This window comes from Streptomyces sp. NPDC031479 (genome assembly GCF_055581065.1).
On the sequence record NZ_JBVIKC010000048.1, the window covers coordinates 2800 to 59391 of the forward strand.

Genomic DNA, 56592 nt, shown 5'->3' on the forward strand with positions numbered 1-56592 from the left:
GCAGCGGCGCGAAGCCCGGAAGGCGCCCCGGCGCCGAACGGCGCGAGCGACGCGTGAAGGAGGAGACGCGCGGAACCCCGCCGGGTGGTGAGCCGCTGCGGCCGACGGGCGGAGCCCGGCGCAGCGGCGCGAAGCCCGGAAGGCGCCCCGGCGCCGAACGGCGCGAGCGACGCGTGAAGGAGGAGACGCGCGGAACCCCGCCGGGTGGTGAGCCGCCCGGCGGGGTTCCGGATGCCGGTGGGTCAGCCCAGGCGGGTGACGTCGCGGACCGCGCCCTTGTCGGCGCTGGTGGCCATCGCCGCGTAGGCGCGCAGGGCCGCGGAGACATTGCGCTCGCGGTCCTTCGGGGCGTAGACGCCGCCGAGGGCCTCGTGCCGGGCCGCCAGCACCTCGTCGGAGACCAGGAGCTCGATGGAGCGGTTCGGGATGTCGATGCGGATCCGGTCACCGTCCTCGACGACGGCGATGTTGCCGCCCGAGGCCGCCTCCGGGGAGGCGTGGCCGATGGACAGGCCCGAGGTGCCGCCGGAGAAGCGGCCGTCCGTCACCAGGGCGCAGACCTTGCCGAGGCCGCGGCCCTTGAGGAAGGAGGTCGGGTAGAGCATCTCCTGCATGCCGGGGCCGCCGCGCGGGCCCTCGTAGCGGATGACGACGACGTCGCCCGGCGCGATCTGCTTGGAGAGGATCTTCTCGACGGCCTCGTCCTGCGATTCGCAGACCACGGCCGGGCCCTCGAAGGTCCAGATCGACTCGTCGACGCCGGCGGTCTTGACCACGCAGCCGTCGGCCGCGATGTTGCCGCGCAGGACGGCGAGGCCGCCGTCCTTGGAGTACGCGTGCTGCACGGAGCGGATGCATCCGCCCTCGGCGTCGAGGTCGAGGGTCTCCCAGCGCTCGGACTGGGAGAAGGCGGTCGCGGAGCGCTTGCAGCCGGGGGCCGCGTGCCACAGCTCCATCGCCACGTCGGAGGCGGTGCCGGAGCGGGCGTCCCACTGCGCGAGCCAGTCCTCCAGGTTCTCCGAGTGGACGGTGGTGACGTCCTTGTTGAGGAGCCCGCCGCGGTGCAGTTCGCCGAGGATGGCGGGGATGCCGCCGGCGCGGTGGATGTCCTCCATGTAGTACGTGCCGCCGGGCGCCACGTTCGGGGCGACCTTGGCCAGGCACGGGACGCGGCGGGAGACGGCGTCGATGTCGGTGAGGTCGTAGTCCAGGCCGGCCTCCTGGGCGGCGGCGAGGAGGTGGAGGATCGTGTTCGTGGAGCCGCCCATGGCGATGTCGAGGGCCATGGCGTTCTCGAAGGCCTCGCGGGTGGCGATGTTGCGCGGGAGGACGGACTCGTCGCCGCCCTCGTAGTACCGCTTGGTGATCTCCACGACCGTGCGGCCGGCGTCCTCGTACAGGGCGCGGCGGGCGGTGTGCGTGGCGAGGACCGAGCCGTTGCCGGGGAGGGCGAGGCCGATGGCCTCGGCGAGGCAGTTCATCGAGTTGGCGGTGAACATGCCCGAACACGAGCCGCAGGTCGGGCAGGCGTTCTCCTCGATGCGCAGGACGTCCTCGTCGGAGACGTTCTCGTTGGAGGCGTCGACCATGGCGTCGATCAGGTCGAGCTTGCGGACGGTGCCGTCGACGAGGGTGGCCTGGCCGGCCTCCATCGGGCCGCCGGAGACGAAGACGACCGGGATGTTGAGGCGCATGGCGGCCATCAGCATGCCGGGGGTGATCTTGTCGCAGTTGGAGATGCAGATCAGCGCGTCGGCGCAGTGCGCCTCGACCATGTACTCGACCGAGTCCGCGATCAGGTCGCGGGAGGGCAGGGAGTAGAGCATGCCGGCGTGGCCCATGGCGATGCCGTCGTCGACCGCGATGGTGTTGAACTCGCGCGGGATCGCGCCGGCGGCGCGGATCGCGTCCGAGACGATGCGGCCGACGGGGGCCAGGTGGGTGTGGCCGGGGACGAACTCGGTGAAGGAGTTGGCGACCGCGATGATCGGCTTGCCGATGTCCTCGCTCGCTACGCCCGACGCGCGCATCAGCGCACGAGCGCCTGCCATGTTGCGGCCGTGGGTGACGGTGCGGGACCTCAGCTCGGGCATGCGGTTTCACTCCCCATGAGTGCGGCTGTACGGTCAGCCGCGACTGCGGATATGGCTCGGTTACAAAGCTACGCCCACCGCCCGCGATCCGGACAGCTCGTCCGGATGCCGGGACGACGGGCTCATTCCTCGGTCAGGTAGCGCTGGAGCGTGGGTGCCACGAGGGCGACGATCCGCTCCGGGTCGGCGGACGCGAGCGGCTCCACGCGGACCACGTAGCGCAGCAGCGCGATGCCGATCATGTGGGAGGCGGCCAGCTCGGCCCGCAGCGTCGGGTCCGGTACGTCGAGGTCGGCGGCGACCCGTTCCAGGACCCGGCGCAGGATCAGGCCGCGCAGCACCTTGGCCGCGGCCTCGTGGGTGAGGGCGGAGCGGATCACGGCGAGCAGGGGGGCGCGGGAGACCGGGTTCTCCCAGATGCCGAGGAAGTAGCGGGCCAGCCGTTCGCCGATGCCTTCGGGGCCGTCGCCGATGATCGCCGGGACCACCAGGGCGGGCTCCATGCTCACCTCGATGGCGGCGGCGAAGAGGTCGTCCTTGCTCCCGAAGTAGTGGTGCACCAGGGCCGGGTCCACGCCGGCCACCTTGGCGATGCCGCGGACGGAGGTCTTGTCGTAGCCGCGTTCGGCGAACACCTCGCGGGCGGCGAGGCGGATCCGCTCCTGGGTGCCGGGGCCGTCGTCGGTCTCGTCCTGGCGGGGCCGGCCGGGGCCGCGGCGGCGCTTGACGGGCTCGACCGGCTCGACCGGTTCGGCGGCGGGCCCGGACGGGCCGGCCTGGTCGGACGGCTCCGTCATGAGCGGCGCACCGGCTTCGAGAGGTGCAGGCGGGTGAAGGCCAGCGCCTCGGCGAGGTCGGCCTCGCGCTCGGCGGACGACATGGCGCGGCGGGTGTTCACCTCGATGACGACGTGCCCGTCGAAGGAGGTCCGGGCCAGGCCGGTGAGCAGCTCCGCGCAGGGCTGGGTGCCCCGGCCGGGGACCAGGTGCTCGTCCTTGGCCGATCCGTTGCCGTCGGCGAGGTGGATGTGGGCGAGCCGGTCGCCCATCCGGTCGATCATGGCGGTGGCGTCCGTACGGGCGGTCGCGGTGTGCGAGAGGTCGACGGTGAAGTGCCGGTAGTCGTCCTTGGTGACGTCCCACTCGGGCGCGTAGGCGAGCATCTCGCGGTCGCGGTAGCGCCAGGGGTACATGTTCTCCACGGCGAAGCGGACGTCGGTCTCGTCGGCCATCCGCCAGATCCCGGTGACGAAGTCGCGGGAGTACTGCCGCTGCCAACGGAACGGCGGGTGCACGACGACCGTGCTCGCGCCCAGCTTCTCGGCCGCCGCGCGGGCGCGCTGGAGCTTGATCCAGGGGTCGGTGGACCACACGCGCTGGGTGATGAGCAGGCAGGGGGCGTGGACGGCCAGGATCGGCACCCCGTGATGGTCCGACAGCCGGCGCAGGGCGTCGACGTCCTGGCTGACCGGGTCCGTCCAGACCATGACCTCGACGCCGTCGTAGCCGAGGCGGGCGGCGATCTCGAAGGCGGTCGCCGTGGACTCCGGGTAGACGGAGGCGGTGGAGAGCGCGACTTTCGGGGTGGTGGTGGTCGGGATACGGACTGGTTCTGCCACGGGGACAGATTACGGGGCCCCTGCCCCGCCGGGGCGGCCCGGCCCCGGAAGCCGTCTCAATGCCGTCGCCAGACCAGCGTGTAGCGCCAGAACAGCCGACGGCGCAGCCGGACGCCCGGCAGCAGCCGGGCGGCCTCGTGGGCGATCTCGGCGAAGGTCATGGACGCGGGCCTGGTCGGGGCGGTCATCGAGGCCGGGCGGGGTGCCGTACGCCCCTTGTTCTTGGTCCATCCCAGGGCGGCGTTCAGCGGGACCGCGACGGCGCCGAGGAGGTGGTCGCCGCGGGTCCGCGCCCGGTACACGCCGACGACGACCAGGGTCCCGCCCGGCGCGAGCCGCTCGCGGAAGTGGCCGAGGGCCTCGGTGAACGGCAGGTGGTGGAGGACGGCCACGCAGGTGACGACGTCGTACGTCCCCTCCTCCTCCAGGGCCTCCCCGACGGCGAAGGTCACCGGTGCCCCGGCGGGGGTGAGCTCCCGGGCCCGCGCGACGATCCGCGGATCGGCGTCGACCCCGTGCACGGCGGCGGCGCGCGCGGTCAGCGCCCTGGCCAGGTCGCCGCTGCCGGAGCCGACGTCCAGGGCGCGGGCGCGGCGGCGGGGCAGCTGCCGCAGGATCCACGGGTGGTAGTGGGCGTTGTGGTCCCAGGGGTGGGCGTCGTTGAACCGGCCGAGCGCCTCGATGACGCGGGGCGTCAGGATCGTGATCATCCGGCGATGATCGCCGGGGCCCCGGCGGGTGGTCCAGCCTCCGCAGGATCACGCCCCGGGGGGCAGGTGGTCCAGCCTCCGCAGGATCACTCCCTCGCGCAGGGCCCACGGGCAGATCTCCAGCTCGTCCACGCCGAAGAGGTCCATCGCGGCCTCCGCCACCAGGGCCCCGGCCAGGAGCTGGGCGGCGCGGCCGTCCGAGACGCCGGGGAGGGCGGAGCGTTCGGCGGTGGTCATCTCGGCCAGTCGCGGGACCCACTCGCCCAGGGCCTTGCGGGTCAGGTCCCGCTGCACGTACAGGCCGTCCGCCTCCCGGGCCGCGCCCGCGATGCGGGCGAGCTGCTTGAAGGTCTTCGAGGTGGCGACGACGTGGTCCGGGGCGCCGAAGCGGCTGAACTCGCCGACCGTGCGGGCGATGCTGGCCCGCACGTGCCGGCGCAGGGCCTTCACGTCCGCCGGGTCCGGCGGGTCGCCGGGGAGCCAGGCGGAGGTGAGGCGGCCGGCGCCGAGCGGGAGGGAGACGGCCGCGTCCGGCTCCTCGTCGATGCCGTACGCGATCTCCAGCGAGCCGCCGCCGATGTCCAGGACCAGCAGCTTGCCGGCCGACCAGCCGAACCACCGCCGGACCGCGAGGAAGGTCAGCCGGGCCTCGTCGTCGCCGCTGAGCACCGGGAGCTCCAGCCCGGTCTCGGCCTTCACCCGGGCGAGGACCTCGTCGGCGTTGGGGGCCTCGCGCACCGCGCTGGTCGCGAAGGGCAGCAGGTCCTCGCAGCCCTTGTCCTCGGCGGCCTGCACGGCCTCGCCGATCACCGAGACGAGGCGCTCTATGCCGTCCGCGCTGACGGCCCCGCGCTCGTCCAGGAGCTGCGCCAGGCGCAGTTGCACCTTGTGCGAGTGCGCGGGCAGCGGGCGCGCGCCGGGGTGCGCGTCGACCACCAGCAGATGGACCGTGTTCGAACCCACATCCAGGACACCGAGTCTCATGCGGGAAACGCTACTGGGCCGAACGCGGAGGAGCGGAGCAAGGGGCCCTTAGGCTGGGCTTTGTGCCAAATACGAAGAAGGCCAACAAGACCCGGTCGAAGAAGGACAAGGGCGAGGAGCCGGACGAGAAGGGGCTCGACTTCCCCCGGGCCTGGGTGGAATTCCCCGACCCCGCCGATGACGAGCAGGTCTTCCGCTGCGACCTGACCTGGCTGACCTCCCGCTGGACCTGCATCTTCGGCAGTGGCTGCCAGGGGATCCAGGCCGGGCGGGCCGATGACGGCTGCTGCACCCTCGGGGCGCACTTCTCCGACGAGGACGACGAGAAGCGGGTCGCCGAGCACGTGGCGCGGCTCACCCCCGAGCTGTGGCAGTTCCACGACGTCGGGAGCGAGTCCGGCTGGACGCAGCTCGACGACGACGGGGAGAAGCAGACCCGCCGCTGGGACGGGGCCTGCATCTTCCTGAACCGGCCCGGTTTCCCGGCCGGGGCGGGGTGCTCGCTGCACATCCTGGCCCTCAAGGGGGGCCAGGAGCCGCTGGAGACCAAGCCGGACGTGTGCTGGCAGCTGCCGATCCGCCGTACGTACGACTGGATCGACCGCCCCGACGACACCCGGATCCTGCAGGTGTCGATCGGCGAGTACGACCGGCGCGGCTGGGGCCCGGGCGGTCACGACCTGCACTGGTGGTGCACGTCGGCGACCTCCGCGCACGGGGCCGGCGACCCGGTGTACGTGTCGTACCGGGCGGAGCTGACGGAGCTGATGGGTGCGGAGGGGTACGCGGAGCTGGTGAGGCTGTGCGAGGCGCGGCTGGCCTCGCTGCTGCCGATGGCACCGCATCCCGCGGATCCGGTGCCCCCGGTGGACCGCTCCTGACGGCGTCAGGGCCCGGAGGGGGCCGGTCCGGGGGAAACCGTTCCTCCTGAGGACGGCTCCGGGGCCGGGGGGTCCGTCGGTGTGGGCGTCGGGGTCGGCGTGGGCGTCGGGGTGGGGGTCGGTGTCGGCGTGGGGGTGGGCTGCGGCGGGTCCGGGGTCGGCGTCGGCGTGGGCTGCGGCGGGTCCGGGGTGGGGGCCGGGCGGCCGCGGCCCTGGACGACGATCATCGCGCCGGCCGGGTCCACCCCGACGCGGGCGCTCCAGGCGCCGACGGGCTGGGCCCCGGCGTCCACGGTGATCCGCAGGATGACCGATTCTCCGGGGGCGAGGGTGCCCGCCGTGCGGCTCGCGCGCAGCCAGGGCGCGTCCGACCAGAGCCGCCAGTCGACGGGGCCGCCGCCGGAGGCCGTGAGGGTGAGCAGGGTGGTGGAGCCGCGGGTGGTGGCGGCGACCGTGAGCCGGCCGGGGGCGCCGGGGGCGTCCGCTCCGGGGGTGGCGGGCGGGCCGGTGCTGATCACCTCGACGGAGACGTCGGGGCCGGCGGCGCCGGGGGCGAAGCCGGGCTCGCCGGTGGTGTGCGCCGTGTTGCCGGTGTTCTCGTAGGCGGTCAGGGGGCGCCCCTCGGCCGCGTACGGGGGCGGGATCTGCGATTCGCTGGCGGAGACGCGGGTGCCGTCGGCGCCGACGGGTTCACCGGTGACGGGGGCGCCCCGGTACGCCGCCCACAGGGCGAGTACGGGAGCGGCGACGACGGTGGCGACGACGGTGGTGGTCACGGCCCGCGCCCGGAGCCGGTCGCGCCGGGCGGCGCGGTCCTTGGGGTCCATGGGGAAACCGGTCCGGTCGAAGCGCGGTCCGGGGCGCCCGCCGCGGCGCCGGCCCGAGCGGAGCATCGCGGCGTGCAGGGCGGGGCGGGGGGCCGGGACCAGCGGGAGCGCGGCGTGGACGCCGCCGGTACCGGGCCAGGGGGCGCCGGCGCCCACGCGTTCGGCGGCGCGGCGGCAGCGCGGGCAGTCGTCGACGTGGCGGACGAGTTCGGCGCGCAGGGTGCTGGACAGCAGTACGTCGCCGGGGGCGCCGTCGCCCTGGTCGCCGGTGAGGCGGGCCACGGCCGGACAGTTGCCGGTCTCCACGACGGCGAGGGCGGCGCGGGTGCGCTCCACCTCGCAGGCGGCGCCGGACAGCAGTTCGCGCGCGGCGGCGGCGGGGGTGCCGAGGACGGCGGCGAGTTCACCGACGCCGAGGCGGTGGCGGACGGCGAGTTCGAGGGCTTCGCGCTGCTCGGGGGTGGTGCCGGCGGCCTCGGGCCAGGCGAGCCGGGCCAGCTCGGTACGGCGGTGGGCGCTGACGTCGAACCCGGGGCGCTCCCCCGGAGCATGCCCGGCGTTCGTGTGCTCCGGCGTACGCCGGGCGGAATGCGCCCCCTGGCGTGCGCTCCGCCGCTCGGCCAGCCGGCTCAGGCAGCCCCAGCGGGCCAGGGCGTACAGCCAGGCGCGGCGGCCGCCCTCGTCGGGACACCGGCCGGGATGGCGTTCGGCGACGGCGAGGACGTCCCCGAGCACCTCGGTGGCGGTGTCGTGGTCGCAGAGGACGGAGAGGCAGTAGGTGAACAGTCCGTCCAGGTAGGGCTCGTGCCGGGAGGGCGGGGGCTGTTCGTCCGGGGCCGCCGGGCGGGCGGGGGCCGCCGGTGCCCCCGGGTACGCCGGGTCCGCCGAGGGCGTGCGCCCGTGCGCCCGGTGTGCGCCGGTGCGCGATGCGGGGTCTCCCTGGTTGCTGCTGTTCACCTGGCGACCGTAGGCGGCGCGCCGGTGACGCCCCGGAAGCCTTCAGCAGTTTTAGCCCTTACGGGTGAACAGATCGGTACCCCGCTGACAGCGCCCCTGACGCCCGTACGGCCGGGGCTGTCGGTGGCTGCGGTTACCGTGGGCCGCATGGCTGCTGCCCGTACCTCCCGCTCGTCCGCCAAGGACCGGCCGTCCTACCGTTGCTCCGAGTGCGGCTGGACGACCGCGAAATGGCTCGGCCGCTGCCCCGAATGCCAGGCGTGGGGCACCGTCGAGGAGATGGGCGGGGCGCCCGCCGTACGGACCACCGCGGCCGGCCGCGTCTCCGCGCCCGCCCTGCCCATCGCCCAGGTCGACGGCCGCACCGCGACCGCGCGCAGCACCGGCGTCGACGAACTGGACCGCGTCCTGGGCGGCGGGCTGGTCCCGGGCGCCGTCGTCCTCCTCGCCGGCGAGCCCGGCGTCGGCAAGTCGACCCTGCTGCTCGACGTCGCGGCGAAGGCGGCCACCGGCGACCACCGCACCCTCTACGTCACGGGCGAGGAGTCCGCGAGCCAGGTCCGGCTGCGCGCCGACCGGATCAACGCCCTCAACGACCACCTCTTCCTCGCCGCCGAGACCGACCTGTCCGCCGTACTGGGCCACCTCGACGCGGTGAAGCCCTCCCTGCTGGTCCTGGACTCCGTACAGACCATCGCCTCCCCCGAGATCGACGGCGCGCCCGGCGGCATGGCCCAGGTCCGGGAGGTGGCCGGCGCGCTGATCCGCGCGTCCAAGGAACGGGGCATGGCCACCCTCCTGGTCGGCCACGTCACCAAGGACGGGGCGATCGCCGGCCCCCGTCTGCTGGAGCACCTGGTGGACGTGGTCCTCAGCTTCGAGGGCGACCGCCACGCGCGACTGCGCCTCGTACGCGGTGTGAAGAACCGCTACGGCGCCACCGACGAGGTCGGCTGCTTCGAGCTCCACGACGAGGGCATCACCGGGCTCGCCGACCCCAGCGGGCTGTTCCTGACCCGGCGGGCCGAGGCGGTGCCGGGCACCTGCCTGACCGTGACCCTGGAGGGCAAGCGCCCGCTGGTCGCCGAGGTGCAGGCGCTCACCGTCGACTCGCAGATCCCCTCCCCTCGCCGCACCACCTCCGGCCTGGAGACCTCGCGCGTCTCGATGATGCTGGCGGTGCTGGAGCAGCGCGGGCGGATCACCGCGCTCGGCAAGCGGGACATCTACAGCGCGACCGTGGGCGGCGTGAAGCTCACCGAACCCGCCGCCGACCTCGCGATCGCGCTCGCGCTGGCCTCGGCCGCCAGTGACGTGCCGCTGCCGAAGAACCTCGTCGCCATCGGGGAGGTCGGGCTCGCCGGCGAGGTGAGGCGGGTGACGGGTGTGCAGCGGCGGCTGTCCGAGGCGCACCGGCTGGGCTTCACGCACGCGTTGGTGCCGGCGGATCCGGGGAAGGTTCCCGCGGGGATGAAGGTGACCGAGGTCGCGGACGTGGGCGACGCGCTGCGGGTCCTGCCGCGCGGCCGCTCCCGCACCCCGGCGAAGGAGCGCGCAGCGGAATAAGAGCCTCCGCACGCGGGCCGGCCCGGACCTCCCGCGGGCCCTCCCGGGCCAGGTCAGGGGACCCGCGCGGGCCTCCGTACGGACCCCCGTCGCGGCGATGCGCGCCAAGGCACGGCGGGCGCACAGCCCGCGCCGGTAGACTTTGTGCTGGTCCGCCCGGCTGTACGCAGGCGGCGCAACCCGCGACCGGAGGAGTGCAGTGGCAGCCAAGGACGGGGCATCAGCACCCGGGAAGTCCGGCGCGAGCTCCAAGCACGACGCGCTGATGCGCGCCTCGCTGAGCGCCGTCGCGCCTGGTCAGCCCCTGCGCGACGGCCTGGAGCGGATCGTCCGCGGCAACACGGGCGGGCTCATCGTCCTCGGCATGGACAAGAACGTCGAGGCGATGTGCACGGGCGGCTTCGTCCTGGACGTGGAGTTCACCGCGACCCGGCTGCGCGAGCTGTGCAAGCTCGACGGCGCGCTCATCCTCGACAAGGACATCACCAAGATCCTGCGGGCCGGCGTGCAGCTGGTGCCCGACGCGTCGATCCCGACGGAGGAGACCGGCACCCGGCACCGCACCGCGGACCGCGTCTCGAAGCAGTGCGGCTTCCCGGTGGTCTCCGTGTCCCAGTCGATGCGGCTGATCGCCCTCTACGTCGACGGGGAGCGGCGGGTCCTGGAGGAGTCCGGGGCGATCCTGTCGCGGGCGAACCAGGCGCTGGCCACCCTGGAGCGGTACAAGCTGCGGCTCGACGAGGTCGCGGGGACGCTGTCGGCGCTGGAGATCGAGGACCTGGTCACCGTCCGCGACGTGACGGCGGTCGCCCAGCGGCTGGAAATGGTCCGCCGGATCGCGACGGAAATCGCCGAGTACGTGGTCGAACTGGGCACGGACGGACGACTGCTGTCGCTCCAGCTGGACGAACTGACCGTCGGCATCGAGCAGGAGCGGGAGCTGGTGATCCGGGACTACGTTCCGGAGCCGACGGCGAAGCGTTCCCGCACGGTGGAGGAAGCGCTGCCGGCGCTGGACGCGCTGACCCATCCGGAACTGCTGGAACTGGCGATCGTGGCGAAGGCCCTGGGGTACACCGGCTCGCCGGAGACCCTCGACTCGGCGGTGTCGCCGCGCGGGTACCGGCTGCTGGCCAAGGTGCCGAGGCTGCCGGGGGCGATCATCGAGCGGCTGGTCGAGCACTTCGGCGGGCTGCAGAAGCTGCTGGCGGCGTCGGTGGACGACCTCCAGACGGTGGACGGCGTCGGCGAGGCCCGTGCGCGCAGCGTCCGCGAGGGCCTGTCCCGCCTGGCGGAGTCGTCGATCCTGGAACGCTACGTCTGACGGCACCCCGGTGACCCGGCCCCGCCAGGGGCACCTCCCAGCGTTGGCTGGGGGAGTTCGGGGCGCGGGCGCGGAGCGCCGTGCGGTGACCGGCGCGACCCCGACCCCGACGGCCGGCCGATCCGGGCGCAGCCCGGGGAACGGTGGAAGGGCGGGTAGGGGACCGATCCGCGCGGCGGCACCCACCCGCAGGCGGCCAAGAGGGGTCAGTCCTGCTTCAGGACGAAGGAGGTGCGGGCCACCGGAAGGCCCGGGGACTTCACCTCGACCACATACGTGTCAGCCGCCGGGCTCCCCGCCGGAGGCGTCTGGCACTGGTCCGGCGCGCTCAGCTTCCGGTCCCACTCCACCGCCTGCTTCGTCTCTCCCTGCGCCGGCAGCCGGAAGAACGCGTTCGCCGCGTTCGCCGGGCAGTCCGCGGAGGACCAGACGGCCTTGGCGCCCTGCGTCTGGAAGATCGTCACGACGGATTGCCGCGGACCGAGTCCGAACTTGCAGGTGCTGCCGGAGATGTTGCGGACGAGGAGTTCGAGACGCGGCTTCTCGTTCGTCTCGTACTCGTTCTTCACGCTCTTGACCTCCCACTGCAGCGCGCTCGCCGGGCACGTCGGGAGCGGGAAGTCCGCCGGCACCTGTGCCGGGGAGCCGCCGGCCGCGGAGCCTGAGCCGCCGGAGCCCGAAGCGGAACCGGAGCCGGACCCCGAGCCCGAACCGCCGCCCGTCTCACCGTTCTTGCCCCCGCCGCCCGAGGCGGCGCCCGAGTCGCCCCGTCCGCCCGGCGCCTGACTGATCGCCGGCCCGGAGCCCGAGGGGCCGGGGGTGATCGTGCGCACGGGTCCGGAGCCGTCGCCGCCGCCCTTGCCGTTCGTACTCGACGTACCTCCGCCGGAACTGACGGTCCATACGGCGAGCAGCGCCAAGAGCGCCGCGACGGACGCCAGCACGGCCCTCCGTCGCCAGTAAATGGAGGAGGGGAGCGGCCCGACCGGATTGCGCAGAGATCCCACGGACCGAACCTTACGAGAACTCGTGCCGCGATCAGCGTCCCCCATGCCGCACATCCGGCAGGTTTTGCCGATGATCATCCTGCGGGCGTACACGGGAGGGACGAGATCCGGCCAAGGTGCTGACGCCGCCGGAACGGAGGTTTGAGTACCGTCGGTGACCATGGACAGCTCTGCCCTCTACCGCGACATCACCGACTTCGCCCACTCCACGCCCTCCTGGGTGCGGTGGGCGTTCGAAGTCTGGACCGAATTCGGACTGCTGCTCTTCGGTCTGCTCTTCATAGCCGTCTGGTGGCGTGCGCGCGGGCACGGTGATCCCCGGGCGGTGGCGCTCGCCGTCCTCGCCCCGCTCGCCACCGCACTCGTCTACGTCGCCTCCGAGCTGGTGAAGTCCACCGTGAACGAGGAACGGCCCTGCCGGGCGGTGGCCGGGGCGGCCGCCTCGCTCGTCCCCTGCCCGCCGTACGGGGACTGGTCCTTCCCCAGCAACCACTCCGCCATCGCGGGCGCGGCCGCCGTCGCCCTCGCGCTGGCCGTGCCCCGCCTCGCCCTGCTGACCGTGCCCGTCGCCCTGCTGATGGCGTTCTCCCGGGTCTTCGTCGGGGTGCACTACCCGCACGACGTGGCGATGGGCCTGCTGCTGGGGGCCTCGCTGGCCACCCTCGCCGTACTGGTGCTCACGAACCCGCTGGCCCGGGTGACGGCCGCGGTCCGCACGAGCGGCACCCCCGTCGCCGTCTGGTTCACCGGGCCGGGCCGGGCGGCGTAGGCCCGAAACGTGCCAGGATGCGTCTGCCATGACTGCATCTGCCTCATCCCCCGCGTCCCCCGCCGGTCCTCCGCGCACCCACGCGCTGCACTCCCCCGTCATCGCGTGGTTCGACGAGCACGCCCGTGACCTGCCCTGGCGCCGCCCCGAGGCCGGCCCCTGGGGGGTCATGGTCAGCGAGTTCATGCTGCAGCAGACCCCGGTCAGCCGGGTCCTGCCGGTCTACGAGCAGTGGCTCGCCCGGTGGCCACGGCCCGCCGCCCTGGCCGCCGAGGCGCCGGGCGAGGCCGTACGGGCCTGGGGGCGGCTCGGCTACCCGCGCCGGGCGCTGCGCCTGCACGGCGCGGCCGTCGCGATAACGGAACGCCACGGCGGCGACGTACCGAGCGACCACGCCCAGCTGCTGTCGCTGCCGGGGATCGGCGAGTACACGGCCGCCGCCGTGGCCTCCTTCGCGTACGGGCAGCGGCACGCGGTGCTGGACACCAACGTGCGCCGGGTCTTCGCCCGCGCGTCCAGCGGGGTCGAGTACCCGCCGAACGCCACGACGGCCGCCGAGCGGCGCCTGGCCCGGGAACTGCTGCCCGACGACGAGGCCACGGCGGCCCGCTGGGCCGCGGCGTCGATGGAGCTGGGCGCGCTGGTGTGCACGGCCAAGAACCCGGACTGCGCGCGCTGCCCGGTGGCGGGCCTGTGCGCGTGGCGGCTGGCCGGGAAGCCCGCGCACGAGGGACCGCCGCGGCGCGGGCAGACGTACGCCGGGACCGACCGGCAGGTGCGCGGGAAGCTGCTGGCCGTGCTGCGCGAAGCGGTCGGTCCGGTTCCGCAGTCGGTGCTCGACACCGTCTGGAACGAACCGGTGCAGCGGGCGCGCGCGCTGGACGGGCTGGTGTCCGACGGGCTGGTGGAGCCGCTCGCGCACGGCATGTACCGGCTGCCGCAGAGCTGACCGACGAAATCCGAACGCCCCCGGTGGCCGGCCGGAGCGCGGCTCGAAGTTGACTCGATCATTCCGCTTCGGGCCGCGAAACCCCAGCTCACAGGCACTGTTACACAACCTACGGGTGTCCGTGCGCCCACCGAAGGCTGACCCGCACAGTGCCGTGACAACCCGTCCGTAACTTCGGATCCACAAGCCAGCGCATGAGCGGTTGGTCGGAACGGAGGCGGTCTGAGATGGCGCACGGCGAGGTACTCGAATTCGAGGAGTACGTACGCACCCGGCAGGACGCCCTGCTGCGCAGTGCCCGGCGCCTGGTCCCGGACCCGACGGACGCCCAGGACCTCCTCCAGACCGCCCTCGTACGCACCTACGGCCGCTGGGAGGGCATCGCCGACAAGTCGCTGGCCGACGCCTACCTCCGCCGCGTCATGATCAACACCCGTACCGAGTGGTGGCGGGCCCGCAAGCTCGACGAGGTCCCCACCGAGCAGCTCCCGGACGCCTCCGTCGAGGACGGCTCCGACCAGCGCGCCGACCGCGCCCTGCTGATGGACATCCTCAAGGTGCTCGCGCCCAAGCAGCGCAGTGTGGTGGTGCTGCGACACTGGGAGCAGATGAGCACCGAGGAAACGGCCGCGGCGCTCGGTATGTCGGCGGGAACCGTGAAGAGCACCCTGCACCGCGCACTGGCCCGGCTCCGTCAGGAACTGGAGAGCCGGGACCTGGACATGCGCGCGCTCGAACGCGGTGACCACACCATCCGTGACGAGGGGCGGGAGCGGTGCGCGGCCTGACTGGCCAAGACCCGGGCGGTAGAGGCTCTCTGGTACTGATGTCGGCGGGGACGGTCGTCCTCGTCGGCACAGTGCTGTTCGCGGCCGGCTGCTCCACCGGCGGCACGGGCCTCAAGGACGGCGGCCCCGCCCACACCGAGACCGTGTCCCGGAGCAACCAGCCGACGAGCGACGGGGCCAGCGAACCGGCCGCCACGGACCACTCCCCCGCCGCGTCCGCCGGAACGGCCAAGCGGGTCGACCCCGTGGCCCTGCTCAAGGCGGACCCGAAGGTGAGCGCCGCCGTCAAGCGCGACCTCAAGCCCTGCACGGGCCAGCAGTACCCGATCGACGTCAGCTACGGGAAGGTCACCGGGAACACCGTCGTCGACATCGTCGTCAACGTGCTGTCCTGCGCGGACGCGATGGGCCGCGGCTCGTACGTGTACCGGGCCGACGGAGGAAAGTACGAGAATGTCTTCTCGGACGAGCAGCCGCCCGTCTACGCGGAGATCGACCGCGGTGAGCTGGTGCTCAACAAACCGGTCTACGGGAAGAACGACGCGCTCGCCTACCCGTCGGGCGAGGACGTGATCACGTACCGCTGGAACGGGGAACGGTTCACCGAACAGGACCGGGTGCACACGGACTACAGCAATGTGGTCGACGGCGGGAGCCCTCCCGCCCCGGCCGTATCGCCGAAGAGCTGACGAGGTGAGGGTGGGCATGGCCGAGACCCATGTGCTGTTCGTGGAGGACGACGACGTCATCCGCGAGGCCACGACGCTGGCGCTGGAACGCGACGGCTTCGTGGTCACCGCCATGCCCGACGGACTGTCCGGGCTGGAGTCCTTCCGCGCCGACCGTCCGGACATCGCCCTCCTCGACGTGATGGTGCCCGGGATGGACGGCGTGAGCCTGTGCCGCCGCATCCGCGACGAGTCCACTGTCCCCGTGATCATGCTGTCGGCCCGCGCCGACTCCATCGACGTGGTCCTGGGCCTGGAGGCGGGCGCGGACGACTACGTCACCAAGCCCTTCGACGGCTCCGTCCTCGTCGCCCGGATCCGCGCCGTGCTGCGCCGCTTCGGCCACGCCGGCGGCCCGCAGAACGGCGCCTCGAACGCCGACGGGGCCGACGGCTCCGGTGAACGCGGGGTGCTGTCCTTCGGCGACCTGGAGGTCGACACCGAGGGCATGGAGGTCCGCAAGGCGGGCGCCTCCGTCGCGCTGACGCCGACCGAGATGCGGCTGCTGCTGGAGTTCTCCTCCGCACCGGGTACCGTCCTGTCGCGCGACCGGCTCCTGGAACGGGTCTGGGACTACGACTGGGGCGGTGACACCCGCGTCGTGGACGTCCACGTCCAGCGGCTGCGCACCAAGATCGGCCAGGACCGGATCGAGACGGTCCGGGGCTTCGGATACAAGCTCAAGGCATGAGGAACGAGGGTCATGAGGGACGCGACCGCATGAGGACCATGAGGACCGCGACCGCATGAGGCGCTTCACCCTGCGCACGGGGATCCGCTGGAAGATCACGCTCGCCATCGCCGCCGTCGGCGCGCTCACCGCGCTGGCGCTCAGCCTGGTGGTGCACAGCGCTGCCCGCGTGTCGATGCTGGAGAGCGCCCGCGAGGCCGAGCTGGAGCGGGTGCAGTTCATCGCCCGCACCGACGCCGGCCGCAAGCCCATCTGGGGCGCGAAGCTCAACGACCCCGATCTGCCCGCGGAACTGCGCGAGAAGGCCCGGTCGGGACGGCGCGGCACCTACGTCCAGGAGTCCCGCAAGGGGCCCGTGGTGTGGGCCGCCGTCCCCCTCGGCAACGGGCAGGTGCTCTCCCTGAGCCACCGGTTCCAGGAGAGCGCCAACATGGTGCGCGACCTGGACCGGGCGCTGGTGGTCGGCTCCCTCGCCGTCGTGATCGGGGGTTCGGCCCTCGGCGTGCTCATCGGCGGCCAGATCTCCAGCCGGCTGCGCAAGGCCGCGGCCGCCGCGCAGCGGGTGGCGCACGGGGATCCGGACGTACGGGTGCGGGACGCGGTGGGCGGTGTCGTACGGGACGAGACGGACGATCTCGCACGGGCCGTGGACGCCATGGCGGACGCCCTCCAGCAGCGGCTGGAGGCCGAACGGCGGGTGACCGCGGACATCGCGCACGAGCTGCGGACCCCGGTGACGGGCCTGCTCACGGCCGCGGAGCTGCTGCCCCCGGGCCGCCCGACGGAGCTGGTGCTCGACCGGGCGCGGGCGATGCGGGCCCTGGTCGAGGACGTGCTGGAGGTGGCCCGGCTGGACAGCGCGTCCGAGCGGGCCGAGCTCCAGGACGTGGCGCTGGGCGAGTTCGTCAGCCGGCGGGTGTCCACGCTGATGCCGGAGGCCTCGGTACGGGTCGTCGCGGACGAGATCGTCAGCACCGACCCGCGCCGTCTGGAGCGGATCCTCGGGAACCTGCTGGCCAACGCCGCACGGTACGGGCGGCCGCCGATCCAGGTCGACATCGAGGGCCGGGTCGTGCGCGTGCGGGACCACGGCCCCGGATTCCCCGAGGCGCTGCTGCTGGAGGGGCCGAGCCGGTTCCGGACCGGGTCGACGGACCGGGCGGGCGTCGGGCACGGGCTGGGGCTGACCATCGCGGAGGGCCAGGCCCGGGTCCTGGGGGCCCGGCTGACGTTCCGCAACGTGGCGGGCCCCGGCGAGGCGACGGGCGGGGGCGCCGCGGCGGGGGCGGTGGCGGTGCTGTGGCTGCCGGAGCACGCCCCGACGGCGACGGGCAGCTTCCCGATCGTCCAGCTGCCGGGCTGACGCGGCCGTTCGCCCGCGCACCGCGATGTTTTAGCATCCGTGCCATGACTGACGGTACGGATCGCCCGCACGGCCCCCAGCCCGACCCCGCCCCCGGGAGCGGCGGCGGCTACGGATACCCGCCGGGACGGATACCCGGCGGGTACGGCTATCCGCAGCCCGGAGAGCCCGCCCCCGGCGCCGCCTCGAACCCCTACCAGCCCGAGCCCGTACCGGGCGGACCGGCCGGCGGCCAGGGCGGCTTCGGCCCGCCGCAGGCGCAGCCCCCGCTCGCCGCGGAACCGCTCGCGCCCGCGCCCGAGCCCTTCGGTGCCGCCGCGCAGCCTGACTGGCAGGCGATGGCCGACCGCACGGAGGCGCAGCGGCGCAAGCGCAGGCTGCTGACCATCGGCATCGGCGCCCTGGTGGTCGCGCTGGTGGCCGGCGGCGCGGCCTTCTTCGTCCTGGGCGGCTCGGACGACCCGGGCAAGGGTCCCGTGACGGCCTCCTCCGGCTCCCCCGGTCCTTCCGGCTCGGCGGAGTCCCCGGACCCCAAGACCCCGGAGGACGACTCCCCGACCGTTGCGGGCGAGCCGAACCTGCTGCGCGACCGCAGCGGCAAGATGGGCATCGCGCTCGGCCCGGGTGCCTCGCTGGGCGAGCTGGCCAAGCGGACCGAGGTCAGGTTCAAGGGGGCGGCGGACTCGTACGCGCAGGGCGCCGAGGCGGCCGTGGACGTCTCGAAGAGCTTCACCGTCTCCACGCGCGCCTACAACGTGGCCGAGACCGGTTCGCGGATGGCGGTCAGCCAGGGCGACGGGGACTCGTACTCCTTCGAGCTGGGCTTCGAGGTCGTCAACGGCAAGAAGGCCTGGGTGTTCCGGGTGCAGACCGGGGACAAGGGCCAGGCCGCGACGGCCCAGCAGGTGGTCGTGGACAACGTCGACACGACGCGGACGTGGGCCCTGCTGACGGGGACGTACGACGCGGAGAAGAAGACCATCGCGCTGTGGGTCGACGACAAGCAGGCCGGTCAAGCCCAGGTGTCCGGCATCTGGGCCGGTCCCGGCCCGCTGCAGCTGGGCCGGGCCCGCCACCACGGGATCTGGAGCGCCGCGTGGGACGGTCCGCTGGACCACGTCCGGATCTTCGACCGCGCGCTGGGGCAGGAACAGATCACGGGCCTGAAGAACAACAAGCTCGACAAGAAGACCCGGCCGACGCACTCGTGGCTGATCTGATCCCGCCGGGGCCCGCGGGGATCCCGCGAGGCCCGGGGGCGTCTCAGACGCTGACGCCGACGGTGCGCAGGAAGGCGACCGGGTTGACGGCCGAGCCGTAGTTCGGGGTGGTGCGGATCTCGAAGTGGAGGTGCGGGCCGCTGGAGTTGCCGGTGTTGCCGGACAGCGCGATCTGCTGCTTCACGGAGACCTTCTGGCCGATCCTGACCTGGATCTTCGAGAGGTGCGCGTACTGCGAGTACGTGTTGTTCGCGTGCTTGATCACGACGGCGTTGCCGTACGCGGGGCCGTCGCCGCCGCCGTTCGGGCCGGCCTTCACGACGGTGCCGGCGGCGGCGGCCTTGACCGGGGTGCCGACGGGGACGGCGAAGTCCTGGCCGGAGTGCTTGTGCGACCACATGGTGCCGCCCTTGCCGAAGGTCGCGGACAGCGTGTAGCTCTTCACGGGCTTGTCCCACAGGCCCTTCGCGGCGGCGGCCCGGGCCTGCGCCTGCGCCTGGACGGAGACCTGCTCGGCGACGGCGGGGAGGGCGGCGGGGGCCTCTGCTGCGAAGGCGGCGGTCGTCCCGGCCCCGATGGCCAGGGCCGCACCGAGACCGGTGGCGGCGAGGGCGATACGGGTACGACGGGTGCTGACGCGCTTCGCGAACATGTGGAGACCTCCGGGGCCGGGGACAGGGCGTGTATCGGGCAAGAAAGGACCCGGCGCTGCGACCGTGGGCCGTGGCTGCCGGGCTTGCTCAACCTTGGTAACCCGGGCCTCCCGGCTTCCCCAAACACCCCTTTTACTACCCGGGCTCGTAGGAACGGCTGGGCTTTCGGACCTGTTGACGGGCTCCCTACTGCGACGGAGTGGGGACAAAACGGGCGGCGAAATCTACGAGTCGTTCTAGTAGGTCCGTTTTGCCCTGTGCCGCTTGTCACCGGCGCCGAAGGGCCCAAGTGGCCTGCGTCACCGGCCTCCAGGCCCCTCCGGGGGACCGCACCCGCCCGGGGGCCCGGCCGGGACACCTGCACGGGATCCCCGTACCGGGCCCCCGGGGCCCGGAACCCGCCCCTCAGCGCCCCTCAGCGCCCTCAGGGGCCCGGAGGCGGCCGGGGCGGCCCGGGGCGGGCACGGGCGCGGTGCGCGGCCCCGGAGCCCCGCCGACGGCCTCGTGGGGCCGCCCGGGGCGGGGCACGACGAAGGGGCGCCCCCGGGAGGTGATCCCGGGGGCGCCCCTTCGTACTACGGCCTGCCGCCGGCGCTTACGCGCCCTTGGACAGGTCCGGGCCGGAGCCCGTGGCCTCGATCGGGGGGAGGTCGGGCAGCGCCGACTTCTCCTCGCCGCGGAAGGTGAACTTGGCTTCCTCGCCCTCGCCCTCCACGCCGACGACCACGATGTGACCGGGACGCAGCTCGCCGAAGAGGATCTTCTCCGACAGCAGGTCCTCGATCTCGCGCTGGATGGTCCGGCGCAGCGGGCGCGCACCCATGATCGGGTCGTAGCCGCGCTTGGCCAGGAGCATCTTCGCCTCACCGCTGAGCTCGATGCCCATGTCGCGGTCGCGGAGTCGCTCGTCCACCTTGGCGATCATCAGGTCGACGATCTGGATGATGTCTTCCTGGCTGAGCTGGTGGAAGACGACCGTGTCGTCGACGCGGTTCAGGAACTCGGGCCGGAAGTGCTGCTTGAGCTCTTCGTTGACCTTCGCCTTCATCCGGTCGTAACCGGTCTTGACGTCGCCCTGGGCGGCGAAGCCCAGGTTGAAGCCCTTGGAGATGTCCCGCGTACCCAGGTTGGTCGTCATGATGATGACCGTGTTCTTGAAGTCCACGACCCGGCCCTGGGAGTCGGTCAGGCGACCGTCCTCCAGGATCTGGAGAAGGGAATTGAAGATATCCGGGTGCGCCTTCTCGACCTCGTCGAAGAGGACGACGGAGAACGGCTTCCGGCGGACCTTCTCGGTCAGCTGGCCGCCCTCTTCGTAGCCCACGTAGCCGGGGGGCGAACCGAAGAGGCGGGAAACCGTGTGCTTCTCGCTGAACTCCGACATGTCGAGGGAGATCAGCGCGTCCTCGTCACCGAAGAGGAATTCGGCGAGCGTCTTGGACAGCTCGGTCTTACCGACACCGGACGGACCGGCGAAGATGAACGAGCCACCGGGACGCTTCGGGTCCTTCAGACCCGCACGGGTGCGGCGGATGGCCTGGGAGAGCGCCTTGATGGCGTCCTTCTGGCCGATGACGCGCTTGTGGAGCTCGTCTTCCATGCGCAGGAGGCGGGAGGACTCCTCCTCCGTGAGCTTGAAGACGGGAATGCCGGTCGCGGTCGCGAGGACTTCGGCGATGAGCTCGCCGTCGACCTCGGCGACGACGTCCATGTCGCCGGCCTTCCATTCCTTCTCGCGCTTGGCCTTCGCGGCGAGCAGCTGCTTCTCCGAATCACGGAGGGAAGCCGCCTTCTCGAAGTCCTGGGAGTCGATGGCCGACTCCTTGTCGCGGCGCACGGCCGCGATCTTCTCGTCGAACTCACGGAGGTCCGGCGGCGCGGTCATCCGGCGGATGCGCATCCGGGAGCCGGCCTCGTCGATCAGGTCGATCGCCTTGTCCGGCAGGAAGCGGTCCGAGATGTACCGGTCCGCCAGCGTCGCCGCCTGGACGAGGGCCTCGTCCGTGATGGAGACGCGGTGGTGGGCCTCGTAGCGGTCGCGCAGGCCCTTGAGGATCTCGATCGTGTGGGGGAGGGAAGGCTCCGCCACCTGGATCGGCTGGAAGCGGCGCTCAAGGGCCGCGTCCTTCTCAAGGTGCTTGCGGTACTCGTCCAGCGTCGTGGCACCGATGGTCTGGAGCTCACCACGGGCCAGCATGGGCTTCAGGATGCTGGCGGCGTCGATCGCGCCCTCGGCGGCACCCGCACCCACGAGGGTGTGGAGCTCGTCGATGAACAGGATGATGTCGCCGCGGGTGCGGATCTCCTTGAGGACCTTCTTCAGGCGCTCCTCGAAGTCACCGCGGTAGCGGGAACCGGCGACCAGGGCACCCAGGTCCAGGGTGTAGAGGTGCTTGTCCTTGAGGGTCTCGGGCACCTCGCCCTTGACGATCGCCTGGGCCAGGCCCTCGACGACGGCGGTCTTGCCGACGCCGGGCTCGCCGATGAGGACCGGGTTGTTCTTGGTCCGGCGGGACAGCACCTGCATGACCCGCTCGATCTCCTTCTCGCGCCCGATGACCGGGTCGAGCTTGGATTCGCGGGCCGCCTGGGTGAGGTTGCGGCCGAACTGGTCGAGGACCAGCGAGGTCGAGGGGGTGCCCTCGGCCGGGCCACCCGCGGTGGCCGACTCCTTGCCGCCCCCGGTGTAGCCGGAGAGCAGCTGGATGACCTGCTGCCGGACCCTGTTCAGATCGGCGCCCAGCTTCACGAGGACCTGGGCGGCGACGCCCTCGCCCTCGCGGATCAGGCCGAGCAGGATGTGCTCGGTGCCGATGTAGTTGTGGCCGAGCTGGAGGGCCTCGCGGAGCGAAAGCTCCAGGACCTTCTTCGCCCGCGGGGTGAAGGGGATGTGGCCGGACGGGGCCTGCTGCCCCTGACCGATGATCTCCTCAACCTGCTGGCGAACAGCCTCGAGCGAAATCCCGAGGCTCTCCAGGGCCTTAGCGGCGACACCCTCACCCTCGTGGATCAAGCCCAGGAGGATGTGCTCGGTGCCGATGTAGTTGTGGTTGAGCATCCGGGCTTCTTCCTGAGCCAGGACGACAACCCGCCGCGCGCGGTCGGTGAACCTCTCGAACATCGTTTATCGCTCCTCAGAGCGGTCGGGCAGTTCGGGGTCGGTCCCCGCCCTGTCCTTCCGCATGCTAGTCCCGCGGGACGGGACAGCTCATTCCAACTGCCGACATCCGTCCACGGCTCACCCCCACGTCGGTGAGGAAAACCGGCTGTAAGAGCCGACTACTGCTCCAACCCGATGGTGCGAGACGATGTTCCCGCAGGCCAGGCAGATACCCGTCACACGTGTACGCCGATGGCGAACGGGAGCCGCTCAAATCAGCGTGTCGCCCCGATCCACTAGGAATGTCTTACCCGTAAGGACTGACACTCCATGCCCCCGGGCACACGTCCCTCCGCTACGGGCGAACACGCTTGTGTCCCGAATGTGGGACTCCGCCCGGCGGACCTTTACGCTCCGCACCGGATCGGCCGCACTCCGTAACCCCGCGGCGCGGGGCGGAGTTGCTCCGGTCATGCCCCTCACCGCCGCGAGTGCCGTCTCCTCGCCCCGCGTCCCGCCCGAGGAGGACGTCCGCTCCTGGTACGAGCGGGTGCTCGGCTGGGCCGTCGTCGGCGGGCCGCCCGGCCGGCTGGTCACCGGGACCCGGTTCGACGTGCTGGAGGTGCCGGCCGACGCCGGTGCCGCCCTGCTGCGCCGCCCGGTCGCCACCGGCCCGGTGGCGCTGGCCGGGGGCCGGATGGGCTTCCTGGTGGCCCCGGGGGCCGCGGAGGAGCTGGACGGGCTCCTCGACTGGCTGGAGTGGGGCGGGGTGGCGCTGGAGCTCACCGCCCTGGGTGCCGGGGACGGGATCGCCGCCCCCGTGCCGCCGGGGCGGAACGGGAGGGAAAGCCCTCGGGGGGCCGCCGTCTGGCTGCGGCCCCCCGAGCTGGGGTGCGAGGCGTCACTGCCTGCCCTGCCCGGTCCGGGGCAGGGCCACCGTCCCGGACAGCGGGCCTGCGGGCCCGACCTCGTACGCCTGGTGGCCGCGGCGGCGACGGAATGTCACCGGGCACGGCTGCGAAGGCGTACGCCTCAGCCCTTGGCCTTTTCGTAGGCCTCGCGGATGTCGGCGGGGACACGGCCGCGGTCGTTCACGTTGTAGCCGTTCTCCTTGGCCCACGCGCGGATCTCGGCGGTGTCCGGATTGCCGGCCGACGCGGCGGCGCGACCACCCTTGGCACGGCCCGCGGAGACGCGTCCGCCGGTGCGGCGGCCGCCCTTGGTGTACGGGTCGAGCAGCCCGCGGAGCTTTTCAGCGTTGGCGGTGGTGAGGTCGATCTCGTAGGTCTTGCCATCCAGAGCGAACGTCACGGTCTCGTCCGCCTCGCCACCGTCGAGGTCGTCGACAAGAAGGACCTGAACCTTCTGTGCCACCGGATTTCCTTTCATCGAAAATGCAGTACGCGGAAAGGAAACCGCTTTTGCCTGGAAAACACAAACCCCCGGTGAGAGGTTCAGGGCCTCAACAAGGCGGGAAACGTACGCGATTCGGACATAGGCCTCAGGCCTGCTGCGGCCCGGAAAAGCGGCCGTGATCGATCAGAGGTGCAGAAGCATCCGGCTGTTGCCCAAGGTGTTCGGCTTCACTCGTTCGAGACCGAGGAACTCCGCGACTCCCTCGTCATAGGAACGCAGGAGCTCCATGTAGACATCGGTCTCCACCGGGGTCTCGCCGATCTCGACGAAGCCGTGCTTCGCGAAGAAGTCCACTTCGAAGGTCAGGCAGAATACCCGGCTGACCCCGACCAGGCGGGCGGTCTCCAACAACTTGGCGAGCACCCGATGTCCGACGCCGGCTCCCAAGAGGTCCCGGTCGACGGCGAGAGTGCGGACTTCGGCGAGGTCTTCCCACATGACGTGCAGAGCCCCGCAGCCGACGACCTGGCCGTCGGAGTCGCGTTCCGCGACCCAGAACTCCTGGATGTCCTCGTAAAGGACCACGGGGGCTTTGTCGAGGAGGATCCGCTGCTGCACGTACTGGTCGAGCAGGCGGCGCAGCGCCGGAACATCACGGGTGCGCGCGCGGCGGATGGTCACTGTTTTCGCGTCTGCGGTGGAAAGCTCTCCCATACCCGGACGCTATCGCCCCGGGGCGGTGGGCTGCTCGCCGGACTCCCCTTCGGCTTCGGCGGGGCCGGCGTCGGGGGCGGGAGCGGCCTCGGCGTCGTCGTGCTGGACGATCCGGATGGCGTCGCGGAGGGCTTCCCGCTGTTCCTGGGACATCATCCCGAAGAAGGCCACGAGGGCGGCCGCGGGGCTGTCACTGGTCGACCAGGCTTCGTTCATCAGTGCGGCCGAGTAGGCGGCGCGGGTGGAGACCGCCGTATATCGATAGGCGCGGCCTTCGGCTTCCCGGCGGACCCAGCCCTTCTGATGGAGATTGTCCATAACGGTCATGACCGTGGTGTACGCGATGGACCGTTCCTGCTGGAGGTCCTCCAGGACTTCCCGAACGGTGACCGGGCGGTTCCACTGCCACACCCGCGTCATCACAGCGTCTTCGAGTTCTCCCAAGGGGCGAGGCACAACAGCACGATAGTGCGGCTTGGGATGAATTGCCCGACTATTCGGGCGGCAACGCGCGGCCAATACCCGGGCGGGTCCACCCGGGCCACGGCATCGGCGCGCCGGCTACTTCCGCGGCTGGCGGGTGGCCTCGGCGCGGGCGAGGACGGCGTCGACGGCCGCGTCCTCCTTGGCCTTGTTGGATCCGCCCTGGCTCTTCACGATCGTCTTCACGAGCAGGATGAAGAACGTGGCCATCACGATGGGGGGCACGAGCGCGGAGACGTAGTCCATGCCCCCCAGCGTAGCTACCCCACGGCGAGGCCGGCCGCCGGGGGCGGGGTGGGCTTGCGGCGCGGCGGGAAGACCTCGCCCGGGGTCGGGACGGGCCGCGCCGGGCGCTCGGGGTGCCCGGGGTGCCCGGGGTGCCCGGGCCCCTGGGGCTCCTCGGGCGAGGGGGCGGGCCGCGGCCGCTCCGGCTTCGCGCCGGGGTCCGCCGCGCGGGGTTCCCCGCGGCCGCCGGCCAGGGCCAGCAGGCGGGTGCGGGGCGCGGGGGCGGTGCGGAGCCTGCGGCGCACGGACCGCTCGGCGACGCCCTGGGCGCGCTCCAGGACGGCGGCGGCGACCGGGTTGGCCCGCAGGGCGCGCAGGGCGGCGAGGTCGTCGGGCCCGGGCTCGTACCCGGCGGCCAGGGCGTCCTGGAGCAGCTCCAGATAGCCGGAGAGGCTGCCGGGCAGGGCGTCCCGGTAGCGGGCGAGATCGTCGAGCAGGAACGCTCTGAGCCGGCCCGCCTCCAGGACCGCTTCGTCCACCGACGCGGCGAGGCGCAGGCAGTCCTGGACCTCGGAGGGCGTCAGGGGGGCCGTGGAGGGCTGGAGGGCGTGGGCGAGGAGGCGCCTGAGCACGTGCAGCTCGGCGGCGCCGAACGCCATGCCGCCGCGGGATCCGTAAGGCGTGGGCATGGGCCGAAGATACGCGCTAATCGGACAAAATCCCCTGATGGTGCGGGTTCGCGGCGCGGCGGAGGGCCGCGCCGCCCCGTTCAGCCGGTCCGCTTCACCGAGCGGACGAAGTCGGCCCAGGCGGCGTGGGTGGTGGCCATCACCAGGTGCGCGGGGTCGGCCCGGTCGGCCACCCGGACGAGCGTGCCGGGGGCGGCCGCCACGTAGACGCAGGCGTCTCCCTCGCCGCAGTGGGACGACTTCCGCCAGTCGGGCCGGGCGTTAGCGGTCATGGTGTCTCCTCCGCCGTGAACGGGGTCGCGGCCTCGTGGACCGCGGTCTCTCAAGCGCGACGCTATCCCCGCCGGAGGCGTACTCCAGCCATTTCCGTGAAAAATCGCGCGGAAATCACGGCCGGATCTCAGTCCACGGGGAAGGCGTACGCGATCTCGTAGCGGGAGTCGGGGATGACGAGGTCGGCGGTCTCCACCGGGCGTCCGTCGACGTCGATGTACGTGCGCTCGATCTCGGTGATCAGCGAACCGAGGCTGATCCCGAGGAGGTTGGCCTGGTTCTGGTCGGCGCGGGAGGGCCGCGGGACCTCCACCACGGAGGCCACGGTGATGCCGATGGACCGCATCCGCGCCACGACCCCGGCGCCGCGCATCTCGCCCTCCTCGGGCAGCACGATCGGGGTGCCCGAGGTGATCTCCAGCGGCTCCCAGGACTCGGAGAGTTCGGCGGGGCTGCCGTCGGCCATGAACTCGTAGCGGGTCATCACGCAGGGGGCGCCGGGCTCGATGGCCAGCCGGGCGGCGATGCGTTCGGGCGCCGGGGCCTGCGGGACGGTCCGGGAGTCCCAGGACGCGGCGATGCCGTGCGCGGCGGCCTCGGAGCGGAAGGTGTTGCCGGCGCCGGGCACGCGGCGGCGGGTGCGGAGCATCCGCATGCGCCGGCGCGGGGTGCGCACGTAGGTGCCGGAGCCGGCCCGGCCTTCGAGGAAGCCCTCGATGATCAGCTGCTCCATCGCCCGCTGGGTGACGCTCTGCCCGACGGCGTATTCGTCCGCGAAGCGGGCGCGGGAGGGAAGCTTGTCGCCGACCGCCCACTCGCCCGCCTCTATGCGGGACCGGAGCGAGTCGACCACCTGCAAGTACGGGGAAACACGGGGCATTTGGGCCGTCCTGTGCCGTCTCGGCGGTGCCGCCTGCGAGCGAGTGCGTCCGACGCCGACAAGCTAACCGATCAGGTTGAAGCTGAGGATTCGGCCTGACGGTGCGTGCCTCCGCCCGTGCGGGCGGAGGCCGCCGCCGTCACTCGAAGTTCGGCGCGTTGCGCTCGTAGACCAGCCGCAGGCCGATCAGCGTCAGCCACGGCTCGTGGTCGTCGATCACCGACGCCTCGCCGAGGACGATCGGCGCCAGTCCGCCGGTGGCGATGACGCGGACGTCCGCCGGGTCTCCCGCGGGCCCGGCGAGCTCCTTGGCCATGCGCGTGACGATCCCGTCGACCTGGCCGGCGAAACCGTAGACCACGCCCGACTGCATCGCCTCGACCGTGGACTTGCCGATCACGTTGCGCGGACGGGCCAGCTCGATCTTGCGGAGCTGCGCGCCGCGCACGCCGAGCGCCTCCATCGAGATCTCGATGCCCGGGGAGATCACCCCGCCGACGTACTCGCCCTTCGCGGAGACCGCGTCGAAGGTGGTCGCCGTGCCGAAGTCGACGACGATCGCCGGTCCCCCGTACAGCTCGACGGCGGCCACCGCGTTGATGATGCGGTCCGCGCCGACCTCCTTCGGGTTGTCCATCAGGATCGGCACGCCCGTCTTGACGCCGGGCTCGACCAGCACCGCCGGGACGTCGCCGTAGTAACGGCGGGTGACCTCGCGCAGCTCGTGCAGGACCGACGGCACCGTCGCGCAGATCGCGATGCCGTGGATCCCGTCGCCGAGCTCGTTGCCGAGCATCGGGTGCATTCCCATCAGGCCCTGCATCAGGACGGCCAGCTCGTCGGCCGTCCGGCGCGGATCGGTCGAGACGCGCCAGTGCTCGACGATCTCGTCCCCGTCGAACAGGCCCAGGACCGTGTGGGTGTTGCCCACGTCGATGGTGAGCAGCACCGCTTACACCGCCTCGCGCAGGTCGAGACCGATGTCGAGGACGGGCGAGGAGTGCGTCAGGGCGCCCACCGCCAGGTAGTCCACGCCGGTCTCGGCGTAGGCGCGGGCGGTGTCCAGGGTGAGGCGGCCCGAGGACTCCAGGACGGCGCGGCCGGCCACGATGGTGACGGCCTCCTCGGTCTCGGGAACGGTGAAGTTGTCGAGCAGGATCAGGTCGGCGCCCGCGTCCACGACCTCGCGGACCTGGTGCATGGTGTCGACCTCGACCTCGACGGGAACGTCCGGGAAGGCCTCGCGGACGGCCTTGAAGGCCTGGGCGACGCCGCCCGCGGCGACGACGTGGTTGTCCTTGACCAGGGCCGCGTCCGACAGGGACATGCGGTGGTTGACGCCGCCGCCGCAGCGGACCGCGTACTTCTCCAGGGAGCGCAGGCCCGGCGTGGTCTTGCGGGTGTCGCGGACCCTCGCCTTCGTGCCATCGAGGACGTCGGCCCAGCGGCGGGTGGCGGTCGCGATGCCGGAGAGGCGGCACAGGATGTTCAGGGCGCTGCGCTCGGCGGTCAGCAGGTCGCGGGTGCGGGCGCGGACGGACAGCAGCAGCTGCCCGTCCTCGACCTTGTCGCCGTCCTCGGCGTGCCGCTCGACCTCGAAGGCCTCGGTGCACACCACGGAGAGCACGGCCTCGGCGATGCGCAGCCCGGCCACGACGCCGGCCTCGCGGGCCACGAAGTCCGCGATGGCCTCGGCGTCCTCGGGGACGGTGGCGACGGTGGTGACGTCGACCCCGCCGTCCAGGTCCTCGGACAGCGCCATGTGCGCGATGTCCTCGACCTCGATCGGGTCCAGGCCCGCGTCCACCAGCAGCTGGGCCAGCGCCGGGTCGAGGCCGGTCTCCTCGCCCTCGCCGCAGCCGCAGTCGTCGCCGCAGCCGCCTTCGTTCTGGTCGATCAGGGGGAGTTCGGGGGTGCTCACGGTCACTGCTCCAGGCTCTGGGGGGTGAGGGGGACGTCCACGGACGGGAAGTCCGCGGAGTCGGTGGGGACGACGACCAGGGCCCGCCGCTCGGTCGCCGACAGCCGGACGACGAGGTGACGGCGCCAGGCGGCGTCGTCCCGGTCGGGGTGGTCCTCGCGCCAGTGGCAGCCGCGGGTCTCGGCGCGCCGCTGCGCGGCGGCGACCAGGACGCGGGCCACGCACAGCAGGTTGGTCGCCTCCCAGGTCTCCACGCCCGGGACGGCGGTCTTGCCGTGGGCCTCCAGCTCGCCCAGGGCCGTCGTGTAGAGGGTCTCCAGCGCGGCCGCAGCCGCGCTCAGGGACTCGGCGGAGCGCAGTACGCCCGCGCCCTGCGTCATGATGCGCTGGATCTCGTGGCGCGCCTCGGCGGGCTGGAGCGGGCCGGTCGCGGGAACCGGGATGCCCGGTCCGTTGCCGGCGGGGGCGCTGCCCAGGATGTCGTCGGCGATCCGCTCGGCGAAGACCAGGCCCTCCAGCAGGGAGTTGGAGGCCAGCCGGTTCGCCCCGTGCACGCCGGTGCAGGCGACCTCGCCGCACGCGTACAGGCCGGGGACGGTGGTGCGGCCGTGCAGGTCGGTGCGTACGCCGCCGGAGGCGTAGTGCGCGGCGGGCGCGACCGGGATCGGCTCGGTCACCGGGTCGATGCCGTGGGCGCGGCAGGCGGCCAGGATCGTCGGGAAGCGGTTCTCCCACATCTCGGCGCCGAAGTGCCGGGCGTCCAGGTACATGTGCAGCGTGCCGCGCTCCTGCATGCGGCGCGTGATGCCCTTGGCGACGATGTCGCGCGGGGCCAGTTCGGCCAGCTCGTGCTGCCCCACCATGAAGCGGACCCCGTCGGCGTCGACCAGGTGGGCGCCCTCGCCGCGGACCGCCTCCGAGACCAGGGGCTGCTGGCCCTCGGCGTCGGACCCGAGGAAGAGGACGGTGGGGTGGAACTGGACGAATTCGAGGTCGGACACCTCGGCCCCGGCGCGCAGTGCCAGTGCCACGCCGTCGCCGGTGGACACCGACGGGTTGGTGGTGGCGGAGAACACCTGGCCCATGCCGCCGGTCGCGAGGATCACGGCGGGCGCGTGGACGGCGCCGACGCCGTCGTGCTGGCCCTCGCCCATGACGTGCAGGGTGACGCCGGCGGTGCGGCCCCGCGCGTCCTGGAGGAGGTCCAGGACGAGCGCGTTCTCGACGGTCTCGATGCCCGCCGCGTGGACGGCCTCGACCAGGGCGCGGGAGATCTCGGCGCCGGTGGCGTCGCCGCCGGCGTGCGCGATGCGGCGCCGGTGGTGGCCGCCCTCGCGGGTCAGCTCTATCTCGCCGGTGTCGGCGGAGGTGTCGAAGACGGCACCGGTCGCGATGAGCCGGCGCACCGCGTCCGGGCCCTCGGTGACCAGGAGCCGCACGGCCGCCTCGTCGCACAGGCCCGCACCCGCGACGAGGGTGTCCTCCAGGTGCTGCTCGGGCGTGTCGCCCTCGCCGAGGGCCGCGGCGATGCCGCCCTGGGCCCAGCGGGTGGAGCCGTCGTCCAGGCGCGCCTTGGTGACCACGACCGTACGGCGGCCCGCCGCGGCGCAGCGCAGCGCGGCGGTCAGGCCCGCGACGCCCGAGCCGACGACCACGACGTCCGCCTCGACGGCCCAGCCGGGGGCGGGGGCGTGGAGCCGTATGCCGGTGCCGCCGGTGCCGCCCGCCGGGATGCCTCTGCCTGTGGTGCTCACGCGTGTGCTCCGAACTCCAATGGGATGTTGTCGATCAGCCGGGTCGCGCCGACCTTCGCCGCGACGGCCAGCACGGCCTGACCGGTGAAGTCGGGGCCGACGTCGGTGAAGTCCTGCGGGTCCACCAGGGCCAGGTAGTCCAGGACCAGCGGCGGATCGTGCCGGCCCGCGTCGTCCAGGACGTGGCGGGCCGCGGCCCGTACGGCGTCCGGCAGGCCCGAGCCCGCCGCGGAGACGGCGTGCGCGTCCGCGGAGGCCCGGATCTCGCCGAGCCGGGCCAGGCCCGCTGCGCGCTCGTCGCTGGCGGGGGCGGCCTCGGCGCGGGCGCGCAGCGCCGCCTGGGCGGCGAGCCGGTCGCGGCCCGCGAACAGGGCGCGGGACAGGGCAAGGGCGGTGTGCCGTTCGAGGGCCGACAGGTAGCGGTTGCGGGAGGACAGGGCGAGCCCGTCCTCCTCCCGGACGGTCGGCACACCGGCCACGTCGACGGGGAAGTTGAGGTCGGTCACCATGCGCCGGATCAGGGCCAGTTGCTGGGCGTCCTTCTGGCCGAAGAGGGCCAGGTCGGGGCGGGTGAGGTGGAGCAGCTTGGCGACGACGGTGAGCATCCCGTCGAAGTGGCCGGGGCGGGTGGCCCCTTCGAGGCGCTCGCCCATGGGGCCGGCGGCGATCCGCACCTGGGGGGCACCGCCGGGGTAGACCTCGTCGACGGCGGGGGCGAACACGGCGTCGGCGCCCGCCTCCTCGGCGATCCGCAGGTCGGCGTCGAGGGTGCGGGGATAGCGGTCGAGGTCCTCGTTCGCCCCGAACTGGAGGGGGTTGACGAAGACGGTGACCACGACCTGCCCGTCCGGGCCGGCCTGCTCGCGGGCGGTGCGGACGAGGGTGGCGTGGCCCTCGTGGAGGGCGCCCATCGTCATCACGACGGCGCGGCGGCCGGTGCGCGGAAGCTTGTGGAGTTCCTCCGCGGTGTTCAGCAACAGCAGCGGGCCGGTCATCGGGCGCCACCCTCCGGTTCGGCGGTGTCGGCGAGGACACCGAGCAGGTCCTCGGCCAGTTCGGGCTTGAGCAGGCCGTGCGCGAGGGCGCGGTCGGCGGTGGTCCGGGCCATGGCGAGGTACCCGGCGACGGTGGCGGGGGCGTGCTTGCGCAGTTCGGAGACGTGCGCGGCGACCGTACCGGCGTCACCGCGGGCGACCGGGCCGGTCAGCGCCGCGTCCCCGGAGCGCAGGGCGTTGTCGAGGGCCGCGCCGAGGAGGGGGCCGAGCATCCGGTCGGGGTGTTCGACACCGGCGGTGCGGAGCAGCTCCATCGACTGGGCGACCAGGGTGACCAGGTGGTTCGCACCCAGGGCGAGGGCGGCGTGGTAGAGCGGGCGGCTGTCCTCCGCGATCCACTCGGGCTCCCCGCCCATCTCGATGACCAGGGCCTCCGCGGCCAGCCGCAGTTCCTCGGGGGCGGTCACGCCGAAGGAGCAGCCGCCCAGGCGCTGCACGTCGACCTCGGTGCCGGTGAAGGTCATCGCGGGGTGCAGGGCCAGCGGGAGGGCCCCGGCGCGGCGCGCGGGGTCGAGCACGGAGGTCCCGTAGCGCCCGGAGGTGTGGACGAGGAGCTGGCCGGGGCGGACGGCGCCCGTCTCCGCGAGGCCCTCGACCAGACCGGGCAGGGCGTCGTCGGGGACGGTCAGCAGCACCAGCTCGGCCCGCTCCAGCACCTGCGCGGGCGGGACGACCGGTACGTCGGGCAGCATCCGCGCGGCGCGGCGCCGGGAGGCGTCGGAGACTCCGGAGACGGCGACGGGACGGTGCCCGGCCTGCTGGAGCGCGCGGGCCAGCGCGGGGCCTACCCGGCCGGCTCCGACGACGCCGACGGTGAGCCGGGCGGGACGGCCGGACGGATCCCGGGACTCCGTCTGATGGGGTGCGTTCACGCGGGGAATGCCTTCCGTTCCAGTCCGCGGGGGGTACCGGACGATACGCCGCCATGCTAGCCCCTGGGGCCGTGGCGGGGCCGCGCCGACCGGAGGCATGATCGGGCCCATGACCGATGACGAGGAACGCACGAAGCGGCTGGTGGCGGCGGGGCGGGCGGCGGACCGGTCCCTCTCGGGGGGCGGCCGGGACGCGACGGCCGGGGAGCTGCTCGCCGCGCTGGCGCAGGCCCCCTACGACCTGGGACAACCCGCCGACGTGTACGGCGACGGGATCGTCGCCGAGCTGGAGACCCGGGTCGCGGAGCTGCTGGGGACCGAGGAGGCGGCGTTCTTCCCGACGGGGACGATGGCGCAGCAGGTCGCGCTGCGCTGCTGGGCGGGTCGGACCGGGAACCCGGTCGTGGCGCTGCACCCGATGAGCCATCCGGAGCGGTGGGAGGGCGGCGCGCTGCCCGTGGTCTCCGGGCTGCGCACGGTCCACCCGACGGTGGAGCCGCGGCAGCCGACCGCGCAGGAGGTCACCGACCTGGCGGAGCCCTTCGGCACGCTGATGGTGGAGCTGCCGCTGCGCGACCCGGGCTTCCTGCTGCCGACCTGGGAGGAGCTGGAGGAGCTGGTCGACGCGGCCCGGGAGCGGGACGCGGTCGTCCACTTCGACGGGGCCCGGCTGTGGGAGTGCGCGACCCACTTCGGGCGGCCGCTGGCGGAGGTCGCGGGGCTCGCGGACTCCGTCTACGTCTCCTTCTACAAGTCCCTCGGCGGGCTGAGCGGGGCCTGCCTGGCCGGACCCCGGGGCTTCGTGGAGGAGGCCCGCGTCTGGCGCCACCGGTACGGGGGGCAGGTGTTCCGCCAGTTCCCGCAGGCCCTGTCGGCGCTGGCCGGGCTGGAGCGGCAGCTGCCCCTGCTGCCGTCCTGGGTGGCGCAGGCGAAGGTCGTCGCCGCGGCTCTGCGGGAGGGCTTCGAGGAGGCCGGCGTGCCGTGGTTCCGGGTCCACCCGGAGGTGCCGCACACGCACCAGTTCCAGGTGTGGCTGCCGTACGGGGCGGACGGGCTGACGGAGGCGGGCCTGCGCCTCGCGGAGGAGACGGGCACGCTCCTGTTCCGGCGCTGGTCGGCGCAGGGCCCGCCGGGGATGGCGATGACGGAGGTCGAGGTCACGCAGCCGGGGCTGTCCTGGACGGCGGACGACGTCCGGGCGGCGGTACGGGGGTTCGTGGACCGGCTGTAGCAGCCCGGCCGGGCCCCGCCGGGCCTCAGCAGGGCCTCGCCGGGCCTCAGCAGGGCCTCGCCGGGTGGAGGAGGCGGTGGAGGGCCGCGCGCCAGGGGTGGGTGGCGGGGCGGCCGTCGAGGACGGCGCGGAAGCGGGCCTCGGTGCGGACGGACCGCAGGACGGCCCAGTCGTCGCGGCCCGGCGGCGGGGGCTGGGGGGTGCCGTGCTGGGCGGCCCGGTAGCTGTCGAAGAGGTACTGCTCGGTGGCGGTCATGCATCCACCCTCACCCCGTCGGCGGCAACCCGCACGACGATTGACGCTCACCGTCAATCGATGCCTCCCACCTGCACCGGAGCGCCTGCGCCCGTCACCCGGACGGACGGAGCGCAGTGCGTACCCCCGGCTCCGGCGCGGGCCCGTCCGGGGCCAGAATGGGGCGATGAGCGTCACGATCGACATAGCCGGGCTCCCGGCGGAGCGGATCGGTTTCGCGCCGGCTCCGCTCGCCGAGCTCTGTATGGCCCTGCACGCGCTGTCGCAGCCCGCGCACCACCCCGAGCTCCACTCCTGGACGGCCTCCACCAGAGCCTCGCTCGACCCCTGCCTGGCGGACCGGCTGCTCGAAGCCGAGTTCATGTGGCGCAGTTCGTTCTCCGACATCTTCATGGCCTTCGCCGGGATCCCCGGCGGTTCGGGCCGCCCCGGAGCGACCCTGGCCGAGGACCTGGACATCCTCGACCGGATGGACGACGAGCGGTTCGTGATGGCCGCCCTGGAGCACTGCTGGCTCGCGCTCTACAACGAGGGCGGCGGGCCCTCACCGCTGAAGGACCCGGGCGCGCGGGCCAAGGCGCTGGAGGCGGCCGCCGCGCGCGGCCCCCGTCAGCTGGAGTTCTCGCTCCGGCTGCTGGACGACACCGACTCCGTCCGGGTCTGGCTGCGCCGGCTCCTGGAGGACTGCGACGAGGCCTTCTTCGCCGAGACCTGGCGGCGGATAGAGCCCCGGCAGGCGGCGGACACCCGGCACAAGGCGGAGGTGCTGCGCCGCAAGGGTCTGCCGGCGGCGCTGCGGGAGGTGTCCGCGGCGCTGAGCGTGGACGGGGGGCTGACGATGATCACCGCCGACAAGATGGTCAACGGCCAGGCCACGGCCACCGATCCGCGGGTCGGTCCCGGGCTGCTGTTCGTGCCGACGAACTTCGGCTGGCCGCACCTGCTGGTGCTGCACGCGCCCGGCTGGCGCCCGGTGGTGCACTATCCGCTGAACTCGCCCGAACTGGCCCCCGAGCCCGGCTCGGTGGAGCTGCTCGCGCGCCGGATGGAGGCGCTGGCGCACCCGGTGCGGATGATGCTGTGCCGCAGCCTGGCGCGGGCCCCGTACACGACGAGCGAGCTGGCGCGGGTCTACGGGATCACCCCGCCGGAGGTGTCCCGGCACCTGGCGGTGCTGAAGAAGGCCGGGCTGCTGCACGCCCGCCGCCAAGGCCGTTATGTACAGCATCAGTTGGATCTGTCCGCGGTCGCTCGAATAGGTTCCGATTTCATCGAGGGCATTCTCCGCTGACCACTCTTCGGACGGTGGCCGGATTTCGACGGCGCAGAGTCACCGATATGCGGATTTCACAAACCGGAAGCAGTGAAAACCCTGGCGAGGGGGGCCGGTTGGTGCCTAACGTGCGTCCACCACCCGCCCCATTGCACCGCGTGCCGTGAAAGGACCTTCATGCCCTCTCGCCGTATAGCCGCAGCAACCGCCGCACTGGCGGCCGCGGCCCTCGTCTCACCGCTCCTCCTCGCCGGCCCGGCCGGTGCCACCGCAAGCCCGCAGAGCGATGCCGCCAAGGGTGACGCGCTGGCCAGGAAGCTGGTCAAGGAGGCGACCGGCAAGGGTGCCAACAACCACCTGAAGGTCCTCCAGTCGATCGCCGACTACAACAAGGGCACCCGCGTCGCCGGCTCGAAGGGGCACGTCCAGTCCGCCCAGTACGTCGAGGCCGTGCTCAAGGCGGCCGGGTACAAGGTCACGCGCAACGAGTTCGACTTCGTGTACGTCGAGACGATCTCCGAGAAGCTGAAGGTCAACGGCACGGACGGCCGTGACGTCCCGATCAAGCTGATGACGTACACCGCCAGCGGTCCGGCCGAGGGCGTCACCGCGCAGCTCGCGGTCGCCCCGGTCGACGCCGACGGCAGCAACGGCTGCGAGCCCGGCGACTTCGCGGCCGGCACCTTCACCGGAAAGATCGCGCTGGTCAAGCGCGGCGGCTGCACCTTCGCGGTGAAGCAGGCGAACGCGGCGGCGGCCGGCGCGGTGGGCACGATCATCTACAACAACACCGAGGGCGCCCTGAACGGCACCCTCGGCGACGCGAACGCGGGCAAGGTCCCCACCGGCGGCGTCTCCCAGGCGGAGGGCGAGAAGCTGGCCGCCGAGGCGGCGGCCGGCCCGGTTTCGGTCACCCTGGACCTCCGCGAGCTGCGCGAGAACCGCAAGACCTTCAACGTGGTCGCGGAGACCCGGGGCGGCGACGAGAACAACACCGTCTTCCTCGGCGCGCACCTGGACTCGGTGGCGGCCGGTCCCGGCATCAACGACAACGGCTCCGGCTCGGCGGGCATCCTCCAGGTCGCGCAGCGCCTGGCGAGCAGCCAGACGAAGATCAAGAACAAGGTCAAGTTCGCCTGGTGGTCGGCGGAGGAGTTCGGCCTGCTCGGCTCGGAGGCGTACGTCGCCTCGCTGACGCCGGAGCAGAAGAAGCAGATCAAGCTCTACCTGAACTTCGACATGATCGCCTCGCCGAACGCCGCCTACTTCGTCTACGACGGCGACGACTCCGACAAGGTCGGCTCGGGCCCCGGCCCGGAGGGTTCGGCGCAGCTGGAGAAGCAGATCACCGACTTCCTCGACACGCAGAAGATCCCGCACGAGGGCAGTGACTTCACCGGCCGCTCGGACTACGGCCCGTTCATCGAGGCGGGGATTCCCTCCGGCGGTACGGACACGGGCGCCGAGGGCATCAAGACCCCGGAGCAGGCCGCGAAGTTCGGCGGTCAGGCGGGTGTCGCCTACGACGTGAACTACCACGGCAAGGGCGACGACATCAACAACATCGACCAGAAGGCGCTCGACATCAACGTCGACGTCATCGCGAACGCGGTCGGCCACTACGCCTACGACCTGGCCCCGCTGACGCAGCCGGTCACCCCCAAGCCGAGCACCGGCTCGGGCAACGGCGGCGGTCTGCGCCCGGGTCACGACCACGACATCACGCAGTAGGCCGCACGGCACGGCGCAGAAACGGTACACCGCGGCACAGCCGCACGATCACAGCAGCAGCAGGGGCCGTCATCCCGTCGGGGTGGCGGCCCCCGCCGCGTCCGGGGCCTTCACCGCCTCACCGGCCCACCCCTCGGTGACGGTCGCGACCGCCCCGGCGACCTCGGCCAGCCGGCCCGCGTCGGCCCGCACGGAGCGGGCCAGTTCGAGGTGGAGGAATCGGGTACCCCGCTCGGCGGCCAGCCGGCCCTGCTCGTTGCCCCGCCCCGAGAGGCGGCAGTTCGCGGCCCAGGCCCGGCACGGCCTGATCCCGCGGCCCTCCAGCGTCGCGGCGAGCCGCTCCGCGTCGGCGGCGGCCGTGTCGCCGGACCCGGTGGAGACGACGGCTCCGGCGGCGGGGGCGGAGGAGTCGGCGAACCCGTGGAGCTGGATGCCGGGCAGGCCGCGGCGGGTGAGCTCGGTGACCACGGCGTGGAAGACGGAGTCGGTGCGGTGGGCCATGTCGGCCACGTCCCCGGAGGCGGCGGTGTCCTCCTCCTCGGCCCCGCCCGCGTCGGCGCCGAATCCGGATCCCGCCTTGCGGTGGGCCCCGGCCAGGACCATGACCCCGCCGGGGGCGCCGCGCAGCACCTGCGCGCCGAGGCGTTCGGTGTCCTGGTCGGCGATGGGGTGCGGGACCTGGACCGACCAGCGCGGGGGCGCGCCGAGGTCGACGTAGACGCGGCCCCAGCCGCGGTTCGCCGATCCGGGGCGGGCGGCCGCGTCGGCGACCTCGGCGAAGCGGCGGCCGTCCGGTCCGTCGGTGAAGGTGTCGAGGCGGTAGTCCACGTCGGCGAGGCGGGCACGCGCTTTATCGACATTCCCATCAAAAAGGGCCGATATCCCTTCCATGACGGCATCCCGCTCCGCCCGCGTCGGTACGCGATAGCCGCCCGTCACTCCGAATTCGGAGGTGAATCGGGTCACCCTCTCCAGCAAACCCGTGTCCGGGACCACAGGGGAAGGGATGGACGTAGGCCTCTTTTCGGCCACATAAGAGGGCATGAAAGCGACATAAGCGACCCCAGCCATGATCGCTACGCACATGATCGCAACAATCGTTACGTTTTTTGTGAATCTCGCAGTCGTCACTGGCCGAAAATAGCTGAGTGAAATTCGCCCCCGTCCGCCCGGCCTCCTCCCGGAAGCGCGCCGCGCTGCTGGCCCTCCCGCTGAGCCTCTCGCTCGCGGGCTGCGGGCTCCTCGGCGGCACGGAGCGCGGCCCGGCGGGCGGCAGCGGCACGGGCGGCACGGGCGGGGGCCGTTCCTTCACCGTGGCCGCCGCGGGCGACATCCTCATCCACCCCCAGCTGACCGAGCAGGCCGCCCGGGACGCCCGGGCCGCCGGCCACCAGGGCTACGACTTCGACCGGATCATGGCGGGGGTCAAGCCGGTCATCAGCCGGGCCGACCTCGGGATCTGCCACATGGAGGCGGTCCTCGGCAGCCCCGGCGGCCCCTTCCGGGCCTACCCCGACTTCCTCGTCCCCCCGCAGATCGCCAAGACGGTCAAGGCCATCGGCTACGACACCTGCTCCACGGCCTCCAACCACACCCTCGACCACGGCCCCGAAGGGGTCTTCGGCACCCTCGACACCCTCGACCGCGAGGGCCTGCGCCACACCGGCTCCGCCCGCAGCCGGGCCGAGGCCGACACCCCCCTGATCCTGGACGTCAAGGGCGTCAAGGTCGCCCAGATCTCCTTCGCCTTCGGCTTCAACGGGCACGACCTCCCCCCGGACAAGCCCTGGCTGGCGAACCTGACCGGCTTCAAGGCCATCGCCGCCGCCGAGAAGAAGGCCCGCGCGGCCGGCGCCGACGTGGTCGTCCTCTCCATCCACTGGGGCCGCGAGCACCAGCCCGACCCGAGCAACCAGCAGCTGGACCTGGCCCGCCGGATCGCCCGCGAGACCGGGATCAACCTGGTCATCGGCCACCACAGCCACGTCGTCCAGCCGATGGAGAAGATCGGCGGCACCTGGATCGCCTACGGGCTCGGCAACCAGCTCGCCCGCCACGACGTGCCCGGCGGACTGACCGAAGAGGGCGCCATCGGCTGGTTCGAGTTCACCGAACGCGGCGGCACCTGGGACGTGCGGGCCCGCTACGTGCCCACCTTCACCGACATCCCGCCCGACCCGCAGGCCGCCCCCGGCACCGACCCGGCCGCCGCGGCCGCGCGGCCCGTGCGCGACCACCGCCTGGTCGACGTCGCCGAGGCCCTGCGCGGCGACGCGCCGCTCCTGCCGCAGCAGCGCGCCCGCTACCGGCTGGCCTTCGAACGCACCCAGGGCACCTTGCTCAACCGCGGCGCCGCCAAGGACGGACTCCGCGCCCTGCGGGAGCTGCCGGACTGACCCCGTACGTCCCCCCGCCCCTCCCCTCCCGCACCTCCCCCGCCCCCTCCAGGAAGGACCCCGCTGTGGCCGCTTCGCGCACCACGCGGCGGCGCAAGGCCCGCCGCAGGGCCGACATGTCACTCCTCGGTGGCATCAGGCCCCCGATCACCGTGCTGTCGGTACTGCTGCTCGCCCTGGCGGGGTTCACCGCGTTCAGCCTCGGCACCGTCCACGAGGACCGGCTGCCCGAGGCCGTGCTCACCTCGCAGCAGCACTTCGCCGAGGACGGCGCGATCGCCCTGCGCGCCTCCCTGGACGAGAGCGTCACCGACCTCGACCGGGCCGCGGCCCTCTTCTCCACCGGCAAGCCCGTCGCCCCCGACGCCGTCCTCGACCGCATCGGCAGCGTGTACCAGAAGTGGCGCGGCACCGGCGTCGTCGAGATCGGCTCCGGCCGGCTGCTCGCCGCCCGCGGCGAGAACCTCCCGCTGACCGCCATCGACCGCACGAAACTCTCCGGCGCCGACGGCCTGGCCCCCCGCATGGTCAGGATGCCCGGCGGCGAGACCCGGCTGCTGACCCTGTCCCTCCTCAACTGGAAGGACCAGCCCCAGCAACTGCTGGTGGCCTCCAGCAGCCTGCGCTTCCCCGGCATCAGCCTCGGCAGGTTCCGCTCCATCGCCGTCGTCGGCTCCGACGGCGCCGTCCTCAGCAGCGACGGCATCCCCCAGCCCGAGATGGTCGCCGAGAACCAGCGCGCCGACGTCAAGCGCGACACCAAGCAGCTGGCCTCCTTCGCCAAGGCCGCCGCGAAGAAGACCCGCGCCAACCCCCTCACCGCCAAGGAGCCCGGCTCCGGCGGCTTCCCCGGGGTCAGCGGCAGCCTGCTGGGCGGCGAGTCCGGCGGGGACCGCGCCGCCGCCGGTTACGCGGGCCTCGCCGGATCCGAGGCGGGCGCCGGCACCACCGCCACCAGCCTCGACCTCACCGTCGTCGCCATGGTCAACGTGCCGCAGAACCCGGCCCGCACCTCCGACGCCTTCGCCGGAATGGTCCTGGCCGGCGCGCTGCTCCTGGTCGGCGCCCTGGTCGTGGCCCTGCTCGTCGCCACCGTGCAGCGCCCGCTGATCGCCCTCTTCCTCGACAGCCGCCGCCTCACCCGGGGCGACCTCACCCGCCCCGTGGCCGTCCCCCGGGGCGCCGAGGCCGCCCGGATCGCCGCCGCCCTGGAACGGCTGCGCGTCCAGCTGCGCGACGGCGCCCCGGCCGCGCCCGCCGCCCGCGCCCGCCGCAAACGCCGTACGGGCGCCCGTACGCTCCTCGCCCTGTGCGCGGTCCTGCTCCTCGCGTGGTGCCTCCCGCTGGGCCTGCTCGTCAACCGCGCCGGGGACGCCGTCGTCGTACCCCAGCAGCTGGTCAACGACCAGCGCGAACGCACCGACACCCTCAACGACCGGGTCCGCCGCGCCCTCAACGAGGGCCAGGCCGACCTGCTGTCCGTGGCCTCGTCGATGGACGGCGACACCACCCCCGAGCACATGAGCGCGGTCCTGGAGCGCACCGCCGACGAACACGCGCGCTACCAGTCCCTCTACGTCCTGGACCCCTCCGGCAAGATCCTCGCCCGGGCGGGCGGCACCCCGAAGGACGCCGACGGCAAGGGGCCCCGCAAGGACCCGGTGGCCCTCGACGACCGCGGCAAGAGCCCGGTGATCGTCGCGACGGCACCCGTCCCCGGCAAGGCGGGCACGGCCGTCGTCGGCGAGCTGCGTATCGACTTCCTCAACTCCCTCCTCAAGCGGCCCGGCCTCGGGGAGATCCGCGTCGTCGACGCCAAGCACCGGATCATCGCCTCCAACGGCGGCTACCGCGCCTTCCAGAAGCTCGACGACGCACGCCTCGACGCCCTCGTCGACGGCTCCGCCCTCAAGGTCGGCATGGCCCCGCGGCCCGGCAGCGTCCTCTACCGCAGCGGCGGCGACCACGTCATCGCCGCCGCCGCGCCGTTCTCCGGCGGCGGCGCGGCCGGGGACCTGAAGTGGACCGTGGTCAGCTGGCAGTCCGCCAAGGGACTCGCCATCCAGGAGTACAGCCTGCAGAACCGCACCGTCCTCGCCGGACTCCTCGGCTTCGCGGTCGGCGCGGCCTGCCTGGGCTGGCTCCAGATCATCGTGATCGCGCCGCTGCGCGAACTGGCCCGGCGCGCCGAGGCCCTCGCCGACGGCGACCGGCGCACGGTCCTCTACCCGCGCCACCACGACGAGGTCGGCGCCGTCACCCGCAGCCTGGAGATCATCCGGCAGCAGCTCCAGCAGCGACAGCAGCAGCGCAAGCAGGCCGCCGGACAGCCGTCCGCGCCGGCCGGAAGGAACTGATCCGCCGTGCTCTTCCTCTACTGCGTACTGCTCGTCTGCTGCCTGATCATGCTGGTCGCGGGCATCGTCGAGCAGCGCCGGCACTTCTCCAACCTGGACCGGATACCGAACCGGGTGCTGGTCAACGGCATCCGCGGCAAGAGCTCCATCACCCGGCTGTGCGCGGGCGCGCTGCGCGGCGGCGGCCTGACGACGGTGGCCAAGACCACCGGCACGGCCGCCCGGTTCATCCACCCCGACGCCACCGAGGAGCCGGTCTACCGCAAGTTCGGCATCGCCAACGTGGTCGAGCAGATCGGCATCGTGCGGCGCGCCGCCGCCTACCGGCCGGACGCGCTGGTCATGGAGTGCATGGCGGTCATGCCGGCGCTCCAGGAGATCAACCAGTCGAAGCTGATCCAGTCGACCATCGGCGTCCTGTGCAACGTCCGCGAGGACCACGTCGCCGAGATGGGCCCGACCCTCGACGACATCGCACGCTCCCTGTCGCGCTCGATGCCGTACGGCGGGATCTGCGTCACCGCCGAGAAGGAACGGTTCGACGTGCTCCAGGAGGAGGCGGACGCCCGGGACTGCGAGCTGGTCTACGCCGACCCCGACACGGTCTCGGACGAGGAGCTGCGCGGGTTCAGCTGGTTCACCTTCAAGGAGAACGTGGCGATCGCCCTCACCGTCGCCGAACTCCTCGGCGTCGACCGGGCGACGGCCCTGAAGGGCATGTACGAGGCCCCGCCGGACCCCGGCGTGCTGTCGGTCGAGCGGTACCTGGCGCCGGGCGGCAAGCGGCTGCGCTTCGCGAACGTCTTCGCGGCGAACGACCCCGAGTCCACGCTGATGAACATCAACCAGCTGCTGGACCTGGGCGCGGTGGACCGCCCGCTGAACGTGGTGATCAACTGCCGGCCCGACCGGGTCGAGCGCAACGGCCAGATGGGCTCGATCGTCCCCGAACTGCGGCCGGACAAGGTGTTCGTGATCGGGCACCCCGCGAAGAGCGCCATCGACGCGATCCCGGCCGAGTGGCGCGACCGCGCCCTCGATCTCGGCGGTGACCAGCGCGACGGCGAGGAGTTCATGCACGAGCTGCTGGGACACCTCGGGGAGAGCTCCTCTCTGGTGGCCATCGGCAACATCCACGGGCAGGGCGAGGTGCTGCTGGAGCACCTCGCGGAACTCCCGCCGGACGAGTCCGAGCCGGAGCGCGACCCCGCCGGGGAACGGGCGCAGGAGCCCGCCCCGGTCTTCACGCGCCCGCTCGACCCGTACGCGGAGGACCCGTACGCGCAGGACCCCTACGGCCAGGACCCCTACGGCCGGGGCCCCTACGGCCAGGACCCGTACGCGGGAGCCGCACCCGGGCAGCAGCAGTACGCGGGGGCCGGGTACGGGCAGCAGCCGCCCGCCCCGGGCCCGTACCCACGGCAGCCGTACCCGGGAGCCCCCTCCGCGCAGCAGCCGTACCCGGGGACCCCCTCCGGGCAGCAGCCCCATCCGGGGGTCACCGTCGGGCAGCAGTACGCGAGCGCCGCGTACGGGCAGCAGCCCCACCCGCAGGCCCCGTACGGGGGAGCCCCGCAGGGGCGGGCGCCGCAGCCGCAGCCCCCGCGGCCCGCGCCCGACCCCTACGGCATCGGCGCCGCCACGCCGGTCCCGGCCTGGCCGCAGCAGTCGCCGCAGCAGCAGGTCCCCCCGAACGCCCACCCAGGAGAACCCCGTTGATCCCCGCCGTCCTCACCCCCGAGATCGCCGCGATCGGCATCGCCCTGGGCCTGCTGTTCTCCCTGCTCTGCTACCTCACGACCAACCTCTCCCCCGGCGGCATGATCACCCCGGGCTGGCTCGCGCTCACCCTCATCGAGGACCTCCAGCGCGCCGCCCTCGTGGTCGGCATCACCGTGATGACCTACGTCCTGACCCTGCTCACGCAGAAGTTCGTCATCCTCTACGGCAAGCGCCTCTTCGCCGCCGTCGTCCTCATCGGCGTCCTGCTCCAGGCCACCGTGGTGATCGTGCTCCAGATGGAGTTCCCGCTCCTGTACGCGAACCAGACCCTCGGCTTCATCGTCCCGGGCCTGATCGCCTACCAGCTGGTCCGCCAGCCCAAGGGCGCCACCCTGCTCGCCACCGGCAGCGCCACGCTCATGACGTACGTCGTCCTGACCGCCGGGATCCTGCTCGGCGTCATGCCCGGCGCCTGACGCCCCGCCACACCACCCCTCACCCACCGCCCCGGAGCCTCCCGCATGACCGCCCCGTCGAAGAAGAAGAAAAAGAAGAGCCGCGGCACCCGCCCCGCACTGCACGCGGTCACCGTGCTCGCGCTGCTGGCCGGCAGTGCCTACTTCACCTACGCGCTGCGCACCGAGGAGCAGGCCAAGACCCCCGCCGTGCACGTCGTCGCCGACCGCAACGGCGCGGGCGGCACCACGGCGGGCACGAACGGGACCCAGAAGTGGGAACGCCTCCAGAGCCCCGCCCGGTCGGTGCTGCGCGACGGCAGCGGGCAGGTCCTCGCCACCTTCACCGACGGCGCCCGCACCGCCACCCTCACCGGCCCCAGCCGCACCTTCAGCGAGCCCGCCAACACCGCCTCCCGGGTCGTCACCGAGAACTGGGTCCGGCTGTTGCCCGAGGTGTGGAAGCAGGGCGCCGAGAACCAGCAGTGGTTCAAGGACTGGTTCAAGAAGTACTACGGGAGCAGCGAGGACGACATCTTCGCGACGGCCTTCCAGTACGTCGACAAGGCCCCGGTGAAGAAGGACGCCCAGGGCACCTCCTTCGCCGGCGACGCCTCCTTCGGGCCGCTCAACCCCACCGGTTCCGAGGGCAACGACCTGCGCCTGGAGCAGTCCGACTTCTACGACTACCTCGGCAAGCCGTACACCTTCCGCAACGGCGTCACCAAGCAGCCGCAGCCCGCCCGCTACCGGGCGATCGACTGCTCGGGCTTCGTCCGCACCGTCTTCGGCTACCGGGCCCGCTACCCCCTGATGCCCGACGACACCCCCGGCGCCGGCCTGCCGCGCACCGCGAACGGCATCGCCCGCTCCGCGCTGGGCGCGGACGTCATCCCGCTCAAGGGGACCGGCCCGGAGCACCGGCCCACGTCGATCGACGTGATCCAGCCGGGCGACCTGCTGTTCTTCAAGCTCGACGCCCGCACCAAGGACCGCCTCGACCACACGGGCATCTACCTGGGCACCGACTCCGACGGCCACAACATCTTCATCTCCAGCCGCGAAGAGGCCAACGGCCCCACCATCGGCGACAAGGGAGGCGCCTCGCGCCTCGACGGCAGCGGCTACTACGCGACCACCCTGCGCAGCGTGAAGCGGCTCTGACCCGCTCGACGCGGGCGGCGGCTACACCGGCGGCCACGCCGGGATCCCGACCGGCTGCACCAGCCAGCCGAAGTCGCCCAGGCCGCCGCGGGCCGTGAGCTCCGCCGCCTCGCCCGCCGCCGACAGGGCCCGGACGTACGCCGCCGGGTCGGTGGAGGCCAGGGCCAGCGGCGGGCGGCCGCACGGGACGCCGAGGGCGGTCAGGGCCTCCCGCTGGGTGAGCAGGGCGGCCCCCGGCCCCGCGCAGGCGTCGAGCGCCACGTGCGCGGTGACGTCGCAGCCGCCGTCCGGGACCGGCGGTACCTCCCGGCCCTCCCGGAACCCGGTCAGGGTGCCGAACGGGGGCCGGGCCGCGCGGGTGTGGGCGTAGTCCACCGCCACCGCCAGGCCCCGCTCCAGGGTGGCGACGGCCGCCGCCCAGGCCTCGTCGCGGCCCCGGCCGATCTCGGCCCGGCCCTCGTCCCCCGCCGCCGCGCCGGGCCACCACCGCTCCAGCCAGGCCCGGTCCGCCGCGTCGAGGGGGCCGCCGGGGGTCTCCGTACCGTCCGGGCCGACCAGGACGTAGCGGCCGTCCTCCACGACGTCGAGGGGGACGTTGTCCAGCCACTCGTTGGCGAACAGCAGGCCCGTCGTCCCTTCGGGGGGCTCCGCCACCCAGCGGATCCGCGGGTCGAGCCCCTGCGGCCGCGCCGCGCGCTCCACCGCGTACGGCCGCACCCGCCCGGCCACCTCGGGCGGCAGCGCGGCCAGCACCCCGGTCAGCAGCTCGCCGCGCCCCGCGCCGACGTCGACCAGGTCGAGCCGCTCCGGATGCCCGAGCTCCCCGTCCACCGTGCGCAGCAACCGGGCCACGGCGCCCGCGTAGAGCGGCGAGGCGTGCACGGAGGTGCGGAAGTGCCCCGCGGGCCCGGGACCGCCGGGACGCACGTAGAACCCGCCCGGACCGTACAGCGCGGCCTCCATGGCGGCCCGCCACCGGACCGGTCCCCTGACTCCGCCCTGAGCGCTCATCCCACAAAGGGTAAGGTCACCCTCCACCTTGGGGAGTACGCCCCCGTCACAGGGATCGCACCTGTGGTTGACTCCAGCACCTATCTCCTTTCCCTACTCTGGGTTACGTGCAGCGCCTCTACGACTTCATCCGCCGACACCCGACGAGCGTCGACAGCTTCTGGGCCGTCCTCCTCTTCGGGCTGTCGATGCTGATCGTCGCGGACGACTCCGGGGTGGCCGGCACGAGCACCCTGCACCGGCTGCTGGCCGTGCCGTGCGTCATCGCGCTGTGCACCGCCGTCGCGCTGCGCCGCAAGTGGACCGTGGCGATGTTCTGGCTGACGGTCGGGGCGGGCGTGTGGCAGCTGGTGCTGGGCCCGACGGCGAACCTCTTCGACTTCGCGATGCTGGTGGTCCTCTACACCGTGGCCGCCGGTGACGTCCCGCGCTGGATCTCGCGCACCGCGCTGGGCATGGGACTGCTCGCCTCCCCGCTCTACTTCGCGCGCTTCGGCGTGGACAAGGGCCCCAGCGGCGCCGAGGCCATCCTGTTCACCCTGTTCATGATGGTCCCCTTCGCCCTCGCCTGGGTGCTGGGCGACTCGCTGCGCACCCGCCGCGCCTACTACGCGCAGCTCGTCGAGCGGAACCAGCGCCTGGAGAAGGAGCGCGAGGCCCAGGCCAAGGTGGCGGTGGCCGCCGAGCGCGCCCGGATCGCCCGCGAGCTGCACGACGTCGTCGCGCACAACGTGTCGGTGATGGTCGTCCAGGCCGACGGGGCCGCGTACGTCATGGACGCGGCGCCGGAGCAGGCCAAGGAGGCCCTCCAGACCATCTCGGGGACCGGCCGTCAGGCGCTCGCCGAGATGCGGCGGCTGCTGGGCGTGCTGCGCACCGGCGAGCCGCAGGAGTCCGAGGACTACGTGCCGCAGCCGGACGTCGAGCAGATCGAAGTGCTGGTCGAGCAGGTGCGGGCGGCCGGACTGACGGTGGACTTCGAGGTCGAGGGCACGCCGCGCAGGCTGCCCAGCGGCGTGGAGCTGACCGCGTACCGGATCGTCCAGGAGGCGCTGACGAACACGCGCAAGCACGGCGGACCGGAGGCACGGGCGAGCGTACGGCTGGTCTACTTCGACGACGGGCTCGGCCTGCTGGTCGAGGACGACGGGCGGGGCGCGACGCACGAACTGTACGAGGACGGCGGCGCCGACGGCGCCGGGCACGGCCTGATCGGCATGCGGGAACGCATCGGTATGGTCGGGGGAACCCTGGACGCGGGCCCGCGGCCGGGCGGAGGCTTCCGCATCAGCGCGCTGCTCCCGCTCAAGAAGAGATGACGAGGTCGAGGTAACTGATGTCCATTCGCGTGATGCTCGTCGACGACCAGGTGCTGCTGCGCACGGGTTTCCGGATGGTGCTCGCCGCCCAGCCGGACATGGAGGTCGTCGCCGAGGCGGGTGACGGCCTGGAGGCGCTGGAGGTGCTGCGGGCCACGAAGGTGGACGTGGTGCTGATGGACGTGCGCATGCCGCGGCTCGACGGGGTCGAGGCGACGCGGCGGATCTGTGAGCCGGAGGAACACCCGAAGGTGATCATCCTGACCACCTTCGACCTGGACGAGTACGCGTTCTCGGGGCTCAAGGCGGGGGCGAGCGGCTTCATGCTGAAGGACGTCCCGCCGGCGGAGCTGCTGGCGGCGATCCGCTCCGTGCACAGCGGGGACGCGGTGGTGGCCCCGTCCACCACCCGCCGGCTGCTGGACCGGTTCGCGCCGATGCTGCCGACGACGACGCAGGAGCCGCGGAACAAGGAGATCGACCGGCTGACGGACCGCGAGCGCGAGGTCATGCTGCTGGTGGCCCAGGGCCTGTCGAACGGCGAGATCGCGGGGCGGCTGGTCCTCTCGGAGGCCACCGTGAAGACCCACGTGGGCCGCATCCTGACGAAGCTGGGCCTGCGCGACCGGGTCCAGGTCGTGGTCCTGGCCTACGAGACGGGCCTGGTCCGCGCGGGCGGCCTGTAGCTCCGGCGCCTCCCGGTCCGGTGGCCGCCCCGCGCGAAGGCCGCCCCGCGCGGGGCGGCCTTCAGACCGTGGTGCCCAGGTGGGCCATGAGGGTGGACAGGGTGTCCCAGGCCGCCGGGTCGGTGCCGTCGCCCAGGGGGTAGTACAGGCCCGGACGGCGGGCGGGGCCGATCGTGGACGGGCGCAGGGCCAGCGGCGGGCGCCGGGCGTGGGTCAGGGTGACCTCGGCGACGCCCGCCCCGCCCAGGGTGAACGACACCGGCAGCGGGGGCCGGCCGAAGCGCGGGGTCACGCTCAGGTCCCGGCGGCCCGGCCCGACGGAGGCGAGCATGCTGACCAGGCCGTGCCCGTCGGCCAGCGTCCCCGCCAGGCCGGCGAGGGCGTCGAGCGGCGCCGGGTCGGCGGGGCCGTACCCCAGGGTCAGGGTGACGTCCTCCTCGACCCCGGCCGCCGTGCGGGTCACCCGTACGACGGCCAGCGCGCCCGCGCCCACGACCGTGAGCAGGGTCGGCTCCGGCGCCCGGCTGCGCGCGAGGTCGGTCAGCTGCCGGGGCGACCAGGGCAGGTTCACCGGCTCGGCGGTGCCCCAGCCGGCGGGCGGACCCCCGGTCAGGGCGCGCCAGGCGGCCTCCACGGAGCGGCCGAGCAGCAGCTCCCCCTCGGCCGGGTGCTCGGTGCGGAACTGCACCGTCAGCCGGTGTTCGCCCGCTTCCGCCCCGTCGGCCCGGAGGAAGGCGGCGGCTGCCCGGGGCTCGCCCGCGGCGTCACGGGCGGGGGCGAAGGTGCCGTCCTGCCAGCTCAGCACCGCCCCGGAGAGGCCGTCGTAGTAACCGCACTCCGGGTCCTGGACCACCCATCGGTTCGGTGCGCCCGTCAGCACGGTGCGCAGCGGCAGGCTGAGCCGGCAGTGGGCGGGGGTGACGATGTGCAGGGCCGCGCCGAAGCCGGCGGTGGTGCGCAGGACGTCGGAGAGCCAGGCCGTCAGCGGGATCACGGGCCGGTCCGCGAGGACGACGGCGGTGGACTCGGTGACCACGTCGACGGTCGGCAGGGCCCCGACGGGCGCGGGCGCCGCGGAGGCCTCGGAGGTCACGGGGACGGCGGTGACCCGGCCCGCGCCCGGGGGCCAGACGGCGCCGCCGAGGACCTCGGCGAGCCGCCCGGCGACGGCCCCGGCGAGGTCGGCCGCCTCGGGGACGGCGGTGGACGCGCGGGTCTCCGTCCACCAGACGGGGACCCGCGCGGGAGTGCCGAGGAGCCGTTCGGTCTCGCCCGGGACCTGGACCAGCACCGGTGCTTCGACCGAGACCAGGGGCCGGCCGCCCGCGCCCAGCAGCTGGATCACGGCCCCGTCGGCGGCGGAGGCCGCGTCGAGCCCGGTGCCGCCGCCCGCGAGGGCCACCAGCAGCGCGGCGGTGTCGGGCATCTTGGGGGTGAGGGCGATGACGTCCTTGGTCACGGTGTCAGGGTGCTTCCTGGGTGAGGGGGGCGGCCAACGCGGTCTGCACGGTCTGGTGCGGCCGGCCGCGCCGGACGAGCGTGCCGCGGCCCGGAGGCTGCGCGCTCGCGTAGAGCTGCGGGAAGAGCTGGCCCTCGGAGCGTTCGCCGTTCATGACGAGCGCGGTCGTGCCGGACTCCCGCAGGGTGGTGAGCAGTGGTTCGTACAGGGCCCGGGAGGAGCCCGCGACGCGCCGGGCGATCACGAAGTGCAGCCCGATGTCCTGGGCGGACGGCAGGTAGGGCACGAATGCCTGGAGCGGCTGCTGTCCGGCGGTGGTGAGGATGTCGTAGTCGTCGACGAGGACCACGATGCGGGGGCCGGTGAAGCCGGGGCCCTCGCCCGGGTCGGCGTCGGGGTCGATGCCGTCCTCGGGGAGCCGCTTGTCGAGTTCCTTGGCGATGCCGGCCGACAGCGCGCCGGCGATCTTGGCGTTGTGGGCGTACCCGCCGCGGTAGGGCTCGGGGACGACTCCGCGCAGCCCGCGCCGGGGGTCGTAGACGGCGAAAACCAGCTCCTCCTCCCCGTAGCGCGCGATGAGCTGGCGTGCGACGAGGGAGAGGAGGTTGGTCTTGCCGCATTCGTTGTCGCCGAGGATCAGCAGGTGCTGGTCCTGCTCGAAGAGGTCGAGCAGGACGGGCGCGAGGACGTCCTGGTCCACGCCGATGGGGATCCGGTACGGCTCCTCGTCGGCCGACGGGAGCCGGTCGGCGGGCAGCCGGGCGGGCAGGACCCGTACGGGGGAGGCGATGTCGCCGTGCCAGGTGGCACGGACGGTGGCGGCGGCCTCCTCCAGGGCGGCGGCCAGGTCGGTGGTCCCGGTCCGGGAGTCGATGCGCGGCAGGGCGGTCTGCGCGAAGAGCTTGCCGTCGGTCAGGACGCGGCCGGGGGTGTCCGGGGAGATGGTCTCGGACAGTTTGCGGTCGATGGCCGAGTCGGAGGCGTCGCCCAGGCGCAGTTCGACGCGGCTGCCGAAGAGGGACTGGTTGGCGATGCGGACGTCGTTCCAGCGCAGCATGCCCGCGACGACGTGGATGCCGTAGCCGCCGCCCCGCTTGAGGAGGTCGGTGACGGCGTCGTCGAGTTCGGAGAACTCCTCGCGCAGGGCTCCGTACCCGTCGACGAGCAGGACGATGTCGGTGGAGGCCAGCTCGGGCAGTCCGCCGCGGGAGCGCAGGCGGCGCAGCTGGTCGACGGAGTCGATGGAGTGCTCGCGGAAGAGCTCCTCGCGGACGGCGAGCATGCCCCGCACCTCGGCGACCGTGCGGGCGGCCCGTTCCCGGTCGGCCCGGCCGGCGATCCCGCCGACGTGCGGGAGTCCGGCGAGCGCGGCGAGGCCGCCCCCGGCGAGGTCGAGACCGTAGACGGCGACCTCCTGCGGGGTGTGGGTGAGCGCGAGGGACAGGGCGAGGGTGCGCAGCAGGGTGGTCTTGCCGGACTGGGGTCCGCCGGTGACGGCGGTGTGCCCGCCGGCGACCTTCAGGTCCAGCTCCCAGGGGCCGCGCCACTGGCGGGCCGGGTCGTCGAGGACACCGAGCGGTACCCGCAGCGGGGGGCGGTCGGCGTCGCCGAGGCGCAGTCCGCGGTCGGTGACGCAGAGCGGTCCGGCGGCGGCGTCGAGCGGGGTGGCGTCGGGCAGCGGCGGGAGCCAGATGCGGCGTACGGGCGGGGCGGCGTCGGCGAGCTGGTCGACGATGACGCCGAGCACGCTGGGACCGGTCTCGCGGGCGGTGGCGGTGGGCTTCTCCTCGGCGGGCCCGTCGGAACCGGTGCTGGCGCCGAGGGTGTTGAAGGCCGGGTAGGGCAGGGCGAGGGGGCCTTCCGCGGCGCGGTCGCGGTCGCCGGCCGGGCCCCGGTAGCGGCCGGAGACGTAACCGGCCTTGAAACGGGTGTAGGTGGAGGTGTCCACCTTGAGGTAGCCGAAGCCGGGGAGCGGCGGCAGCATGAAGGCGTCGGTGGTGTCGAGGACGGTGCGCGACTCGTCGGCGGAGAAGGTGCGCAGGCCGAGCCGGTAGGACAGGTAGGTGTCCAGGCCCTTGAGCTTGCCGCCCTCGATGCGCTGGCTGGACAGCAGCAGGTGCACGCCGATGGAGCGGCCGATGCGGCCGATGGACAGGAACAGGTCGATGAAGTCGGGCTTGGCGGTGAGGAGTTCACCGAACTCGTCGATGACGACGAACAGGTGCGGCAGCGGCTCCAGTTCGGGGTTCTCGGCGCGCAGGACGGCGTAGTGCCCGATGTCGGCGACGTGGCCGGCGTCCTTGAGGACCTGCTGGCGGCGCTTGACCTCGCCCGCGAGGCTGGTGTGGACGCGTTCGACGAGCCCGGCCTGGTTCTCCAGGTTGGTGATGACCCCGGCGACGTGCGGGAGCTTCTCGAAGGGGGCGAAGGTGGCGCCGCCCTTGTAGTCGACGAGGACCATCGCGAGGTCCTCCGGCGAGTGCGTGGCGACCAGGGCGAGGACGAGCGTACGGAGCAGCTCGCTCTTGCCGGAGCCGGTCGCGCCGACGCACAGCCCGTGCGGGCCCATGCCGAGCTGGGAGGACTCCTTGAGGTCCAGCAGGACGGGGCCGTGCCGGTCGTCGATGCCGATCGGGACGCGCAGGAAGTCCCGCTCGCCGCGCGGCGCCCACATGCGTGCCACGTCGAGGGCGGCGGGGTCGTCGATGCCGAGCAGGCCCATGAAGTCGACGGGGCCGGAGACGGGGGTGCCCTCGGCGACGGACTCGGCGGACAGCCGCAGCGGGGCGAGCATCCGGGCGAGGCCCTCGGCGGTGGCGGGGCCGAGCTGGTCGCAGAGGCCCTCGGCGGCGGGGGCCTGGGGGGTGCGCAGGTCCCGGACGGTGACGTGGGGGCCGTCCACGGTGATCCGTATGGTCACCTCGTCGGGCTCGTGGACCTGCTCGGCGAGCAGGTGGAGCACGGTGGTGTTCATGTCGGCGAGGCCCACCGCCGTGTCGGGGCGGGGCAGTTCGACGGCGTTGTCCCCGTACTCGTCGCTGACGACGAGGAGCCGGCTCGCGAGGGCCAGCGCGCGCCGGTCGGAGAGGCCGCGGCGCACCTCTGCCGCGTAGGAGGCGCGGCGGCGCAGCTCGGGGGCGAGGACCTCGGCGAGCTGCGGCAGGCTGGGGGCGATCCGCCGGGCGGCGACCGGCCCGTCCTGTTCCTGCGGGTCCAGGACGTGCGGGAGCCACTTGGCCCATTCCCAGTCCGCGTCGAGCCGGTCTCCGGGGACGCCGAGGGCGATCGCGACGTCGTCGGGGGCGTGCAGGACCGCGGTGTGGACGAGCAGGGCGCGGGCGACGCGCAGGACGCCTTCGCGGTCGCCGACGACGCTGATGTTCCCGGCCCGGTCGAGGGGCACGGTCAGCGGGAAGTCGCTGGCGCGGGCGAAGCGGGCCATGAGGGCGCCGGCCTCGTTGAGCATGAACCGGTCGGGCGGGGTGAGGACGCCTCCGGCGCCCGAGCCGAGGGCGAGCGGCTGGACGGCGACCTCGCCGGTGCCCAGGCGGGGGCGCAGGAAGTCGGGGTCGGCGCGGCGGCGTTCCCACAGCCGGGCCGGATCGCGCACGAGGTCGTAGAGGGCCTCCGGCGGCGGGTTGAGGCGGCGGGCCTCGTCGCGGAGCCGCTTCTCGCGCGCGCCGAGTTCCTCGCGCTGCTCCTCCAGGTACTCCAGGTAGCGCTCGCGCTGGGAGCGGCGGGTGCGCTGCGCCTTGCCGCGCTGGGACCAGAACATGGCGATGGCGCCGATCAGCGCGACGACCAGGACCATCGCGCCGACGGCGGCGAACTGGCTGTTGCGGACGACGGTCATCATCACGACCGAGCCCATCACGCCGGCCATCGGCAGGAGGGCGGTGGCCGGGCTGCCGATCTTGCCTTCGGGGAGGTTGGGCGGGGCCTCGACGGTGTGGGGTTCGGCGGGGGCGGGGGGCATGGTGCCCCGGGCGGGCCGGTGGACGAGCTGCTGGGTCACCGGGCCGCACCGGCCGCCGGGAGCGCGAGGGCGCGCTGGAGTACGTCCGCGGCGAGCCGTACGGCCGCCTGCCGGGTCTCGGCGCCGAGGAGTTCGGTGCGGACGGCGCCGCCGGAGGCGAGGTGGCGGTCGTACGGGAGGACGACGACCCCGGCGCCGGTGGCGCGCAGTTTCTCGACGGCCTTGCCGAGCTCGACGGCCGGGTGCGGGGACTGGCAGGTGAGCACGACGACGGTCCGGGGCAGCACGGGCACGGGGAGGGAGGCGAGCCAGTCGAGGACGGCGTGGGTGGAGACGAGGCCCTCGGCGGTGGCGGGAGTGGTGAGCACGCGGGCGTGCGCGGTGTCGAGGGCCGTACGGGCCACCTCGCCGGGGAGGGTCTCGCAGTCGACGACGGTGACGCCGAAGTAGCGGCGCAGGGCGACCATCACGGTCCGGTACGTGGCGACGTCGACCTGGGCGCCGATGCGGCCCTGGCTGCCGGGCAGCAGCCAGCCGCCGTCGGCGAGCGGGACGAGGTATCCGGTGATGTCGGTGAGCTGCATGGAGGGGCGGACGATCTGGGCGAGGTCGCCGCAGGTCCAGCGCAGGGACTCGACCCCGAGCCGGACGGGGAGGGTGCCGAGGGCGGCGTCGGCCTCCAGCGTGAGCACCGGGTCGTGGCGGTAGTGGTTGTAGGTGCGGCTGAGCAGGGCGGTGACGGTGGTCTTGCCGGAGCCGCCGCGGATGCTGGTCACCACGATCTGGCGGCCGGTGGTGACGGGCTGCTGCACCTGGGTGGCCAGGCCCGTCTCGTTGGCGACGGCCCGCGCGGCGGAGGACCCGAGCGCCCCGCGCAGCGCGCGCAGCGCCCGCCGTCCGACGGGGTCCCCGTGCCGGGGCCGGCCGGCGGCCTCGGTGGCGGGGACGGGGACGGTCTCGGGGGCGCGGATCCCCTGCGGGGCCCCGTGCGGGGCCGACGCGGGGTAGGGGTACGGGGTGCCCTGCGGGGCGGGGGCCCGACCGCCGGTCCGCGCACCGGGGAACGGCCCGTGCGCGGCGGCGGCCCGCGCCGGGGCGCCGGGGGCGGCCTCCGGGTCGGGGTGGGGCTGTATCGGGGGGCGGCCGGGGGCGGCCGGGCCCTGGCCCGCGCCCGCTTCCGCCGACGGCGCGGGGGCGGTCGGCGTGGGATCGGTCGGCGCGGGAGCGGTCGGCGCGGGAGCGGTCGGCGCGCCCGTCAGTTCGCCGAGGACCCCGGCCTGCCAGTCGTCACGCCGGCTCTGGCTCATGTCTGACATGTCTGAGTCGCAACCCTTACGCGAAGGTGCCGAGCAGCCGCCCGTACACGCCGAACACCCCGATGAGCAGCGGGAACAGCACGATGACGCACAGCGACTCGGCGGTGTCCCCGAATCGCCGCAGCCGGACCCGTACGTGCTCGGGCGGCTGTACGGCCAGTACCCCGAGCGCCGCCAGCGCCAGCACCAGCAGCGTCGCCAGCGGCCCGGCCGAGCCGGCCCGCTCCGCCCACACCAGCAGCGCGGCCACGGTGACGGCGGCCCCGGCCAGCAGCAGCGCGACCACCTCCGCGACGAGCGGGAACGCCCGCGCGCGCAGCCACAGCACGCCGGCGACGGCCACGGCCAGCGACACCGTCCAGACATCGGGTTCCCGCAGCGCGAGCACCCCGGCCGCACCCGCCGAGACGGCGGTGGCGAGGGTGGCCAGCGCCATGCCCCGGTGGGTGGCGCCGAGGGCGGTCGCGACCTTGTACCGGCTGACCGAAGCCCCCCGCGCACGGCGGTCGTCGAGCCCGGTCAGGCCGGCCGCCGCCAGGGCGAGCCGCGGCAGCAGCCCGAGCAGGATCACCGAGACCACGGCCAGCACCGCTCCGGTACGGGCCCCCGCGCCGCCCTGGGCGACGGCGACGGCCTCCCAGCCACCGGTCAGCGCCACCACGGCGGCCGCCCCGACGAACCCGCCCCGCCCGAGCGGCGTGAACCACCCCAGCAGCGCGAGCCCCACCGCGAGCGCGCCCGCCACGGCGGCGAGCCTTCCCATCGGACCCCAGTGCTGCGCGTCGCCCAGGGTCCACGCCCCGAGCACGCCGACGGCCCCGGCGGTCGCCAGCAGCGCCGCCGCCAGCCCGGACCGCTTCAGCCGCCCGGCGAGCGCCCCGACCACAGCGGCGACCGCGGCCACCGCGAGCAGCGCCCCGGCCACCGCGCCCGGCGCGAACTCCCGCCGGGCGAACCACCCGGCGAGCAACGCCCATCCGATCAGCCCGGCCCCGGCGGTGACCCGCCGCGCGCCCGGCCGCCAGCGCCAGGCGCGGACGTCCAGGTCCTCGGCGGCCTCGTCCGTGACGTCGTGCACGACGGGCGCGGACGGCACGTCCTGCACCCGCACGAGCCGCAGCACCGCGCCGTCGCCGATCCCGGCGTCCGCGAGGCAGACGTCGTGTTCGAGCACCGACCCGTCGGCGGTCACCAGGTGGCGCAGCGTCGGCTGCGCGGCGACCCGGTCGTCCAACATCCGTATGACGTCGGGCAAAAGCCGCCCGACAGGCTCCTGGGAGGGCAGTACGAGATCCATCCTCCGCCGCTCACCCACCAGGGTGACCCGGCTCAGTGCCGTACCGATTCCCGCCCCCATGCTCACCACGCGCCCGAACCTATCACCGAGTACTGACCTGTCCCGGGGTGCCGACCTTGCCGATGAGCCGGTGCGAGATGAACGACCATCCCACGCATCCCGCGCACAGCACGGCCGCGATGACCAGTCCGGCGACGGCCTTCCCGATCCGCTCGTCGGCCACGCGCCGCCCGCGCTGCGCCCCGAACAGCACGGCGTCACGCATCCTGCGCCGCCGTACCGCGACGGACTCCAGCAACTGGCTGTCGTAATCCTCGGCTGCCATCCCGGCCCCCCTTCCTCTCCGCCCCGACGCTAATACCCCGGTCCAAGGTTCCACACGGGGCCCTCCGCGTCCGCAACGGCCTCCCCGATGAACCGGGCCGCCTCCCACTCGTCGACCCCGACCGGCCCCGGCTCCTGCGCCAACCGCTCCGCCGGCCGCCAGCGCAGG

General features: G+C 73.4%; 51 protein-coding genes (1 of these 51 only partly in view). 21 read left to right on the forward strand and 30 right to left on the reverse strand.

Features of this window, described 5'->3' with window-relative positions; translation table 11 throughout:
• Positions 1 to 242: 242 nt before the first annotated feature.
• The 5 genes from ilvD to ACZ5D2_RS34105 form a co-directional block, all read right to left on the reverse strand.
• Complete coding sequence (gene ilvD, locus ACZ5D2_RS34085; protein ID WP_371678020.1) at positions 243 to 2093, reverse strand: dihydroxy-acid dehydratase; 1851 nt, start codon at positions 2091 to 2093, stop codon at positions 243 to 245.
• Between the two features lie 122 nt (positions 2094 to 2215).
• Positions 2216 to 2890 carry a TetR/AcrR family transcriptional regulator gene (locus tag ACZ5D2_RS34090; RefSeq protein WP_371678019.1) on the reverse strand — a complete coding sequence of 225 codons (675 nt, stop codon included), beginning with the start codon at positions 2888 to 2890 and terminating at the stop codon, positions 2216 to 2218.
• Positions 2887 to 3711, reverse strand: a complete 825-nt coding sequence (locus tag ACZ5D2_RS34095; protein WP_371678018.1) for a sugar phosphate isomerase/epimerase family protein — start codon at positions 3709 to 3711, stop codon at positions 2887 to 2889. The genes ACZ5D2_RS34090 and ACZ5D2_RS34095 overlap by 4 nt, the downstream gene beginning before the upstream one ends.
• Positions 3712 to 3767: 56 nt before the next feature.
• A complete protein-coding gene (locus ACZ5D2_RS34100) occupies positions 3768 to 4418 on the reverse strand; it encodes a class I SAM-dependent methyltransferase (protein ID WP_371681235.1) in 651 nt (216 codons plus the stop codon).
• Positions 4419 to 4469: 51 nt separating this feature from the next.
• The gene (locus ACZ5D2_RS34105) at positions 4470 to 5405 is read right to left on the reverse strand and encodes a Ppx/GppA family phosphatase (RefSeq protein ID WP_371678017.1); all 936 of its coding nucleotides are present in this window, start codon (positions 5403 to 5405) and stop codon (positions 4470 to 4472) included.
• Positions 5406 to 5467: 62 nt separating this feature from the next.
• On the opposite strand from ACZ5D2_RS34105, the gene ACZ5D2_RS34110 reads away from it, so the two are divergent.
• A complete protein-coding gene (locus ACZ5D2_RS34110) occupies positions 5468 to 6286 on the forward strand; it encodes a DUF3109 family protein (protein ID WP_371678016.1) in 819 nt (272 codons plus the stop codon).
• 5 nt (positions 6287 to 6291) lie between these two features.
• Here ACZ5D2_RS34110 and ACZ5D2_RS34115 read toward each other — a convergent pair whose 3' ends face one another.
• Positions 6292 to 8070 (reverse strand): BACON domain-containing protein, encoded by a 1779-nt coding sequence (locus ACZ5D2_RS34115; protein WP_371678015.1) that lies wholly within the window; start codon positions 8068 to 8070, stop codon positions 6292 to 6294.
• Positions 8071 to 8217: 147 nt separating this feature from the next.
• Here ACZ5D2_RS34115 and radA point away from each other — a divergent pair, with 147 nt between their 5' ends.
• Both radA and disA read left to right on the forward strand, forming a co-directional pair.
• Complete coding sequence (gene radA, locus ACZ5D2_RS34120; RefSeq protein ID WP_266839796.1) at positions 8218 to 9636, forward strand: DNA repair protein RadA; 1419 nt, start codon at positions 8218 to 8220, stop codon at positions 9634 to 9636.
• Between the two features lie 199 nt (positions 9637 to 9835).
• Entirely contained in the window at positions 9836 to 10960 is a 1125-nt protein-coding gene (disA, locus tag ACZ5D2_RS34125) for a DNA integrity scanning diadenylate cyclase DisA (RefSeq protein WP_030236804.1), read from the forward strand.
• A gap of 206 nt (positions 10961 to 11166) precedes the next feature.
• On the opposite strand, the gene ACZ5D2_RS34130 is transcribed toward disA, so the two are convergent.
• A complete protein-coding gene (locus ACZ5D2_RS34130) occupies positions 11167 to 11904 on the reverse strand; it encodes a hypothetical protein (protein ID WP_468934836.1) in 738 nt (245 codons plus the stop codon).
• Between the two features lie 223 nt (positions 11905 to 12127).
• Between ACZ5D2_RS34130 and ACZ5D2_RS34135 the strand changes: the two genes are divergently transcribed.
• From ACZ5D2_RS34135 to ACZ5D2_RS34165, 7 genes are all read left to right on the forward strand, one after another.
• Entirely contained in the window at positions 12128 to 12736 is a 609-nt protein-coding gene (locus ACZ5D2_RS34135) for a phosphatase PAP2 family protein (RefSeq protein WP_371678013.1), read from the forward strand.
• 28 nt (positions 12737 to 12764) lie between these two features.
• Positions 12765 to 13685 (forward strand): HhH-GPD family protein, encoded by a 921-nt coding sequence (locus ACZ5D2_RS34140; protein WP_371678012.1) that lies wholly within the window; start codon positions 12765 to 12767, stop codon positions 13683 to 13685.
• A gap of 227 nt (positions 13686 to 13912) precedes the next feature.
• A complete protein-coding gene (locus tag ACZ5D2_RS34145; RefSeq protein ID WP_030236813.1) occupies positions 13913 to 14473 on the forward strand; it encodes a SigE family RNA polymerase sigma factor in 561 nt (186 codons plus the stop codon).
• A gap of 38 nt (positions 14474 to 14511) precedes the next feature.
• Complete coding sequence (locus tag ACZ5D2_RS34150) at positions 14512 to 15162, forward strand: hypothetical protein (RefSeq protein WP_371678011.1); 651 nt, start codon at positions 14512 to 14514, stop codon at positions 15160 to 15162.
• Between the two features lie 16 nt (positions 15163 to 15178).
• On the forward strand, positions 15179 to 15892 hold the full coding sequence (gene cseB, locus ACZ5D2_RS34155; RefSeq protein WP_371678010.1) for a two-component system response regulator CseB: 714 nt from the start codon (positions 15179 to 15181) through the stop codon (positions 15890 to 15892).
• A 55-nt stretch (positions 15893 to 15947) separates the two neighbouring features.
• Positions 15948 to 17255, forward strand: a complete 1308-nt coding sequence (gene cseC / locus ACZ5D2_RS34160) for a two-component system sensor histidine kinase CseC (protein WP_371678009.1) — start codon at positions 15948 to 15950, stop codon at positions 17253 to 17255.
• A gap of 44 nt (positions 17256 to 17299) precedes the next feature.
• On the forward strand, positions 17300 to 18475 hold the full coding sequence (locus ACZ5D2_RS34165) for a LamG-like jellyroll fold domain-containing protein (protein ID WP_371678008.1): 1176 nt from the start codon (positions 17300 to 17302) through the stop codon (positions 18473 to 18475).
• A gap of 43 nt (positions 18476 to 18518) precedes the next feature.
• On the opposite strand, the gene ACZ5D2_RS34170 is transcribed toward ACZ5D2_RS34165, so the two are convergent.
• Positions 18519 to 19127: a M23 family metallopeptidase gene (locus ACZ5D2_RS34170; protein WP_371678007.1), complete on the reverse strand. Its 609-nt coding sequence runs from the start codon at positions 19125 to 19127 to the stop codon at positions 18519 to 18521.
• Between the two features lie 596 nt (positions 19128 to 19723).
• Positions 19724 to 22249: an ATP-dependent Clp protease ATP-binding subunit gene (locus ACZ5D2_RS34175; protein WP_371678006.1), complete on the reverse strand. Its 2526-nt coding sequence runs from the start codon at positions 22247 to 22249 to the stop codon at positions 19724 to 19726.
• A gap of 451 nt (positions 22250 to 22700) precedes the next feature.
• Between ACZ5D2_RS34175 and ACZ5D2_RS34180 the strand changes: the two genes are divergently transcribed.
• Complete coding sequence (locus tag ACZ5D2_RS34180) at positions 22701 to 23282, forward strand: SCO3374 family protein (RefSeq protein ID WP_371678005.1); 582 nt, start codon at positions 22701 to 22703, stop codon at positions 23280 to 23282.
• Here the strand turns inward: ACZ5D2_RS34180 and ACZ5D2_RS34185 are convergent.
• The 12 genes from ACZ5D2_RS34185 to ACZ5D2_RS34240 all read right to left on the reverse strand — a co-directional run bounded on the left by ACZ5D2_RS34185 (position 23261) and on the right by ACZ5D2_RS34240 (position 32450).
• Complete coding sequence (locus ACZ5D2_RS34185) at positions 23261 to 23602, reverse strand: histone-like nucleoid-structuring protein Lsr2 (protein WP_030236840.1); 342 nt, start codon at positions 23600 to 23602, stop codon at positions 23261 to 23263. The two genes, ACZ5D2_RS34180 and ACZ5D2_RS34185, sit on opposite strands and share 22 nt — an antisense overlap.
• Before the next feature lie 165 nt (positions 23603 to 23767).
• Positions 23768 to 24298, reverse strand: a complete 531-nt coding sequence (locus tag ACZ5D2_RS34190; RefSeq protein ID WP_371678004.1) for an amino-acid N-acetyltransferase — start codon at positions 24296 to 24298, stop codon at positions 23768 to 23770.
• A 9-nt stretch (positions 24299 to 24307) separates the two neighbouring features.
• Positions 24308 to 24754 (reverse strand): BlaI/MecI/CopY family transcriptional regulator, encoded by a 447-nt coding sequence (locus tag ACZ5D2_RS34195; protein WP_371678003.1) that lies wholly within the window; start codon positions 24752 to 24754, stop codon positions 24308 to 24310.
• Between the two features lie 105 nt (positions 24755 to 24859).
• Positions 24860 to 25027 (reverse strand): hypothetical protein, encoded by a 168-nt coding sequence (locus tag ACZ5D2_RS34200; protein WP_371678002.1) that lies wholly within the window; start codon positions 25025 to 25027, stop codon positions 24860 to 24862.
• A gap of 14 nt (positions 25028 to 25041) precedes the next feature.
• The gene (locus ACZ5D2_RS34205; protein WP_371678001.1) at positions 25042 to 25695 is read right to left on the reverse strand and encodes a hypothetical protein; all 654 of its coding nucleotides are present in this window, start codon (positions 25693 to 25695) and stop codon (positions 25042 to 25044) included.
• 80 nt (positions 25696 to 25775) lie between these two features.
• Positions 25776 to 25967, reverse strand: a complete 192-nt coding sequence (locus ACZ5D2_RS34210) for a DUF397 domain-containing protein (RefSeq protein ID WP_266839824.1) — start codon at positions 25965 to 25967, stop codon at positions 25776 to 25778.
• 128 nt (positions 25968 to 26095) lie between these two features.
• Complete coding sequence (locus ACZ5D2_RS34215) at positions 26096 to 26848, reverse strand: GntR family transcriptional regulator (protein WP_371678000.1); 753 nt, start codon at positions 26846 to 26848, stop codon at positions 26096 to 26098.
• A 139-nt stretch (positions 26849 to 26987) separates the two neighbouring features.
• Positions 26988 to 27797, reverse strand: a complete 810-nt coding sequence (locus ACZ5D2_RS34220; protein WP_266839828.1) for a type III pantothenate kinase — start codon at positions 27795 to 27797, stop codon at positions 26988 to 26990.
• A 3-nt stretch (positions 27798 to 27800) separates the two neighbouring features.
• Positions 27801 to 28769: a carboxylating nicotinate-nucleotide diphosphorylase gene (gene nadC, locus ACZ5D2_RS34225; RefSeq protein ID WP_371677999.1), complete on the reverse strand. Its 969-nt coding sequence runs from the start codon at positions 28767 to 28769 to the stop codon at positions 27801 to 27803.
• 2 nt (positions 28770 to 28771) lie between these two features.
• Positions 28772 to 30523, reverse strand: coding sequence for an L-aspartate oxidase (locus tag ACZ5D2_RS34230; protein ID WP_371677998.1), 1752 nt, complete (start codon positions 30521 to 30523; stop codon positions 28772 to 28774).
• Positions 30520 to 31518, reverse strand: coding sequence for a pantoate--beta-alanine ligase (gene panC, locus ACZ5D2_RS34235; protein WP_371677997.1), 999 nt, complete (start codon positions 31516 to 31518; stop codon positions 30520 to 30522). The genes ACZ5D2_RS34230 and panC overlap by 4 nt, the downstream gene beginning before the upstream one ends.
• A complete protein-coding gene (locus ACZ5D2_RS34240) occupies positions 31515 to 32450 on the reverse strand; it encodes a Rossmann-like and DUF2520 domain-containing protein (RefSeq protein WP_371677996.1) in 936 nt (311 codons plus the stop codon). The genes panC and ACZ5D2_RS34240 overlap by 4 nt, the downstream gene beginning before the upstream one ends.
• Before the next feature lie 109 nt (positions 32451 to 32559).
• On the opposite strand from ACZ5D2_RS34240, the gene ACZ5D2_RS34245 reads away from it, so the two are divergent.
• Positions 32560 to 33681, forward strand: a complete 1122-nt coding sequence (locus tag ACZ5D2_RS34245; RefSeq protein WP_371677995.1) for a threonine aldolase family protein — start codon at positions 32560 to 32562, stop codon at positions 33679 to 33681.
• Between the two features lie 46 nt (positions 33682 to 33727).
• Here ACZ5D2_RS34245 and ACZ5D2_RS34250 read toward each other — a convergent pair whose 3' ends face one another.
• A complete protein-coding gene (locus tag ACZ5D2_RS34250) occupies positions 33728 to 33937 on the reverse strand; it encodes a hypothetical protein (RefSeq protein ID WP_371677994.1) in 210 nt (69 codons plus the stop codon).
• Between the two features lie 166 nt (positions 33938 to 34103).
• Between ACZ5D2_RS34250 and ACZ5D2_RS34255 the strand changes: the two genes are divergently transcribed.
• Together ACZ5D2_RS34255 and ACZ5D2_RS34260 are read left to right on the forward strand one after the other, a co-directional pair.
• Positions 34104 to 35228 carry a DUF5937 family protein gene (locus tag ACZ5D2_RS34255; protein WP_371677993.1) on the forward strand — a complete coding sequence of 375 codons (1125 nt, stop codon included), beginning with the start codon at positions 34104 to 34106 and terminating at the stop codon, positions 35226 to 35228.
• Positions 35229 to 35387: 159 nt separating this feature from the next.
• Complete coding sequence (locus ACZ5D2_RS34260) at positions 35388 to 36941, forward strand: M28 family metallopeptidase (RefSeq protein ID WP_371677992.1); 1554 nt, start codon at positions 35388 to 35390, stop codon at positions 36939 to 36941.
• A gap of 69 nt (positions 36942 to 37010) precedes the next feature.
• Here the strand turns inward: ACZ5D2_RS34260 and ACZ5D2_RS34265 are convergent, their stop codons facing one another.
• Positions 37011 to 37832: a hypothetical protein gene (locus ACZ5D2_RS34265; protein WP_371677991.1), complete on the reverse strand. Its 822-nt coding sequence runs from the start codon at positions 37830 to 37832 to the stop codon at positions 37011 to 37013.
• Positions 37833 to 38152: 320 nt separating this feature from the next.
• Between ACZ5D2_RS34265 and ACZ5D2_RS34270 the strand changes: the two genes are divergently transcribed.
• The 5 genes from ACZ5D2_RS34270 to ACZ5D2_RS34290 all read left to right on the forward strand — a co-directional run bounded on the left by ACZ5D2_RS34270 (position 38153) and on the right by ACZ5D2_RS34290 (position 45035).
• Positions 38153 to 39337 (forward strand): CapA family protein, encoded by a 1185-nt coding sequence (locus ACZ5D2_RS34270; RefSeq protein WP_468934872.1) that lies wholly within the window; start codon positions 38153 to 38155, stop codon positions 39335 to 39337.
• Between the two features lie 116 nt (positions 39338 to 39453).
• Complete coding sequence (locus ACZ5D2_RS34275; RefSeq protein WP_371681233.1) at positions 39454 to 41694, forward strand: HAMP domain-containing protein; 2241 nt, start codon at positions 39454 to 39456, stop codon at positions 41692 to 41694.
• Positions 41695 to 41700: 6 nt separating this feature from the next.
• Positions 41701 to 43413, forward strand: coding sequence for a poly-gamma-glutamate synthase PgsB (gene pgsB / locus ACZ5D2_RS34280; RefSeq protein WP_468934855.1), 1713 nt, complete (start codon positions 41701 to 41703; stop codon positions 43411 to 43413).
• Complete coding sequence (locus tag ACZ5D2_RS34285) at positions 43410 to 43892, forward strand: poly-gamma-glutamate biosynthesis protein PgsC/CapC (RefSeq protein ID WP_359941323.1); 483 nt, start codon at positions 43410 to 43412, stop codon at positions 43890 to 43892. Before pgsB ends, ACZ5D2_RS34285 begins: the two co-directional genes overlap by 4 nt.
• 45 nt (positions 43893 to 43937) lie before the next feature.
• Positions 43938 to 45035 (forward strand): NlpC/P60 family protein, encoded by a 1098-nt coding sequence (locus ACZ5D2_RS34290; RefSeq protein WP_371677989.1) that lies wholly within the window; start codon positions 43938 to 43940, stop codon positions 45033 to 45035.
• 21 nt (positions 45036 to 45056) lie between these two features.
• Here ACZ5D2_RS34290 and ACZ5D2_RS34295 read toward each other — a convergent pair whose 3' ends face one another.
• Positions 45057 to 46046 carry an SAM-dependent methyltransferase gene (locus ACZ5D2_RS34295; RefSeq protein WP_371677988.1) on the reverse strand — a complete coding sequence of 330 codons (990 nt, stop codon included), beginning with the start codon at positions 46044 to 46046 and terminating at the stop codon, positions 45057 to 45059.
• A gap of 107 nt (positions 46047 to 46153) precedes the next feature.
• On the opposite strand from ACZ5D2_RS34295, the gene ACZ5D2_RS34300 reads away from it, so the two are divergent.
• Both ACZ5D2_RS34300 and ACZ5D2_RS34305 read left to right on the forward strand, forming a co-directional pair.
• Complete coding sequence (locus ACZ5D2_RS34300; RefSeq protein ID WP_371677987.1) at positions 46154 to 47365, forward strand: sensor histidine kinase; 1212 nt, start codon at positions 46154 to 46156, stop codon at positions 47363 to 47365.
• Positions 47366 to 47382: 17 nt separating this feature from the next.
• On the forward strand, positions 47383 to 48051 hold the full coding sequence (locus tag ACZ5D2_RS34305) for a response regulator transcription factor (RefSeq protein WP_030236908.1): 669 nt from the start codon (positions 47383 to 47385) through the stop codon (positions 48049 to 48051).
• Between the two features lie 61 nt (positions 48052 to 48112).
• Here the strand turns inward: ACZ5D2_RS34305 and ACZ5D2_RS34310 are convergent, their stop codons facing one another.
• The 6 genes in view from ACZ5D2_RS34310 to ACZ5D2_RS34335 are tightly spaced (at most 29 nt apart) and all read right to left on the reverse strand, a layout consistent with a single transcriptional unit that may run on beyond the window.
• Complete coding sequence (locus tag ACZ5D2_RS34310; RefSeq protein WP_468934862.1) at positions 48113 to 49510, reverse strand: DUF6177 family protein; 1398 nt, start codon at positions 49508 to 49510, stop codon at positions 48113 to 48115.
• A gap of 4 nt (positions 49511 to 49514) precedes the next feature.
• Positions 49515 to 53525 carry a type VII secretion protein EccCa gene (gene eccCa / locus ACZ5D2_RS34315; RefSeq protein WP_371677985.1) on the reverse strand — a complete coding sequence of 1337 codons (4011 nt, stop codon included), beginning with the start codon at positions 53523 to 53525 and terminating at the stop codon, positions 49515 to 49517.
• Positions 53522 to 54802, reverse strand: a complete 1281-nt coding sequence (locus ACZ5D2_RS34320; protein ID WP_468934865.1) for a MinD/ParA family ATP-binding protein — start codon at positions 54800 to 54802, stop codon at positions 53522 to 53524. The genes eccCa and ACZ5D2_RS34320 overlap by 4 nt, the downstream gene beginning before the upstream one ends.
• A 16-nt stretch (positions 54803 to 54818) precedes the next feature.
• The gene (gene eccD, locus ACZ5D2_RS34325) at positions 54819 to 56159 is read right to left on the reverse strand and encodes a type VII secretion integral membrane protein EccD (protein WP_468934877.1); all 1341 of its coding nucleotides are present in this window, start codon (positions 56157 to 56159) and stop codon (positions 54819 to 54821) included.
• Positions 56160 to 56181: 22 nt separating this feature from the next.
• Positions 56182 to 56424, reverse strand: a complete 243-nt coding sequence (locus ACZ5D2_RS34330) for a hypothetical protein (protein WP_007264842.1) — start codon at positions 56422 to 56424, stop codon at positions 56182 to 56184.
• 29 nt (positions 56425 to 56453) lie between these two features.
• A protein-coding gene (locus ACZ5D2_RS34335) for a hypothetical protein (protein WP_371677983.1) crosses the window boundary here: on the reverse strand, positions 56454 to 56592 show its final stretch. It continues 623 nt past the right edge of the window; 139 of the gene's 762 nt are visible here — the last part of the coding sequence; the start codon falls outside the window, past its right edge; its stop codon occupies positions 56454 to 56456.

Excerpts from the sequence above, each read along its gene's own strand:
- ilvD (WP_371678020.1), bottom strand. The coding sequence starts at position 2,093 with ATGCCCGAGCTGAGGTCCCGCACCGTCACCCACGGCCGCAACATGGCA.
- ACZ5D2_RS34090 (WP_371678019.1), bottom strand. The coding sequence starts at position 2,890 with ATGACGGAGCCGTCCGACCAGGCCGGCCCGTCCGGGCCCGCCGCCGAA.
- ACZ5D2_RS34105 (WP_371678017.1), bottom strand. The coding sequence starts at position 5,405 with ATGAGACTCGGTGTCCTGGATGTGGGTTCGAACACGGTCCATCTGCTG.
- radA (WP_266839796.1), top strand. The coding sequence starts at position 8,218 with ATGGCTGCTGCCCGTACCTCCCGCTCGTCCGCCAAGGACCGGCCGTCC.
- ACZ5D2_RS34135 (WP_371678013.1), top strand. The coding sequence starts at position 12,128 with ATGGACAGCTCTGCCCTCTACCGCGACATCACCGACTTCGCCCACTCC.
- ACZ5D2_RS34140 (WP_371678012.1), top strand. The coding sequence starts at position 12,765 with ATGACTGCATCTGCCTCATCCCCCGCGTCCCCCGCCGGTCCTCCGCGC.
- ACZ5D2_RS34145 (WP_030236813.1), top strand. The coding sequence starts at position 13,913 with ATGGCGCACGGCGAGGTACTCGAATTCGAGGAGTACGTACGCACCCGG.
- ACZ5D2_RS34150 (WP_371678011.1), top strand. The coding sequence starts at position 14,512 with ATGTCGGCGGGGACGGTCGTCCTCGTCGGCACAGTGCTGTTCGCGGCC.
- cseB (WP_371678010.1), top strand. The coding sequence starts at position 15,179 with ATGGCCGAGACCCATGTGCTGTTCGTGGAGGACGACGACGTCATCCGC.
- cseC (WP_371678009.1), top strand. The coding sequence starts at position 15,948 with ATGAGGCGCTTCACCCTGCGCACGGGGATCCGCTGGAAGATCACGCTC.
- ACZ5D2_RS34165 (WP_371678008.1), top strand. The coding sequence starts at position 17,300 with ATGACTGACGGTACGGATCGCCCGCACGGCCCCCAGCCCGACCCCGCC.
- ACZ5D2_RS34170 (WP_371678007.1), bottom strand. The coding sequence starts at position 19,127 with ATGTTCGCGAAGCGCGTCAGCACCCGTCGTACCCGTATCGCCCTCGCC.
- ACZ5D2_RS34175 (WP_371678006.1), bottom strand. The coding sequence starts at position 22,249 with ATGTTCGAGAGGTTCACCGACCGCGCGCGGCGGGTTGTCGTCCTGGCT.
- ACZ5D2_RS34180 (WP_371678005.1), top strand. The coding sequence starts at position 22,701 with ATGCCCCTCACCGCCGCGAGTGCCGTCTCCTCGCCCCGCGTCCCGCCC.
- ACZ5D2_RS34190 (WP_371678004.1), bottom strand. The coding sequence starts at position 24,298 with ATGGGAGAGCTTTCCACCGCAGACGCGAAAACAGTGACCATCCGCCGC.
- ACZ5D2_RS34200 (WP_371678002.1), bottom strand. The coding sequence starts at position 25,027 with ATGGACTACGTCTCCGCGCTCGTGCCCCCCATCGTGATGGCCACGTTC.
- ACZ5D2_RS34205 (WP_371678001.1), bottom strand. The coding sequence starts at position 25,695 with ATGCCCACGCCTTACGGATCCCGCGGCGGCATGGCGTTCGGCGCCGCC.
- ACZ5D2_RS34210 (WP_266839824.1), bottom strand. The coding sequence starts at position 25,967 with ATGACCGCTAACGCCCGGCCCGACTGGCGGAAGTCGTCCCACTGCGGC.
- ACZ5D2_RS34215 (WP_371678000.1), bottom strand. The coding sequence starts at position 26,848 with ATGCCCCGTGTTTCCCCGTACTTGCAGGTGGTCGACTCGCTCCGGTCC.
- panC (WP_371677997.1), bottom strand. The coding sequence starts at position 31,518 with ATGACCGGCCCGCTGCTGTTGCTGAACACCGCGGAGGAACTCCACAAG.
- ACZ5D2_RS34245 (WP_371677995.1), top strand. The coding sequence starts at position 32,560 with ATGACCGATGACGAGGAACGCACGAAGCGGCTGGTGGCGGCGGGGCGG.
- ACZ5D2_RS34250 (WP_371677994.1), bottom strand. The coding sequence starts at position 33,937 with ATGACCGCCACCGAGCAGTACCTCTTCGACAGCTACCGGGCCGCCCAG.
- ACZ5D2_RS34255 (WP_371677993.1), top strand. The coding sequence starts at position 34,104 with ATGAGCGTCACGATCGACATAGCCGGGCTCCCGGCGGAGCGGATCGGT.
- ACZ5D2_RS34260 (WP_371677992.1), top strand. The coding sequence starts at position 35,388 with ATGCCCTCTCGCCGTATAGCCGCAGCAACCGCCGCACTGGCGGCCGCG.
- ACZ5D2_RS34265 (WP_371677991.1), bottom strand. The coding sequence starts at position 37,832 with ATGGAAGGGATATCGGCCCTTTTTGATGGGAATGTCGATAAAGCGCGT.
- ACZ5D2_RS34275 (WP_371681233.1), top strand. The coding sequence starts at position 39,454 with ATGTCACTCCTCGGTGGCATCAGGCCCCCGATCACCGTGCTGTCGGTA.
- ACZ5D2_RS34290 (WP_371677989.1), top strand. The coding sequence starts at position 43,938 with ATGACCGCCCCGTCGAAGAAGAAGAAAAAGAAGAGCCGCGGCACCCGC.
- ACZ5D2_RS34295 (WP_371677988.1), bottom strand. The coding sequence starts at position 46,046 with ATGAGCGCTCAGGGCGGAGTCAGGGGACCGGTCCGGTGGCGGGCCGCC.
- ACZ5D2_RS34305 (WP_030236908.1), top strand. The coding sequence starts at position 47,383 with ATGTCCATTCGCGTGATGCTCGTCGACGACCAGGTGCTGCTGCGCACG.
- ACZ5D2_RS34320 (WP_468934865.1), bottom strand. The coding sequence starts at position 54,802 with ATGTCAGACATGAGCCAGAGCCGGCGTGACGACTGGCAGGCCGGGGTC.
- eccD (WP_468934877.1), bottom strand. The coding sequence starts at position 56,159 with ATGGGGGCGGGAATCGGTACGGCACTGAGCCGGGTCACCCTGGTGGGT.
- ACZ5D2_RS34330 (WP_007264842.1), bottom strand. The coding sequence starts at position 56,424 with ATGGCAGCCGAGGATTACGACAGCCAGTTGCTGGAGTCCGTCGCGGTA.